Here is a 40,715-nt window from a genome sequence, read left to right on the forward strand (position 1 = left end):
GGCTCCTGACATGACTGCCGTACAACTGATCGTTGGCCTGGGTAACCCCGGCCCTGAATACGACCAGACTCGGCATAATGCAGGGGCCCTTTTCGTTGAGCGCCTGGCTGACAGCCAGCGCATCAATCTGAGCCTCGACAAAAAGTATTTTGGCCTGGTTGGCAAACTCAGCCATCAGGGCCGCGATGTTCGCCTGCTGATCCCCACCACCTTTATGAATCGCAGCGGCCAGGCCGTAGCGGCATTGGCGAATTTCTTCCGCATCCCGCCGGAAGCCATTCTGGTGGCGCACGACGAACTCGACATGCCCCCCGGCGTCGCCAAACTCAAACAGGGTGGCGGGCACGGCGGACATAACGGGCTGCGCGACATCATTGCCCAGCTCGGCAATCAGAATAATTTTTACCGCCTGCGGCTTGGCATTGGCCACCCCGGGCACAGCAGCATGGTTTCCAACTTCGTCCTCGGCCGCGCACCACGCAGCGAACAGGAACTGCTGGACGCCAGCATCGACTTTGCCCTGGGCACCCTGCCGGAAATACTCGCAGGCGACTGGAGCAAAGCCATGCACAAGCTGCACAGCCAGAAAGCCACCTCCTAACTCTTTACCGCCATTCGCGCGAGGGACAACACCATGGGATTCAACTGCGGCATCGTCGGCCTGCCCAACGTCGGCAAGTCCACCCTGTTTAACGCCCTCACCAAATCCGGTATTGCGGCCGAGAACTTTCCGTTCTGCACCATCGAACCCAACAGCGGCATCGTGCCGATGCCTGACCCACGCCTCGCGGAGCTGGCAGCCATCGTCAACCCCAAGCGCATCCTGCCCACCACCATGGAATTCGTCGATATCGCCGGCCTGGTAGAAGGCGCGTCAAAGGGTGAAGGCCTGGGCAACAAATTCCTCGCTAACATCCGCGAGACCGACGCCATCGCCCACGTAGTACGCTGCTTTGAAGACGATAACGTGATTCACGTTGCTAACAGCGTCGACCCCAAGCGCGATATAGAAATCATCGACCTCGAACTGATCTTCGCCGACCTCGACAGCTGCGAAAAGCAACTGCAGAAGACCACGCGCAATGCCAAGGGCGGCGACAAAGAAGCCGTGGCACAGAAAGCCCTGCTGGAAAAGCTCATCCCCCACTTCAGCGAAGGTAAGCCAGCGCGCACCCTGATGAAGACCCTGGGTGACGACGAGAAGCAACTGGTACGTGGCTTCCACCTGCTCACCAGCAAGCCGGTGATGTACATCGCCAACGTCGCTGAAGACGGCTTTGAGAACAACCCACTGCTCGACATCGTCCAGGCCATTGCCGATGCCGAAGGCGCTCCCGTGGTGCCGGTATGCAACAAGATCGAAGCAGAAATCGCCGAGCTGGATGATGGCGAAGAAAAAGACATGTTCCTCGAAGCCCTGGGCCTCGAAGAACCCGGCCTGAACCGAGTAATCCGCGCGGGCTACGAACTGCTCAACCTGCAGACCTACTTCACCGCCGGCGTCGAAGAAGTCCGCGCCTGGACCGTCCGCGTCGGCGCCACCGCCCCACAAGCTGCTGGCGTGATCCACACCGACTTCGAAAAAGGCTTTATCCGCGCCGAAGTCATCGCCTACAACGACTTCATTCAATACAAGGGCGAAGCCGGCACCAAAGAAGCCGGCAAGTGGCGCTTGGAAGGCAAGGACTACATCGTGAAAGACGGCGACGTCATGCATTTCCGCTTTAACGTGTAGCGTGTAGCGTGTATTTGGATCCTATCGGATCTTGATGGACCCCAAGCCCCTTACTCTAGTTGAATCAAGGGGCTTTTCTTTCCCACCAACATCCCCGACATCACATTAATATCCACACCGTTAACGGGTATTGCAATCTCATATTCGGAGAATTAACCGGTTACAGCACGCCGGTGCCGATGTGCCACTTACCTACACTCAGTGCCGCACACGTCCCCAGTTTCGTAGGCGCCCCTCCCCCCCCAAATTGAGCCTGGGTAAATGTCAGCTTCTGGCCCAAAGTGTGTAAAAACACTTTCGTATCCTGGATGCCTCAGCCCAGCGCAGTTGGGCGAGTCAATTTTCCACGCATCATTTGCCACGATCAGCACCGGTAACGCTCCGGAGCGCTTATGAGTCGTTTTAGCGCCACCTGGAGCAGCAAAAGCCGAGTGCTTTTACGCCGCCATTGCCTTCAACAAGCCTTCGGCACCGATGATTCTAATGACCAGCTTCAAGTTGTAGGCGAGCACATTCAGACTCATCTCCGCGCTAACGCCAGCCAACCTAAGTGTGAGGAAATGCGTGGAACCCATCCATTGTTTGAGCGTACCGACGGGATGCTCAACAGTGCGCTTTCGGACTCGCATCATGTCTGGCGCATGGTTCAGCCGGCTCTGCATTTCGTCTAGCACGGCTTCATACTCCCAACGCCGCACTCGTCGCTGCTTGCTCGGCGTGCACTGCGTTTTCAGGGCGCAGCTCTGGAAACTCGAACTCCAGTAGCAGTGTATATTCAGGCCTTTCTCGACGCTGGAGAAGCGCCAAATCAATGCCTCAACAGCTGGGCAAACGTATTCATTATTGGCTGCGTTAAAAACGAAGGCATCGCTGTTGAAACGCCCGTCCGCTTTAGCGCCTGAAGTCATCGGCTTGGGTACATAGGCGGTAATTTTTGCATCATGGCAGGGCAGGATTTCCTCGCTTTTGAAGTAGCCCCGATCAGCCACCAACAACAGTGCTTCTGAACCAATGGCTTCCCGCGCCTGCTTTGCCATCGAGCTGAGTTGGTCGCGGTCAGAGCCAACGTTCGTGACTTCGTGAGCAACGATCAAATGGTGCTGGGTATCGACCGCCGTTTGTACGTTGTAGCCGACGATGCCATTGCCACGCGTCATCATCGAGCGGGCATCGGGGTCGGTCAGTGAAACCTGTTTGTCTGGAGAGTCGTTGAGCTGAGATTCGATCACCTGAAGCTCTTTCATCTGAGCTTTGAGCTTGGCGATTTTCTCTTCCAGGCGCGCAGCGTCTGGCTCAGCGGCGCTTGGCACTTGCCGGTCAGCTGCATCAAGAGAGGTCAGGTAACGGTTGATGCTCGACTCGATTTCTTCCATTCGCCGCTTCAGTTTGGCGCTGGTGAAATTGCGGTCGCGGTTGTTCACTGCCTTGAATTTGCTCTCGTCGATGGCCACTAGGTTTTCGCTAAACAATCCCAACTGCTGGCACAGCACAACGAACTGGCGGCACACGCCGCGAATGGCTTTGCTGTTGTCTTTTCGGAAGCTGGCGATGGTTTTGAAGTCGGGCATCAAACGCCCGGTTAACCACATCAATTCGATGTTGCGCTGGGCTTCTCGCTCAAGACGTCGAATAGATTGGATGCGGTTGAGATAGCCGTAGATATAGATCTTCAACAGGATCGCAGGGTGGTAAGCAGGTCTGCCGGTTTCGGCTGGAATGACGCCATTAAAACCCAGCGTGGCCAAGTCGAGTTCATCGACGAAGACATCAACCTCCCGTACCGGGTTGGTATCGCTGACGTAGTCGTCGAGGCTCTCGGGAAGTAAGGTGCTTTGCCCTCGGTGCTCACCCTGGATAAACCGTTTCATGGGCTTCCCTTGCGATGAAATTCTCAGAAATCATAGCAAGGGTATGTCCGGGCGTTTTTACACACTCTGGGCCGGGAGTCGCCAGTAGCATCGGGCTGGATTCGGCCGATTGTGTTGAAAAAGTCGGTCTTTCCAGATTGCCCACATAAAGGCTGCTGAAAATGCCTTTTTTGCGCGCGCCTATGCGAAATCTGAACTCGGAATCCTCTGCGCAAGGTAAAGATTTCAATCTCAAGCGCATACTTTTCTGCCGTGGAAACCATGGCCGACTTTTTCAACAGAATCGACCAAAAGCAGTCATTCAATGCGCCTACAAAAGCAGGGTCGATTCAGTCCTGTTGTGATTTTTGCCCATAAAAGAGCGTTAGCGACGTTGAAATCTGGTTCGCTCGGAAGACGTAGCTGTGTTGGTTTTTACTTAGCTACGCCGAAATCGAGCGATTTTTGAGCTGCCGAAAAGCAGTCCCATCAGAAACCAACTTTTTCAACAGAGTCGGCCGACAGCAGCCCTACGACCTAATCATCCCGCGTCAGCACTTCCAGCAGCTCAATCTCAAAGATCAGATTGGAGTGCGGCTTGATATGCGCGCCGAACTGGCGCTCGCCGTAGCCCAAGTGCGACGGTACGAAGAGTTTGCGTTTGCCACCAACCTTCATGCCCATCAGGCCCTGGTCCCAGCCTTTGATCACCCGGCCGGTGCCAATCACACACTGGAAGGCTTTGCCGCGATCATAGGAGGAATCGAATTTGCTGCCATCTTCGAGAAATCCGTTGTACTGGGTGGTGATCAGCGCACCTTTGACCACTTCCTTGCCGTCACCCAGCTGAATATCTTCGATCACTAATTCGTTGCTCATTAATCACCTCTTCTAGCAGGCCTGCTCACGGCCTGGTTTGCGGAAAACTCACTCGCCAGTCGGTTCCAGCACCGTCAACAGTTCGGATAGCCGCGCCTCCAGTTGCGCCAGCTCGGTGGCGGCAATCGGCGCCAGCAGTCGCGCTTCATTCGCCACATGCGCGGTTACCGCGCGATCGATCAGTTCCAGCCCAGCCGGGGTCAACTGCACCAGCATGCTACGCGCGTCGCTGGGGTTGGCTATACGACTGACCCAGCCTGCGGCTTCCAGTTGCTGCAGCTGCCGGGTCATGGTGCCGGAGGTGACCATCAGGGTCGAGAACAGGGTAGTCGGGGCCAGGCGGTAGGGCTCGCCGGAGCGGCGCAAGGTGGCCAGCACGTCGAACTCCCAGGCGGTCAGGCCAAAGCTGCTGAACAGCTTGTCCAGCTCGCGCCGCAGCAGCGCCGCGCAGCGCCCCAGTCGACCGATCACGCCCATCGGGCTGACATCCAGGTCCGGCCGCTCGCGGTGCCACTGCTGAAGAATTGCATCGACCGCATCCATCTGTCGCTGGACTGCCATGGGCTTACCCCTAAAATTTATCTTGAACTCAAGACAAGTTGTTATTAGCCTCTCATTTTATCTTGAATGCGAGACAAATGCATGGACCGCTCAGCATCGCGTAGCACCTGGCTGGATGTGTTGATCACCGCTCTGGCGCCCGCCATCTGGGGCTCGACCTATATCGTCACCACCGAAATTCTGCCGCCGGACCGACCATTCACCGCCGCGCTGCTGCGCGCCCTGCCCGCCGGCCTGTTACTGGTGCTGTACAGCCGCTATCTGCCCCGGCGCAGCGAATGGCCACGCCTGCTGGTACTGGCAGCGCTGAATATCGGCTTCTTCCAGGCGCTGCTGTTTGTCGCCGCGTACCGCTTGCCGGGCGGCTTGGCGGCAGTTGTCGGGGCGATTCAACCGCTGCTGGTGATGGGTCTGGTGTGGTCAATGGATCAGCAGAGGCCGGCCTCTGTGGCGGTCGCCGCCAGTGTGGTGGGTATCGCCGGGATGGCTGCATTGCTGCTGGCACCGGGGGCGAGTTGGGACCCGCTCGGGATTGCCGCCGCCTTTGTCGGCACCGCCTGTATGGCCAGCGGCACTTACCTGACGCGACGCTGGCGGCCGACTGTGCCGCTGCTGGCGTTTACCGGCTGGCAGTTGCTGATTGGCGGTCTGTTCCTGCTGCCGGTGGCCTGGCTGATCGACCCACCGCTGCCGCAGCTAAGCCCGTTGCAGTGGCTGGGCTACGCCTATCTGTCGTTGTTCGGCGCGCTGCTGGCCTATGTGCTGTGGTTTCGCGGCATCGCTCGCCTCGCACCGGTAGCGGTGTCGTCCCTGGGCCTGCTTAGCCCGCTGGTGGCGGTGCTGCTGGGCTGGGCCTTGCTCGGGCAGAGCATCACCGGCGTGGCGCTACTGTGGTTGATCGCGGTGCTGGGCAGCATCCTGGCAGTGCAATGGGCCGCAGCGGCCAAGCCGGCAGTTGCCGCGCCCCATGTTAAAGTCGCGCGCTGCACAACCCCGACGGCCCAAGGCGACAACTAGCGATTATGCAAACCCCGGCATTTACTGGCGAACTGGAAGACTGGAACACCCTGAACAGCAGCATCGGCTTCCCCGAGCTGCTGATCGGCAATGGCGCGAGCCTGGCGGTATGGCGCAAGTTCGCCTACTTCTCCCTGTTCGATGAAGCGCAGACCACACGCAATCGCCCGCTTAGCGCGACCGAGCTCAGCGTGTTCCGCGCCCTGGACACCAGCAACTTCGAGCAGGTACTCAGCGCGCTGAAGAACAGCATCCGGGTGAATGCCGCGCTGACCATCAACTCCTCGTCGCCGCGCCATCGCTACTTCGCCATCAAGGAAGCGCTGATCCACGCCATGCGCTCGGTGCATATTCCCTGGAGCCAGATGCAGGTCGCTAGCCTGGCGCGGATCAACACTGCGCTGAGCCAATTCCAGACGGTGTATTCCAGCAATTACGACCTGCTCAACTACTGGGCCGTGATGCAGGCCCCGGAAGCGTTTGAAGATATGTTCAGGGGCGCAGATTCAACCTTCGCCCCCGGCGACTGCCAGCGCCAGGGCAACGCCACGCGCATGCTCTATCTGCACGGCGGCATGCACCTGGTAAAGAACATCGACGGCAGCACGCGCATTCTCAACTCATCGGAAAGCACCTTGCTGGCCAGTTTCGCCATCAACCAGCTGGGCGATATTCCGCTGTTCGTCAATGAAGGCAGCAGCGCGGACAAGTTCAAGGCCATCCGCAGTTCTGACTACTTGTCGTACTGCTACAGCCAGCTGGCGCAGCCCAAGGACAAGCTGTGCATATTCGGCCACAGCCTGGCGGCGCAGGACCAGCACCTGATCCAGGCCTTGCAGCAGGCCGGACTGAAAACCTTGGCGATCTCGATCTACCCGCACAACCCGCTGTTTATCACGCAGCAGAAGCAGCACTACGCCAGCCTGTTCGCCGAGCAGCAGGTGGAGCTGCGCTTCTTCGATGCGCTCAGCCACCCGCTGGGCGACCCTGCGCTGCGCATCCCCACTGGCGTTTAACCCTGGATCGAACGCACCAGACTCAGCTCAGCCGGCGCACGACGCTGGCTAAGGTAACGGGTGCAGCTGACGCGCAGGAACGAGGCGAAATTCACCACCTCGCCGCGATAGTCCATCACCTCGTCATACAGCTTGGTAATCAGCTGATTGGTGGTCATGCCGTCGACTTCGGCGATTTCGCGCAGGATGTCCCAGAACTGGTTTTCCAGGCGCAGGGTGGTGACCACGCCACGGATGCGCAGCGAGCGTGCGCGGGACTCGTAGAGAATCGGATCGGCTTTAACATACAGCTCGCACATGGCGACTCACCTCCCTGAATGCGGGGCCTGACTGACCCCAGCAGTTTACAGCGTGATCTGCGTACCGAGCAGACCGAGGAATGCGGTCAGCCAATTGGGATGCGCCGGCCAGGCTGGAGCAGTGACCAGATTGCCCTGCACATGGGCCTGGTCCACGGCGATATCCATATAGCGCCCGCCTGCCAGGGTGACTTCCGGGCCACAGGCCGGGTAAGCGCTGCACTCGCGGCCTTTAAGCACGCCAGCAGCGGCGAGTAACTGCGCGCCATGGCAGACCGCTGCGATGGGCTTACCAGCCTTGTCGAAGGCCTGTACCAGCGCCAGCACCTGAGCATTCAGGCGCAGGTACTCCGGGGCGCGGCCACCAGGGATCAGCAGGGCGTCGTAGTGTTCGGCTTTGACCTGGTCGAAGTCGAAGTTAAGGGCAAAGTTATGCCCCGGCTTCTCGCTGTAGGTCTGCTCGCCTTCAAAATCGTGGATGGCGGTGCGTACGCTCTGCCCGGCGGTCTTGTCCGGGCACACCGCGTGCACCTGATGACCGACCATCAGCAGTGCCTGAAACGGCACCATCACTTCGTAGTCTTCGACGTAGTCGCCGACCAGCATGAGAATCTTCTTCGCTGCCATGTGCCTGCTCCCTTCAATGAATTGAGAAGCACAGAGTGTTATCCCGATCCGTCAGACGCGGGTAATAACCCGGTACTACAGGGCAAAAAGCGAATCAGCGAGGACATGGAGCAAGGCAGGTTGTGGCTGGGCTTCAGCAAGAAGCCCAGCGCGGTGGCTGGATTATTCCAGCACCTCTTCATCACGCAGCAGCACATAGGTGCAGCCGGTGTCGTCTTCCAGATAATCGTGCACATAGAACATCACGACTTCCCCCAACCCCGGCTGGGCGGCCACGTAGTCACCGATGTCCACGGTGAAATGGCTGTTTGAGCCCGGTTTGGCTTCACACTCGATACGCGCATTGACGAACAGCTCAGGCGCGCTGTCGCCGAAATAATCTTCACGCTCTGCCGCGTCCCAATCGGCCGGAGCCTCAAACGGGCCGCAGAACAGCACCTTGGCATCACCCAGATCCACTTCCTCGGCTTCCGGGTCCTGATCATCGGCGCGGTAGACCGTGCAGTCCTGCGCGTCAGGGTTTTCCAGGATGGCCAGACGGGCCGCCAGTTGTTGCTCAGTATCCATAGGGGGCATAACTATCTCCGAGCGTTTGGCGATTAAGGTCAGGGCTGATCAACTTACCGTCATTCGGCAAGTCAGACTTTGCAGGCTATGAGCTGTGGTGGCTGCAACGCAAGCAATGAAATGCCTGCGACCGTCTCACGGCTGAATATTGTGTGACTTAATTTAGCGTTAAGACTGGCGGCAGACACTCACACCCAAGTTCTCAGATGAGGTTCCGGTTATGGAGCTGCCTTGGGTGTATCACAACACTGCACTTGCACAGATCGGCCGCGAGCAGCCGCTCAGCCTTTTCCTGGCCAACGCCGACAGCCCGCGCCGAGCAGGAATTGAGGCGTTTATTGGCGAGCGCTTTGCCGCTCAACATCAGGCGCGCATCCGTCACTTCATGCCCTGCCTGCTCAGCCTGGAAGACAGCAGCGGTCAGTTGCTCGGTGCGGTGGGCCTGCGCAGTGCCGCCAGTGGGCCGCTGTTTCTGGAACGCTACCTTGAGCAACCGGCGGAGCACGTTATTGCCGCACGCCAGGTGGCCCATGCACCGCAGCGGGCGCAACTGGTCGAGGTCGGCAACCTGGCGGCGGGCAGCCCAGGCGCCGCGCGCTTACTGATCGTGGCCCTGACCGACCTGCTGGTGGCGCTGGGTTATCGCTGGGTGACCTTCACCGGCACCCTGGCCCTGCTCAACAGTTTTCAGCGCCTGGGCCTAACGCCCGTACCGCTGGGCCCGGCCAATCCGGATTGCGTGGGCGATGAGCTGGCGGACTGGGGCAGCTACTACGACAACCAACCGCACGTGATGGCTGGCGACATCTACGCCGGCCATCAGCGTTTGCTGCAGTTGGGCGCTTATCCACGCCTGGCTCATCAAGCCTTTTATGCCCTGGAGGACATGCCTGATGTGGCCTGCCGCTGAATCCCTATTTAACCGCCTGGCCGCCTTTGGCGAGGCGATTGCCTTGCGCGAAGGTGAGCAACAGTTGAGCTACGCCCAGCTGCTGAGCGAGATCGTACAGCGCAGCGTATACCTGCAGCACCTCGGCGCCCGACGTGTCGCCCTGGCGCTGGATAACGGAATCGACTGGGTGCTCTGGGACCTGGCCACTTTGCATGCAGGGCTGGTCTGCGTGCCACTGCCGGGTTTCTTTTCCAGCGGCCAGCAGGTGCATGTCCTCGACAGCGCGGGCATTGACTGCCTGATCGGCCCGGGCAGCCCGCTTTTCAGCGCACTGGGTTTCAGCGCAAGCGCAGCTGCGCGTGCAGTAACCGCTACCACCACTGTGCTGCAACGCCCACGGTCGCAGGTCAGCGCGTTGCCGGTCGGCACCTGCAAAATCACCTACACCTCCGGCACCACCGGGCACCCCAAAGGGGTATGCCTGGATATCGCCACACAACTGGCGGTGGCGCAGAGCCTGGTGCAGGCCAGCGCCAGCTGCGCGGTCGAACGCCACCTGTGCGTCCTGCCGCTGGCCACCCTGCTGGAGAACATTGCCGGGGTCTATGCCCCTCTGCTGGCCGGCGCACGGATTGAATTGATGCCGATGGCGCAGATCGGTCTGCTCGGTGCCAGCCAGTTCGATCTGCCGCGCTTTCTCGGCGCCCTGGCTCAGGCGCAGCCCAATAGCCTGATCCTGCTGCCGCAACTGCTGCTGGCGCTGGTCAGCGCCGGTGAAAATCGCCTACCCCTGCCGAGCAGCCTGCGTTTTATCGCCGTCGGCGGTGGCCGCGTCGCCAGCCAATTGCTGCAACGTGCTGACGCCCTGGGGCTGCCGGTTTTCGAGGGCTACGGCCTGTCCGAGTGCGCCTCAGTGGTGTGCCTGAACACCCCGGAAAACCGCCGTATCGGCACCGTCGGCCTACCGTTGCCACACCTGCAGGTACGCCTGGCTAAAGACGGCGAGGTGATGGTCCAAGGCCCACGCCTGCTTGGTTACCTGGGCGAACCATGCCCTGACGAGGAGTGGCTGGGCACCGGTGATCTGGGCCATTTCGACGGACCATTCCTAGTACTGCACGGGCGCAAGAAACACCAGTTCATCACCGCCTTTGGCCGCAACGTCAACCCGGAATGGGTCGAGGCCGAGTTGGTCCAGCAACTGCCAATCGCCCAGGCCTGGCTGCATGGCGAAGCACTGCCCGGCAACGTTGCCGTGCTGGTGCCGCGCTTCCCGAATACCCCTGACAGCCAATTGGCCGAAGCCGTGGCGACGGCCAACCAAACCCTGCCCGACTACGCCCGCGTGCACCACTGGTTGCGCGCCGAACAACCTTTCAGCAGTGCCAATGCGCTGGCCACCAGCAATGGCCGCCTGCGGCGTACAGCCCTGCTTAACCACTACCAAAGCGCCATCGAGCAGTTGATGGCCACCGAATCCTGCTATGGAGATGCCTGATGAGCTTCTACGAATCCCTGCTTGAACACACCAGCGCTGAACGCAATTACCTGCTCAGTGCGCCGATCATTGCCCAGGCCATGGCTGGCACCGTCAGCCTGAACAGCTACGTGGCCTTCCTCACCGAGGCCTATCACCACGTTAAACACACCGTGCCCTTGCTGATGGCCTGCGGCGCGCGTTTGCCAGAACGGCTGGAGTGGTTGCGCGAAGCTATCGGCGAATACATCGAGGAAGAAACGGGCCACCAGGAATGGGTGCTCAACGACATCGCCGTGTGTGGTGCAGACAAAGAAGCAGTGCGCCACGGCAAGCCCAAGCTGCCGACCGAACTGATGGTCAGCTACGTCTACGACCGCATCGCGCGGCACAACCCGGTGAGTTTCTTCGGAATGGTCAATGTGCTGGAAGGTACCAGCATTGCCTTGGCTACCCAGGTGGCCGGAGTGATTCAGGACAAGCTGCAACTGCCGAACAAGGCCTTCAGCTACCTGAGTTCCCACGGCAGCCTGGACCTGGAACACATCGAATTCTTCAAAAAACTGATGAATCAGCTCGACAACGACGACGACAAAGCTGCCGTGGTGCACACCGCCAAAGTGGTCTATCGCCTCTACGGCGATATGTTCCGCAGCTTGCCGCTGAGCGCCTGAGGACTAGCGATGAATATTCCTGAATGCCGCGCCGTGATCACCGGGGCCAGTGGTGGGATTGGCCAGGCACTGGTCGCCGAACTGCTGCGCGAAGGTGCCCACCTGCTGCTGGTTGGCCGCCAGCCCGAACCCCTGCAAGCGCTGGCCGAGGCCCATGCCGGCAAGGTCACGCTGGTGACTGCGGACATCCGCGAACGCAGCGGCCGTGAAGCCGTGGTCGCCGCCGCGCAACGCTTTGGCGGCATCAACACGCTGATCAATGCTGCGGGGGTCAATCACTTCGGCCTACTGGAGCAGCATGATGAAAGCGCCATCGCCGAGCTGATCGAACTCAACGTAACCGCCACCTTGCAGCTGACTCACCGCCTGCTGCCGCTGCTGCGGCAACAGGGCCGAGCCCTGGTGGTCAACCTGGGGTCGACGTTCGGCTCCATCGGTTACCCCGGCTTCACGGCCTACTGCGCCAGCAAGTTTGCCCTGCGCGGGTTTTCAGAAGCGCTGCGCCGCGAGTTGGCCGACACCCTGGTCAAGGTTCTCTACTTCGCCCCACGCGCCACTCAAACCGGCATGAACGGCGCCCAGGTGGTGGCCATGAATGACGAGCTGAACGTCGCCATGGACGACCCACACAACGTTGCTCTGCAATTGCTGGCAGCCATACGCCGTGAGGAAGAGGAGCGCTACCTGGGCTGGCCGGAGAAACTCTTCGTGCGCCTCAACAGCCTGCTGCCGCGCCTGGTTGATCAGGCCCTGCGTAAACAACTGCCCATCATCCAGCGCTTTGCGCGCAGCAAACCTTAAGGGGACATACTCATGACGCTTTTCCGCACCGCCGCCTGCACCCTGCTCTGCCTCATCAGCCTGCCCAGTTTCGCCTTGAGCGAACAGGGCCAGGCGCAGCTGCAAAGCCTGCAAGACCGCTGGGCCGAGATCAATTATCAGTTGCCCAAGGAACAACGCGAGAAAGCCTTCGCCAGCCTCAGCGAGCAGGCGCAAAAAGCCGTAGCCGCCGAGCCGAACGCCGCCGAACTGCAGATCTGGAATGGCATCATCCTCAGCACCTACGCCGGTGCCAAAGGCGGCCTGGGGGCGCTGGGTCTGGTCAAGGAAGCCAAGGCCAGCCTGGAGCAGAGCCTGGCGCTCGACCCCAAGGCGCTGTCCGGCTCGGCCTACACCAGCCTCGGCAGCCTGTACTACCAGGTGCCTGGCTGGCCGGTAGGCTTTGGCGATGACGAAAAGGCCGAAGCCATGCTCAAGCAGGCCTTGGCGATCAACCCGGACGGCATTGATCCCAACTATTTTTACGCGGACTATCTGACCCGCGCCAAACGCTACGCTGAGGCAAAAGTGGCACTGGAAAAAGCCTTACAAGCGCCTGCCCGACCTAATCGCCTGTCTGCCGACGCTGGGCGCAAAGCGGAAATTCAAGCGCTGCTGGCCAAGGTCAACGCCGAATTGGAGTAATCTCGCCCACGCGAGTTTGGATAGAACACACCGGGAATCACTGCATGCGCATTCTGCTGGTCGAAGACGACAACGCCCTGGGCGAAGGTATTCGCACCGCCCTCAAACCCGAGGGGTACACCGTCGACTGGGTACAGGATGGCAGCAGTGCGCTGCATGCCCTGACCAGCGAGAGTTTTGAACTGGCGATCCTCGACCTGGGTCTGCCACGCATGGACGGTTTGCAGGTGCTCAAGCACCTGCGCGCGGCCGCCAACCCGGTGCCCGTGCTGGTACTGACTGCGCGCGACTCCACCAGTGATCGCATCGCCGGGCTGGATGCCGGCGCCGACGATTACCTGGTCAAACCCTTTGATGTAGCTGAACTCAAAGCCCGCCTGCGCGCCCTGCTGCGACGCAGCTTCAACCGTCCGCAGCCGGCGCTGGAATACCGTGGCATCAGCCTTGACCCGGTCAGCCAGGCCGTTAGCTATCAGGGCCAGGCGGTCAATCTGCCGCGCAAGGAATTCCTCCTGCTGCACGAATTGCTCGCCCAGCCGGGCCGGGTGATGACCCGCGACAAGCTGCAGCAGGCTCTCTACGGCTGGGACGAAGAGTTGGAGAGCAACGCCCTGGAAGTGCACGTGCACCACCTGCGCAAAAAATTCTTTCCTGAGCTGATCCGCACCGTGCGCGGCGTCGGCTACCTGGTGGATAAATAACATGCCGAAGGTGTTGCGCTCGATCCGTGCGCGTTTGCTGGTGCTGCTGTTGTCCTTGCTCAGCGTGGCCCTGGGGCTGATCAGTCACAAGATCTACAGCGATGCCAGCCATGAAGTGGAAGAGCTGTTCGACGCCCAGCTGGCGCAGACCTCCCGGGTACTTATGGGCCTGGTACGCCATGAGCTATCGGCCGACTCGCGCCGCGACTTGCAGACTGCGCTGGATGAAGCCCTGCTGCTGAAAAACAGCCCGCGTAACCTCGACGGCCTGCTCGGGCACAGCTACGAAAGCAAGCTGGCTTTCCAGATGCTTAACGACAACGGCGAGCTGGTGTTCCAATCCGCCAGCGCCCCGAAAGGCCTGCTGATGGAGATGATCGCCCAGCTCGGCCTCAACCTGCCGGCCGACTCACAGCCGATTAGTGAACGCCTCAATCGCCTGGCCAAATACCTCAGCGGCTATCACACCCTGACCTTGGGCGAGCACCGCTGGCGAGTGTTTGTGCTGCACGACAACGTCGATCACCACTGGGTACTGGTGGGTGAGCGTGAAGACGTGCGCGGCGAACTGTCTGGCAAGATTGCCCGGCGCACCCTGCAACCGCTGCTGATCGGTTTGCCGCTGCTGGCTTTGCTGCTCTGGCTAGCCGTGGGCTTTGGCTTGCGCCCACTGCAGCGCATGGCCGAATCGATCAAGGCGCGCGCCCCTGACAACCTCGCGCCGCTGACTTTTGGCCCGTTGCCACACGAGCTGGAGCCCATGGGCGCCTCGCTCAACCGCTTGCTGATGCAGGTCAACCACCTACTGGACCAGGAAAAACGCTTTATCGCTGATGCGGCCCACGAGTTGCGCACCCCCTTGGCGGTGCTGCGTATTCACGCCCAGAACGCCCTCGACGCGCCTGACCCGCAAGACCGTAACGATGCACTGCGCCAGCTCGGCAGCGGTGTCGAACGTGCCACTCGGGTGGTGGCTCAACTGCTGACCCTGGCGCGCCTGGAACCCAATGTGGCGCAACTGGCCATGCGCGAACTGGACCTGCTCGGGTTTGTGCGCAACGAGCTGGCAGAGCTGATTCCACTGGCGCTGGAGCGTCATCAGGAACTTGACCTGGATGCCCTGGAGCCAGCGGAATATCAGTTGCTGGCGGATGGCCCAAGCCTCGGCACCCTGCTGCAAAACCTGATCAGCAATGCCGTGCAATACACCCCTGACGGTGGCCGTATTCGGGTTCAGCTAGAGGCTCAGGCAGATGCCATCGTGCTGCGCGTGCAGGACAGCGGACCCGGCGTCGCGCAGGCGCAGCGGGAAAAACTCTTCGAACGTTTCTATCGCCTTGGCGCTGGCCAGGGCGCTGGCCTTGGGCTGTCCATCGTGTTGCGCGTAGTGGAACTGCACCGCGCCAGCATCAGCCTCGGCGACTCCCCCCTCGGCGGCCTGGAAGTCGCGGTGCGCCTCCCCAGACGACGCTAGCGCGTAATGCCTCGGCGCTGCGCCCGCTCTTCACGGCGGGCCTGTTGCTGCACGTCGGCGAGCACTTCCTGCACGTAGTCGATGTGCCGGTTGGACAGCGCACGGGCGTCCTCGGCACGGCCTTCGATAATGGCCTGGAACAAGGCGCGGTGCTGCTCAATCAGCATGTCGCGGGTTTCATCACGCTGGGCATACATGCCGCCGATGTTGGTCACCACGTTGCGCTTGAGCAGGTCGAACAGCCCACGAATGGTGTGCAGCAGCACGGCGTTATGGCTGGCCTCGGCAATCGCTAGGTGAAAATTGGCATCGGCAGCGCCTTCTTCGGCGCGGGTCACTTTGCCACTGCGGCTGTAGCAATCCTGCAGCGCGGCGAAGGCGTCAGTCAGGCGCTGGCGATCCAGTTCGGTGGCGCGCTGGGCAGCGTAAAACGCGCAGGAGCCTTCCAGGGTGTGGCGAAACTCAAGCAGGTCGCGCTGCGCTTCGGGGTTGCTTTCCAGTAGGTGCAACAGTGGATCACTGAAAGTTGAGCCGAGGGTTTCCGCCACATAGTTGCCGCCGCCATGCCGGCTAACCAACAAGCCCTTGGCCGCCAACTTCTGGATCGCTTCACGCAACGACGGCCGCGACACACCGAACTGCTCGGCCAATACGCGCTCTGCCGGCAAGCGTTCGCCAGCCTTGAGCGTGCCTTCGAGGATCAGGGTTTCCAGTTGGCTAACGATATCGTCCGACAAACGGCGTTGCCGTACCGATCCCACTTCCATAGCCCGCACTCCACTGGTTTGACCACCTGCCAAGGGCCTTTGCGGCCCGCTGCCGGCAAGCCTATCGCCGCCATCACAGCCAAGCAAGACGCCACCTTACGACCAAAGTCGTAAGGCAGCTAATTGACAGGCTGGAGGCCGCACTTTTACCCTGACCGCGCAGTCTTGTAAATTGGTATTACCAATTAACCAAACTAAAACAATTCCAAGAATCCAACGAGGTCTCCCCATGCCGGCTCTATTGCTTATACCCGCCGCAACGCTGCATCACGATGCGCACCCGCATTCACCCATGCGCAACGCGCAGCGTTAAGGGGAGACCACCATGTCGACAGGTCTTCTTGCTCTACTGGCGTTCTCGCCCATCCTGCTCGCCGCTGTGCTGCTGATCGGCCTGCGCTGGCCGGCCAAACACGCCATGCCTCTGGTCTACCTGCTTACCGCTGGCGTGGCGTTGTTTGCCTGGGACATGAGCTTTAACCGCGTACTGGCCTCTACGGTGCAGGGGCTACTGATCACCCTCGGTTTGCTGTGGATCATCTTCGGCGCGATTTTGCTGCTTAACACCCTCAAGCACTCCGGCGGTATCACCGCGATCCGCGCCGGTTTTGCCACCATCAGCCCGGATCGGCGCATCCAGGCGATCATCATTGCCTGGCTGTTCGGCTGCTTTATCGAAGGCGCGTCTGGCTTCGGCACGCCTGCGGCCATCGCCGCACCACTGCTGGTGGCCATCGGCTTCCCGGCCATGGCTGCGGTCATGCTCGGCATGCTGGTGCAAAGCACGCCAGTGTCCTTCGGCGCGGTGGGCACGCCGATCATCGTCGGTATCAACACCGGTCTGGACTCCGCCACCATCGGCGCGCAGCTGGTTGAACAGGGTTCGTCCTGGGCGCAGTTTCTGCAGCTGATCACCAGCGAAGTGGCGATCATCCACGCCATTGTCGGCACCGTGATGCCATTGATCATGGTGCTAATGCTGACCCGTTTCTTCGGCGCCGAAAAAAGCTGGAAGGCCGGTTTTGAAGTGCTGCCGTTTGCGATTTTTGCCGGTCTGGCCTTTACCGTGCCTTACGTGCTGACCGGGGTATTCCTCGGCCCAGAATTTCCGTCGCTGGGCGGCGGTTTGATTGGCCTGGCGATTGTCACCAGCGCTGCGCGCATGGGATTTCTGCTGCCAAAAACCACTTGGGATTTCGCTCCGGCGGACAAATGGCCAGCTGAGTGGCTGGGCACCGTGGAGATGAAACTCGACGATCTGACTGCTAAGCCGATGAGTGCCCTGCGCGCCTGGCTGCCCTATGTGCTGGTCGGCGTTCTGCTGGTGATCAGCCGGGTATTCCCTGAAGTGGGCGCGGCGCTGAAGAGCGTGGCGTTGAAATTCCCCGACCTGCTGGGCGAAACCGGTATCGGTGCCAGCTTCGATCCGCTGTACCTGCCGGGCGGGATTCTGGTGGCCGTGGTCATCGCCACCTTCTTCTTCCACCGCATGAAGCTGCGCGAGCTGGGCAGTGCGGTGAAAGAGTCGTCCAGCGTGCTGCTCAGTGCCGGCTTTGTGCTGCTGTTTACCGTGCCGATGGTGCGCATCCTGATCAACTCCGGGGTTAACGCCGCCGAGCTGTCGAGCATGCCGATCCTCATGGCGCGCTGGGTGGCCGATAGCGTCGGCGGTATCTACCCGCTGCTGGCGCCGAGCGTGGGTGCCCTGGGCGCCTTTATTGCCGGTTCCAACACCGTCAGCAATATGATGTTCAGCCAGTTCCAGTTCGGCGTGGCCAGCAGCCTGGGCATTTCCAGCGCACTGGTGGTCGCGGTGCAAGCGATCGGCGCCGCTGCCGGCAATATGGTGGCGATCCACAACGTCGTCGCGGCTTCGGCCACGGTTGGCTTGCTGGGCCGCGAGGGCAGCATCCTGCGCAAAACCATCTGGCCTACCCTGTACTACGTGCTGTTTACCGGCCTGATCGCGCTGTTCGCCGTGTATGTGCTGGGCGTCAGCGACCCGCTGATGGCGAGCTGATACACGCCACACTGCGCGCCGCCCGAACGGCGCGCATTGGCGTTTTGCTGCAAACCCTTTTTCCTGCTTGGGTGACTCCATGATCATTTCTGCCTCCACCGACTACCGCGCCGCCGCCCAACGCCGGCTGCCGCCGTTTCTGTTCCACTACATCGACGGCGGTGCCTATGCCGAGCACACACTCAAGCGCAACGTCGCCGACCTGGCGGACATTGCCCTGCGCCAGCGCGTGCTGCGCAATATGTCGGAACTGAGCCTGGAAACCCGCCTGTTGGGTGAGACCCTGAGCATGCCGGTGGCCCTGGCCCCAGTCGGCCTAACTGGCATGTACGCCCGCCGTGGTGAAGTGCAGGCTGCCAAGGCCGCCGCCGCCAAGGGCATCCCCTTTACCCTGTCCACCGTTTCGGTGTGCCCAATTGAAGAAGTCGCGCCGGCCATCGACCGGCCGATGTGGTTTCAGCTGTATGTGCTGAAAGACCGCGGCTTTATGAAAAACGCCCTGGAACGCGCCAAGGCTGCTGGCGTCACCACCCTGGTATTTACCGTGGATATGCCGGTACCCGGCGCACGCTACCGCGATGCCCATTCCGGCATGAGCGGGCCGAACGCGCCGCTGCGGCGCATGTTGCAAGCCATGACCCACCCACGCTGGGCCTGGGATGTCGGCCTGCTCGGCAAGCCCCACGACCTGGGCAATATCTCCGCCTACCGTGGCAACCCCACGGGCCTGGCCGATTACATCGGCTGGCTGGGCAACAACTTCGACCCGTCGATTTGCTGGAAGGACCTGGAATGGATTCGTGAATTCTGGGACGGCCCGATGGTGATCAAAGGCATCCTCGACCCGCAGGACGCCAAGGACGCCGTGAGCTTCGGCGCCGACGGCATCGTCGTGTCCAACCACGGCGGCCGCCAACTCGATGGTGTGATGTCCAGCGCCCGCGCGATGCCGGCAATTGCCGATGCCGTGAAGGGCGATCTGGCCATTCTTGCCGACTCCGGCATCCGTACCGGCCTGGACGTGGTGCGCATGATCGCCCTCGGTGCCGACACGGTGATGCTCGGCCGCGCCTTTATCTACGCCCTGGCCGCCGACGGTGGCGCAGGCGTGAGCAACCTGCTGGATCTGATCGAGAAGGAAATGCGCGTGGCCATGGTGCTGACCGGGGCCAAATCGATCAGCGAGATCAATGCCGACTCATTGGTGCGCGAACTGCACCACGCCGCGTCCTGACGCTGCCTCTAACTTCGGAGCCTGCATGAGCCTGCCCAGCGCATTTCTCACCGCCGTCGAACGCCTGATCCCTGCTGAGCGCCGTTTTGACGACCCGCTGTCGACCCTGGCCTTTGGCACCGACGCCAGCTTCTACCGGTTGATCCCCAAGCTGGTGGTGCGTGTCGAGGCGGAGCTGGAAGTGGTTGATCTGCTCAAACTGGCCAGCACCCATCAAGTGCCGGTGACCTTCCGCGCCGCCGGCACCAGCCTTTCTGGGCAGGCCATCAGCGACTCGGTGCTGATCGTGCTGGGCGATAACTGGAACGGCCGCGAAGTCCGCGGCCAAGGCAGCCAGATCCGCCTGCAACCGGGGGTGATCGGTGCTCAAGCGAATGCCGTACTCGCGCCCTTCCAGCGCAAGATCGGTCCAGACCCGGCGTCCATCAATGCCTGCAAAATCGGCGGCATCGTCGCCAACAACGCCAGCGGCATGTGCTGCGGCATCGCGCACAACACCTACCACACGCTGGCGGGCATCCGTTTGGTGCTGGCCGATGGCACGGTGCTGGACACCGAAGACCCGCTTAGCGTGACGCGCTTCTTTTCCACTCATGCGGACCTGCTGGCGCAACTGAACGAGCTGGGCAAACAGACCCGCGCCAACAGCGCGCTGGCCGCAAAAATTCGCCACAAGTACCGCCTGAAAAACACCACCGGCCTGTCGCTTAACGCCCTGGTGGATTTCGACCAGCCGCTGGATATCCTCAGCCACCTGCTGGTCGGCTCCGAGGGCACCCTGGGTTTTATCAGCGCGGTGACCTACAACACCGTGCCGGATCATCCGCACAAGGCCAGCGCCCTACTGGTGTTCCCCGATGTGGAGAGCTGCTGCCGCGCCGTCACCCTGCTCAAACAGCAGCCGGTGTCCGCCGTGGAACTGCTCGACCGGCGCAGCCTGCGCTCGGTGCAGGACAAACCCGGCATGCCGGAATGGGTCAAGGGGTTGTCGGATAGCGCCTGCGCGTTGTTGATTGAATCGCGCGCTGCCAGCCAGAGCCTGTTGCACGAGCAGCTGCAACTGATCATGGCGTCCATCGCCGACTTCCCCCTGGAAAAGCAGGTGGATTTCAGCGAAGACCCGGCCGTTTACAACCTGCTGTGGAAGATCCGCAAAGACACCTTCCCTGCCGTCGGTGCCGTGCGCCAAACCGGCACCACGGTGATCATCGAGGACGTCACCTTCCCCATCGAACAACTCGCCGAAGGCGTCAACCGCCTGCTCGCCCTGTTCGATAAGCACGGCTACGACGAGGCGATCATTTTCGGCCACGCCCTGGAAGGCAACCTGCACTTCGTGTTTACCCAGGCCTTCGAAACGCCTGAGCAGATCGCTCGCTACTCGGCCTTTATGGACGACGTGGCGCAGCTGGTGGCGGTGGAGTTCGGCGGATCGTTGAAAGCCGAGCACGGCACCGGACGCAATATGGCACCCTTCGTCGAGCTGGAGTGGGGCAATGACGCTTACCAGCTTATGTGGCAGATCAAGCGCCTGCTCGACCCCAAGGGCATCCTTAATCCGGATGTGATCCTCTCCGAAGATCGTGACATCCACCTGAAAAACCTCAAGCCGCTGCCGGCCGCCGACGACATCATCGACAAGTGCATCGAGTGCGGTTTCTGCGAGCCGGTCTGTCCGTCGAAAGGGCTGACCCTGAGCCCGCGCCAGCGCATCGTGATCTGGCGTGATATCCAGGCCAAGAAACGCGCCGGCATCGACACCCGCGAGCTGGAGACGGCCTATCAGTACCAGGGCGTCGACACCTGCGCCGCCACCGGCCTGTGTGCCCAGCGTTGCCCGGTGGGCATCAACACCGGCGACCTGGTGCGCCAGCTACGCGCCCGCGACGCCAACAGCCCGCGCAGCGCCGACTGGTTGGCGAATAACTTCCACCGTGTCATGCAGGGCGCGCGGCTGATGCTGCATGTGGCAAACGGCGCACGCATGCTGATGGGCGCACCGCTGCTTAGCCGCACCTCGGCGGCGCTTAGCAAGGCCAGCCAGGGTCGCGTACCGCAGTGGACGCCAGCGATGCCGCAACCGCTGCAGCGGTTGCGACTGCCAACGGCCAATGACGATACGCGGCCACGGGTGGTCTACCTGGCCGCCTGTGTATCCCGTGCCATGGGCCCGGCCGCCAGCGATAGCGAGCAAATGCCATTGCTCGACAAAACCCGCGCGCTGCTGGAAAAAGGCGGTTTTCAGGTGGTGTTCCCGGCGGAGCTGGACAGCCTCTGCTGTGGCCAGCCCTTTGCCTCCAAGGGTTATGCCGAACAAGCCGAGCGCAAGAAGCAGGAGCTGATCGACGCCCTGCTCAAGGCCAGCCGTGGCGGCCTCGACCCGATCTACTGCGACACCAGCCCTTGCACCCTGCGGCTGCTGCAGGATGGCTTGGACACCCGACTGAAGCTGCACGACCCGGTGAAATTTATCCGCGAGTACTTGCTCGACCGTTTGCAGATCACCCCGCAGAACAAACCCGTGGCGGTGCATGTCACCTGCAGCACCCAGCATCTGGGCGAGGCCCAGGGCCTGATCGATATCGTTAGGCGCTGCACCTCAGAGGTGGTGATTCCCGAAGGCATTCACTGCTGCGGCTTTGCCGGCGACAAGGGCTTCACTACGCCCGAGCTGAACGATCACGCCCTGCGCAGCCTGAAGTCCGCCGTGCAATATTGCGAAGAAGGCATCAGCACCAGCCGCACCTGCGAAATCGGCCTGAGCCAGCATGGCGGTATCGATTATCACGGGCTGGTCTATCTGCTGGATCGGGTCAGCCACGCCAGGCCTTGAGTGACCAACGGCCCGGTCGCCGAGCTAGGGCTTTCTATACTGAAAGCCCTACCAATCGCTGGAGCCTTGTCATGCACCGTCTTGCCACGTTCCTTGCAACCGCACTCCTCAGCACGTCGCTCTGGGCCATGCACTGCCCAGCGGATATGGCCAAGATCGATGGCCTGCTGAAAACCGACCCACCGAGCGACGCCACGGTACTCGCGCAAGTGCAGCAGCTACGCGCCGAAGGCGAAGCCCTGCATAAAGCCGGTAACCACAGCGAATCGGTCAGAGTGCTGGGCGAAGCGCTGCAACTGCTCAAAGCCAGCGAATAACCCGAACAGCGGCAGAGCAGGCGCTGGTTAAAGCGCCTGCCCTAACAAGCTGAGCGCCACGCGGCGCACCTGCGCCAGGTCAATCGGTTTGGCCAGGCAGGCCTGGGCGCCGCGCCGACGCGCTTCGGCAAACACTGCCTCATCCGCCGCCGCACTGATCACCAACACCGGCACCGCCTGCAACCGAGGGTTAAGGCGCATGGCATCCAGCACCTGCATACCGTCGCCATCGGGCAGATCCAGATCGAGCAACAGCAGGGTCGGCGTGCATTGCTCCAGATCAGCCAGCGCCCGCTGCACCGAGCCGGCGCCACGCACCTCGGCAAATTCACGCAAGGCTTCCTGAACCACCTTGAGGCAGGCAGGGTGATCTTCCACGCACAGTACCTCGGCCAGCTGCCTGGGCTGCTCTGACACAGACTCCTCATCAGCAGCCGGTTGTGCCGCCGGAGCCGCAGCGCCGGGCAGGTCAATCCAGAAGCGACTGCCCACACCGGCACTGCTACTAAAGCCCATTTCACCGGCCATCAAAGCGGCCAGCTCGCGGCACAGCACCAAGCCAATCCCGGTACCAGGAATGCTGGAGTTCTCACGCCCCAGACGCTGGAACGGCTGAAACAGATTGGCTTGCTGCTCGGCTGTCAGCCCTGTGCCGTTGTCCTCAACCCATAACCGCACGCAACTGGAGCGTACCTCATAACCCATGCGGATAAGGCCCTGCGGGCTGTTGTACTTGATCGCGTTGGACAGCAGGTTAAGCACTACCTGGCGCACCCGGCGCATATCCGCCTGCACATACAGGCCGGCGTCGGCGTCAGCCAGCACCTGCAGCTGCAACTGACGTTGCTGCACTTCAGGCTGCACCAGCTCAGCGCAACTGTGCAGCAGCGCGCCCACCCCCACAGACTCCAGCTTGAGTTGCTGACGGCGGCTTTCGATGCTCGACAGGTCGAGAATGTCATCCACCAGTGAGGTCAGGTGCCGACTGGCATTGACGATCTCACGGGCGTAATCGCTCTCCAGCTTGGCTTCGGGTTTGTCCTGCGCCTCCATCTCGATCAACTGACCAAAGCCATAAATCGCATTAAGCGGCGTACGCAACTCATGGCTCATGCTCGACAGAAAGCGACTCTTGGCCTGGCTGGCGGCCTGAGCGTCCAGGCTCGCGCGGCGCAGGTCCTCCTGCACCTGTTTAAGGCGGGTGATATCCACATGGGTGCCGGCCACGCGCAGGGCTCGGCCCTCGCTGTCACGCTCCAGCACCTTGCCGCGACTCAGCAGCCAGACGTAATGGCCGTGAGCATCGGCGTAGCGGTATTCGGCCTCAAAACGGTCCTCGCCACTGCTGGCGAACAGTTGACGCAGGTGGCGAATACGCTCCAGATCATTGGGGTGCACACGCTGATTGAACTCACTGAAGGTGATGCTCGGCTGCGTGAGACCGAAGCGCTTGAGGAAGCGCTCACTCAGCGTGATGCTCATGCTGTGCGCTTCAACTTCCCAGAGGCTTTCCGTGGTGCTTTCCAGTACCAACTGAAGAATCCGCTGCGCTTCTAATCGCTGCACTTCACTGGCCTGCAGTTGCTCACCCGTCTGCTGCACCGCTGTGGCCATACTCATCAGTTCATCAATCTGGCTGGACGGCGCACTGGGCTGGTAATGGCCCTGCCCCAGCTCGCGCATCATCCCGACCACCCCATCCATCGGCTGCACCAACTGATCACTGAGCCGCCGTGAACGCACCCACATCAACGCGAAGAACAGCAGATAGAACAGCCCTAAACCGACAATCAGCAGGTAACCGATGTGCAGGTAACGCTCCGCCAGGCGATTGGTCTCACTGAAAATATTGGCCTCATCGACCACCAACAGCAGCTGCCAACCCGTTTGCGGAATCTCGCTCCAGGCAATCAACTGTTTGCGACCACCAAGTTCAACTTCCTGCACATTGCCCTGGCCTGCCGCCATGGCCTTCAGCAACGGCTGCATCTCGGTGCGTTTGGCCAAGTTGAAGTCTTCAGGCTTGAGCACTTCACGCCGCACCGCCTCGGCATAGGAGTACTCGGTCAGCTCGCGCAGGCCAAAATCCTCTTCGCCTGCGCGCGGCAAGGCCATGATGTTGTGATCGCGGCTGACCAGCATGGCGTAACCGTTCCAAGGCACATCCAGCTCACCGATTTCCGCGAGCATCTGCCCAACGGTGATATCCAGGCCCACAACCCCTTCGAGAAAATCACCACGGTACACCGGCGCCACGGCCGACATCATCCAGCCCATGCCTGCCGGGTCGAGGTAAACGTCGGTCCAGGCCACCTTGCGCTCAGGGTTGTGCTTGGCGTCAGCCAGGTAATAGAAGTTGTAATCGGGTATCACCATGTCATGGGGATACTGCTCGGGCGTCATAAAGAAGGGGTAAATGCGGTTGTAGCTGTCCCAGGTATTGAAATAGGCCGCTGCCACCCGCGGGTTGGCAGCCTGGATTGAGCGCATCAACGGATCGAGCTGCGACAGGCGTAACGCTTTGGCGTGGTCCTGCTTGGCCAGCGGCGTGCTGTTGGCATAAAACGAGGCCGCGCGGCCATCATCGCTGCGGCTGTAGAACACCCCGCTGTCCGTCAGCGCATGCCGCTGACGCTCCAGCGCATCAGGCTCAAACGTGCGGTTATCCAGAGCATTGAGTGCCGCATCACGGAAAATTTGTACCTGCGCTTCAACGGAGCGCAAACGGCCATCGATCACCTGACCTTCACGCACCACCGCAGCAGTCAGGTCATCCAGTGCGCTCTGCTGCAAATGCTCAATTTGCGCATCGCGAATTGCGGCATTACTCAACAGGTAAACCGTGATCAACACCGACTCGACCAGAATCAGCGGTATCAGGGCACTCTGCACAAAAGCGCGCCAGATCCACTGACGCAAAGGGTAACGCGACGCGCGCGGCATACGAGGGTCTCATCCTGAAGGCAAGGCGAATGTGCAGGATGCAATCATAGCCGGCAAGCACCCTAAACGTCCGCCAGGCAATTGCTGGGTCGACGCTGTGGAACCTTTGGCGTAAACTCGCGTCCAAGTACCAGCGACACAAGTTTCGGGGCCGATTAGGATTCGACGCCGGTAGCGAAGCTCTAGGTGCATGCCGACTTGGTAACAGAAGTCGTAAATCCACTGTTGCAACTTTCTATAGTTGCCAATGACGAAAACTACGAGGGCTACGCTCTCGCTGCGTAAGCGGCGCGACTAGTCCTTCTGGTAGCTTCGGCTCCAGCGATCACTAGGGGATGCCTGTAAACCTGAAGTGATTGTCATGCAGAACAGGATCGCCGCGTAGTACGTTGTGGACAAAGCGGCTAAAACTTACACAACTCGTCCAAAGCACCCTGCCCGTCGGGCGGCTGCGGATTAACTCAATAGACACGGCTAAGCATGTAGTACCGAAAGTGGAGAACTGGCGGACGGGGGTTCAAATCCCCCCGGCTCCACCAATCCATGTCAGGAAGCCCTCTAAAACGGGGCTTTCAGACGGTTAGGACAAAAGTAGATATCGCGCAGTCCCACTGCAACCCTCTGGGTAGATATCTACTATGTCCAAGCCAACCAAGCACGACCGCCCAACTCACCTTGCCTGTTCCGGTAAGGCATTCCAGTATTACCGCACCCTCCCGGAAAGCTTTCCGCGAGCAATCGGTACACCCAAACAGATCCGCTGGGCACTCGGCAGCAATCTCGCCATAGCCAAGCTCTGCACCTACAAGCTCAACCTGGCGTTCGATAATTTAGTCTCAAACGCTCTCATGCATAGCTGGACTGGCCAACGTGCTTTGCAAGCTCTTGAGAGCATCCGCAAAGAGCATGTGCAACACCTTCAGGGTCTCGTTCTGCCGCTAGGTGACCTGCCTTCGCCCCACCGCCTTACCTCCTCCGATCTTTCCGAAGGCTACCAACACCTGAACCTAGCCATGAAGGATGGTTACGGAGTTGCCATGGGGCGAGACGGGAGATACCGCCTGAAAATCAAACCGAGCGCCGAGTTACTCACACGCTGCCTGATCCATTTCAATCGCCTCGATTGGCCACTGGACACCGATGAGCTTGAAGTAGCGTGCTGGAGAGCTGCCTACATCTATCAGGCGCTTGCTGCGCTGGAACGGTGGTCGGGCAATGGAATGCTCTATCCGTTGCATGGCCACCGCGTAGTGGTACTCGCGCTGCATGACTACCTCACCTACATACGTGAAAGCCATGGAGTGGGCTTGCAAACGATACCATCGAGCCTGCCGCAATCTGTTTCAGACCTACTGAAGCACCCGCCACTAGATTCCCCCTACCGCCCGAAGCACCTCAACTGCCTGCACATCTGTCAGGACGCTGAAGGCTTCTTTATTCTCGAAATGGATTTCAGTCCTCTGGGGATAACCGGGGTGACTCACAAGCTGAACCTGAAGTGTACCTCCGTGATCGTGGTTACATTGGCGATCTCATTCCTGATGCACGAGTTTGGGGAGATCCTTACTTGCTTGGGGCAAGCCGAGCATCACACGCACGATTTATCATCCAAAGCTGTGCATCAAATTGAGGAGCTGCTCAGCCGCCATCTCGATCTAGAACATGGCGATAAACCGCTCGATGCGTTACTACTTCAGTCGTCTGAAAGCCCCCCTGAAACAATTGATCCGAAGATCTCAGCAGCCATCACAGCGATGGCCAGCCTGCTGCCCAAAGCACAGCAAAATGCACTGCAACAACTGCTCGATGCCCCACCCCCCGTGTACAGCGGCAATGAGTTGCCCAGCAGGGCGCTTCGCTTTGGTGAAATGGTCAAATCCTTCAGCAGCCAACAAGATCGCGAGCAGACTTGGTCGCACCCCAGAACTCGCCAGCTCAACCACTCTCGTCTCGAGGTGCTGCTCGAGATCGTAGGCGCAGATCGGGTCGTGTCGACACTGACGCGGGCGGAGCTCATCCGGATCAGGGACTCGATACGGCTGTACCCACGCAATCGAAACAAACTTGTCGGATATCGGCAGACACCACTTCATGAAGTGATCACCCAAGGCAACTACACCCCGATCAATCCCAGAACAGGGAAGCAATACTTCGAGTTGCTGCAACGAATACTTCGATATGCCCGCGACCATGAGTTGATCGCTGAAGACCAGAGCAACGGACTCACCTTCAACACCAAGGGAGCCCCTAACGCCCGTCGACGCACCTACAGCCACGGCCAGATCGAGAAATTGCTGCAGGGGCCCGTCTATACCCTCACACAACCAGAACGCTGGCGATTGGATGACTACAAGTTTTGGCTACCACTCCTTGGCCTTTTCCAAGGCGCACGGCTCAACGAGCTGTGCCAGCTTCGCGTAGAAGATGTGCGGCAAGAGCAAGACATCTGGATCATCAGCATCAACGATCAAGGTGGAAAGCGGCTTAAAAACAGTGGAAGCTCTCGCGACATTCCGCTGCACGTTGCCGTGCTCAACGCTGGATTTCTCGAGTTTGTCCAGCAGCGTCGAGCTGAGCCGGGAAGCACACCAAAGACACAACTGTTCACAGGCTTGCCCTCCTATGGCATTGGCTACAACAGCCATATCGCCAGCAAATGGTTTCTGGGCAACAGCTCAAATAGCGCAGGTTATTTGGCTCAGTGCGGACTCGCTGAAGATCAGCTCACATTCCATGGCCTTAGGCATAGCTTCGTGACTCAAGCACGTAACCAAAATCTCAACATTTTGGTTGTGAAAGCGCTCGTAGGTCATATCGACAGCAGTGTCACCGGTGGGTATGGAGATAGCTACCCGCTATCAGTGCTAAACGAAGTTCTGCAGCAAATTGACTATAAAGTCGGGCTTCAGCATATCCATTACCAACACTATGAATGGTTAAAAACGTTGCAGGGAAAAGTCTCTAGAACAAGCACAGCCCCCACCCAACACAATACCACTCGTCGGAAATCGAACAATTGGCGGTACCACTTGCCATATAGCTCTGAAAGCTAAGAGGTGATTATGTTTGCCTTATTTTATTAACCTTTGTGATGGTTGACTCCGGAATTATTGACAATTTGTCAATTTAAAGAGAATCGCGCCTACCAAATAAGTCATTGACGCTCTCGGATTGGATAATTAACTTCTCAATCCGAGAGCTGCTCACTTCGAGCAGATACCAATAAGGAATCTCGGTGCAATTCACAACTAATACTCAAGCGCCATCATTGCGCATTCCATTTATCGATGGCGTAATTGTCGAGATCCAACCAGGATATGAGCACTTAATTACCGACATGTGGGAGCCACTGACATCTGCACGAAGCGCGCTCAATGCAAAACAGAATCCCATTTTGTTAAGTGACTATATCGACAATGTAATTGATCGACGAATCAGAGAGTCCGCCTGCGCCCCAAAACAGAAGATTCAACTAAAGAATCGCTCGAATAAAATAAAAGAATTATTAACAGGAACTTCAGAGTCTAGAAAAGCGAGTTCTCTATCGCTCAACGACACCTACATTCTGACCAACCAACTACACAACAGACTAGAAAGATCGCACACAGATAGCAATCAAGGTGAAACACTAAATACTTACTATCGCCTATTCAATTACATTGCAAAAGAAGCATTTAAAGATAGGCTAATTCCACTGGAACTAAAAATATCATGTAATGATAATAAAAAATCAACCGCAACCCTCCCCTTCAATGAACGCCATCTCACTAACATTTTCAGCGGATGGATGTATCTTGATTACAACATACAAAGCCACAAAATAAACCACAATGCTGACTCTTGGAAATTCTGGCTTATTCCGCTTGGGTTATTCAGCGGCGCACGCCTTAATGAGCTTTGCCAATTGCGAAACGAGGATATAACTAGCGACGAAAATGGTCTCACCACGATACATATAAATAATTTCGGATTTAACAAAGCAGTGAAAACAGATGATTCCATAAGGTACATCCCAGTCCATCAGAAGCTCATCGACATGGGGTTTATTCAATTCCATAAAGAACGAATTAAAGCGTCCGGCCCAAGTGGACTCCTATTTCCCGAACTAAAATATAATCCCATGAGTAGATACTCTCGAACTCCCAGCCGCTTTTTCAGCGGAAAAAGTAAAGGTCAAGGATATATAGGTTTAGTTGATGAAGACTTGAAACAGGCTGGCTGGAGCTATCGTAGCCTTCGACGAACTTTCGCCGATTGCTTGAAGAAAAATGGCGTACCACTTACCTCGATTGCGATGCTACTAGGGCACATGCAAGTCGAGGCCAAAACCACCTCAGACCATTATATTGGTGAGCCGGATAGTTATGTGCTAAAACGAACACTAGGAAATGGGTTGAAGTTCAATATTGACCTTAGCAATGTTCATTGGGAAAATTTCAAGCCCCTTTATGAGCGCCATTTGAACCGCAAAACGAGGGGGCGAGCTCCTAGCTAAAAGAGCTTTTCCTCTAGGATGGACTTGATTCGCACACACCTCACGACGAGGCCCGCATGATGCGCAATCCGAGCACTTAAAAGCCAGCGACAAGCTGGCTTTTATAGCCCCATCAGAATACGAGCCTGCTCCCTTAACTGAATATCCGCGTCTACTGCGGCTTAAATATTAATTCAAATATATATTTCCAGTCATAGTAATCCGAAGTAACATCCACCTGCGTACGACACGCACCTCATTTAATACGGCACGACGCCTCTCACTGAGAAGCCCTTGTCGTGCCTGCACAAAACAACTCACAATACAAAGCCCCCGCCATTGGTGAGCTGATTACTCTTGGGCTCGCAGAGTTAAATAGAGTCGCTTGGCGAATTGCGAACAAACACAAAGAATTGCTCTCGCAACTGAAGCAGTCGGAAGTCGCAAACTATGCCAGCAGAGATCATGAGTACGATGTAAATGTATCCACCATTTCAAGCTGCTCAGCAGAAAACCAAGTTAAAAGACTAGCTGACTCTAAATTTTGGCGTGCCAAAATCAGCCAAATTGCTGACTTTCGTCGTGAGCACAAGGCTATGCTTGAAGGTCGACTAGGGTATGGCAAGGAACTGTTCTGCTCAGACCTAACTTTCAAAATACATAAACAACGTGAAATAGCACTCACTTCATACCTTGCAAAACAAGCGACCAGGGATGCTTTCGACGCCGACTTCCAGCTTGCTGAAATCATCAACGCAGCAAACAGAAAGCGCGTTAGCGAATACTATTTGTTGATCAAGGCAATGGAGCAACTCGCCTTAAAGCGCAGCTTCAAATGGATGATGCTCACCCTTACATGCCCCCCGAAATACCATTCCAACCCAGAGGTCGGACAGAATTCATTCAGTGGCGAATCACCGGACGCTGCATACAAATACCTTAGTGAGTTATGGAGAAAAATTCAAAAGCACTTAGGGAAGAGCTACGAAGCCTACGTCGACTACTTTGGTTTAAGAGTCACCGAGGTTCATCTTGATGGATGCCCTCACTGGCACATTCTAATATTTTTCAAAGCAGGCTTGGAAATAGAACTTGAAAAAAAGCTTCGTAATATTTTTGAAAAAGAAAGCTTGAGACCTAGTGGATACTTTGAAGATAACAAAGATAAGATAATTGTAATGGCTAGAGAAAGCAGCGGAAGTCTGTTATCGAAAGCCACGCCGGCGTCCTACATGTTTAAATATCTTGCCCTTGCACTAGCATCCGATGGCAAGGATACAACGCAGGCACAAGAGCTTGCAAAAAGGCATCGATGTGCCATACGCGCTGTTCGCAAGCGCGCAGTCCAGTCGATAGGCATGGAAGGCATCCTAGCGAAACTACGGCTTGTAAAGTCTTCACTGAAAAACGCCAACACTCCAGAAACCATTAAACAACTAGCGCGTAGTTTAATGGTCAGCAAAAATGATCCAGAAAGGCGCGCCAAGCAGCTGCTGGCGCTGACATCATTCATCGACGTTGATCATACTCGACTAGAGCTGATCCGAGAGACTTATACAAACCGCTACGGTGACGAGCTACAACGAAATTCAACGATTAGTATAATAAAAACAAGAATTGAAAAAACCATACTCTCTAGAAAGGGGGCAGTTGCGCATAATTATACAAGTATAAAGAAGAGATTCTCGGCGTCAGATCTGCAAGACAACTCTCTACCCAAAACGGATCAAAACTGGCTTGCCGGCCCGTCCAAAGTCACTTGCTGGCTCACTCGGAAAAAGACCCGCGCACCGCCCTGGCTAGGTTTAATTCTTCAAGCCTAACCTCAGCTCGATAGACATATAGCCAGGCTCAAGGCCAGCAGTGAAACGTTGAGCGCGCTAACGGCGACTAGCAGATCATCGACGATCCTCGCGACACCATAGCGCGGAGTCACTTTCAGATAGCGCGTTGAAGTGCGCCTTACCAAAGTCGATCTTGGCTTTCTTACCATCTCGCAGTTCATCATCGAACAGGCCGATCTTATCTCCCACGGCGGAGGGCAGCCGTTCGGCTGTTACCCTATTCAACCAGCACAGCCCAGCCTGGGCAGTAGCTGCATAGTAAGTTTACACCCGGAACCAGCCAGGAAATTTGGTGTACACCTGGTACTCCAGAGTAGGCGTGCTTAAGGGGCAGAACCGATCTGATGAGCAGCGCTATGGAGCACCGTCAGGGCTTCATCGAAATCAACATCATGCACGGCAGACGACCGCAGATGTGCGTGTTTGTAGGTGGGCAAAGTTAGGTGGTTCGGCCAACGTCAGTGAGCAGAGACAAACCCCACTAGATCTCGTATCTCCTGGGGTTTCTTTTGGCTGCTCAAAGAGACGCCTATTGATAGACTGGAAAAATTTAGCGCCTGAGATCTGCGCTAGCTGTATTCAAAAGGAATTCGTAATGTCCGCCCTCTCCGCACTGCTCGACACCTACCGCGCCGCCTCAGCATCCGAACGCGAAAAAGGCACTTACTTCGAAGAGCTGATATGCGCCTACCTGCGCAACGAAGCCACCTATCGCGATCTCTACGACAAGGTTTGGATGTACGGCGACTGGGCAAAAGAACAAGGGCTGGATGGCCGCGATACGGGCATCGACCTGGTGGCGCGCACTCAGGGCACGGGCGAGTACCACGCCATCCAGTGCAAGCTGTACGCCGAGGATTACCGCGTCCAGAAAAAGGACATCGACAGCTTCTTCACCGCCTCGGGCAAGGCACCATTTTCGCATCGCATCATTGTCACCACAACCAACAACTGGAGTGAGCACGCCGAGGATGCCCTACAGGGCCAGCAGCCCGCTGTCAGCAAAATCGACCTGCAAGCCCTGGAAGACAGCCAGATTGACTGGGCCACGTACCAGCCCAACCAAGCTGTTGCCCTCAAGGCGCGCAAGCAACTGCGCGATCACCAACAAACCGCACTGAACGCCACCGCCGCCGGCCTCAAAGATGCGGAGCGCGGTAAGCTGATCATGGCCTGCGGCACGGGCAAGACCTTCACCAGCTTGAAGATCGCCGAACGCCTGGCTGGCAAGGGCAAGCGTGTTCTGTTCCTGGTGCCAAGTCTGTCGCTGCTATCGCAGACCCTCACCGAGTGGACGCAAGAAAGCGAAACCCCGCTCCATAGTTTTGCCGTCTGCTCCGACAGTGACGTAGGCAAGAAGCGTAAAGCCGACGAAGACACCGTTCAGGTGTTCACTCACGAACTGCGCTACCCAGCCACCACCAAAGCGGATCGCCTCGCAGCGGAAATGCTCAAGCGTCACGATGCCGAACACATGAGTGTGGTCTTCTCCACCTATCACTCCATCGACGTGATCAGCCGCGCCCAGCACGATTTCGACTTGGCAGCCTTCGATCTGGTGATCTGTGACGAAGCGCACCGTACTACTGGCGCAACCTTTGGCGATGATGACGAAAGCGCCTTTGTGCGCATTCATGACGCGGACTACATACGTGCCGCCAAGCGTCTATACATGACGGCCACACCACGTATCTACAGCGACAGTGCTGAGATTAAAGCTGAGCAAGAGAACGGCAAGCTCTACGGTATGAATAAGGAGGAGTGGTATGGCAAAGAACTGTTCGTCATCAACTTCTCCGAGGCTGTTCAGCGCGGCCTGCTTACCGACTACAAAGTGCTGGTACTCACAGTTGAAGAGAGCGTCATCAGTCGCCGCCTTCAAGAGCTGCTGAAGGACGAAGATAACCAGCTCAAGGTGGACGACGCCGCCAAGATCGTCGGCTGCTGGAAGGCGCTGGCCAAACAAGGGCTAGCTGAAAACCTGGTGGGTGATGATCAGCCCATGAAGCGTGCTGTCGCCTTCTGCCAGGTTATCTCACCCAACTACAAGGGCACCAAACACAAGGTCAGCTCCATCAACATCGCCAGCATGTTCCAGTCGGTGGTGGAGGCTTACCAGGAGTCAGAAAACATCGACGAGGCCTCGCGCATCATCTGCGAAGCCGCACACGTCGATGGCGGTATGAATGCCAGCCAGAAAGAAGCCAAGCTCAACTGGCTGAAGGAAGAGCCCCCAGCCAATACCTGCCGCATTCTCAGCAACGTGCGCTGCTTGTCTGAAGGTGTGGACGTACCAGCGCTGGATGCCGTGCTGTTCCTCACCCCGCGCAACTCACAAGTTGACGTGGTGCAATCCGTTGGCCGGGTGATGCGCAATGCTCCGGGCAAGAAGCGCGGTTATGTGGTGCTGCCCGTGGTAATCCCTGCCGGCATGGAGCCTCACGAAGCCCTCAACGACAACCAGACCTACAAGGTGGTCTGGCAGGTGCTCCAGGCGCTGCGCTCGCACGACGACAGCTTCGACGCCATGGTGAACAAGCTCGATCTGATCGGCTCCGACCCTCGCAAGATGGAAGTCATCGCCATCACCGATAAGGCAGACAAGAAGGCGAAGAAAGCCAGCGGCACGAGCAACGGCCAAGCCGGCAAAGGCAAGTTCGGTATCGGTAGCAAAAACCACGATGCCGAAGGCCAGCTAACCCAGCAGGCCGAGATGACCTACGAAGTGGGCGAAATCGAAAAAGCCATCTACGCCAAGATAGTCGATAAGTGTGGCAACCGCCACCACTGGGAAGACTGGGCCAACGACATCGCCAAGATCGCCCGCACCCACATCGACCGTATCCAGGGCATCCTGGAGAACCCGGCCAATACACAGGAAAAGGCCGCCTTCAATGCTTTCGCCGCCGAGCTGCGCGACGACCTCAACGACAGCATCAGCGATGGCGAGATTGTCGAAATGCTTGCACAGCACCTGGTAACCAAGCCGGTGTTCGATGCGCTGTTTGACGAGTACAGCTTTGCCAGCCACAACCCCATGTCCAAGGCTATGCAGGGCGTGCTCGATGCGCTCCAAGAGCACCGCTTAGGCAAGGAGGTAGACACTCTAGAGAAGTTCTACGCCAGTGTCCGCCAGCGTGCGTCTGGCATCGACAGCGCGGCAGGTAAGCAGAAGATAATCGTTGAGTTGTACGAAAAGTTTTTTGCTAATGCTTTTCCTCGGACGCGAGACAAGCTTGGCATCGTCTACACCCCAGTTCAGGTAGTGGACTTCATCCTTCACAGCGTGAACCATCTGTTGCAACAAGAGTTCGGTCAGACCTTGGGCAGCAAGGGCGTTCACATCATCGACCCATTCACCGGCACCGGTACTTTCATCACCCGCCTGATCCAGTCGGGCCTGATCAAGCCCGAAGAGTTACCGCACAAGTACAAGCACGAGATCCATGCCAACGAATTGGTACTGCTTGCCTACTACATCGCTGCCATAAATATCGAAGCGGCCTATCACGGCGAAGTGATCGACGAGTACACCCCGTTTGAAGGTATCTGCCTGACCGACACCTTCCAGATGTATGAGAAGGACGATCTGGTGGATGCCCTGCTGGAGGATAACAGCGCCCGGCGCAAGCGGCAGAAGGAGCTAGATATCCGGGTGATTGTGGGGAATCCGCCGTATTCGGCAGGCCAAACCAGCGCCAACGACAACAATGCCAATGTGGCCTACCCATCGTTGGATGCGCGTATTCGAGATACTTATGCTGCTGGATCAGTAATGACTTCAGTTAGGCAGATTTATGACAGCTATATCCGCGCCATTCGCTGGGCCAGTGATCGTATTGGCGATGCCGGAATTATCGGCTTCGTCACCAATGCGGGTTTTCTTGAAGCCAATCAAGCGGATGGCCTGCGGAAGTGTCTGGCAGATGAATTCTCCAGCCTGTATGTGTTCCATCTGCGCGGCAACCAGCGCACCAGTGGCGAAGCCTCGCGCAAAGAAGGCGGCAAGATTTTTGGCAGCGGCAGCCGCGCCCCGATTGCTATCTCGCTGCTGGTGAAAAACCCCGACGCGCAGGCGTACGGAAAGATTTATTTCCATGATATTGGTGACTACCTAAGCCGTGAAGAAAAACTGGAAAAAATCGAACAGTTCGCCAGCGTGGCAGGCATCGAAAACTGGCAAAGCATTACCCCGGATGAACATGGGGATTGGTTAAAACAGCGCGACGACGGCTTCAACAATTTCATCGTTTTAGGCGACAAGAAGGGCGATGCGCCCAAGCTGTTTGATAGTTTCTCACTCGGAGTTGTGACCGGGCGCGACTCTTGGGCCTACAACTCCAGCCAGTCCAAGCTAGCGAGCAACATGGCCCGCATGATTGGCTTCTACAACGCCGAGGTAGAGCGCTTCAATGCGGTGCATCCTGGGCTGGATAGCAAGGCACGGCAGATCAAGGTGGATAGTTTCATTGATACCGATCCGACCTGCATTAGTTGGACGCGTGCACTGAAGCAGGACTTGGGCAAAGATCGCAGCTATGCCTACGAGGCCGACTGCCTAGTGCCCGGCCTATATCGCCCATTCACTAAGCAATGGCTGTACTTCAACCGCCGTTTCAACGAGATGGTCTACCAGATGCCGAGGATTTTTCCGTATGTAGAAGTGGAAAACTTGGTAATAAATACAACATCGGTAAACGGTCTTTTCTCTGTACTCATTGCCGATATGCTGCCAAGCAAGTTTGTTGGCGAAGATGTTGTCCAATGGTTCCCACTCTATCTCTACGACGAAGCCGCCCAAACCTCGAAAGATGACCTCTTTGCTGAACCTGCTGAAGGTGGTCTTCGCCGCCGTGAAGCCATCACTGATGCTGGTTTGGCTCACTTCTTGGCAGCCTATCCCCGCGAGCAGATCAGCAAGGAAGACCTATTTTATTACGTCTACGGCATCCTCCATTCGCCGGACTACCGTGAACGCTACGCCGACAACCTGAGCAAGGAACTGCCGCGTATTCCGGTAGTGAAAAAAGCCGTCGACTTCTGGGCCTTCAGCAAAGCTGGCCGCGCTCTGGCAGAGCTTCACCTGGACTACGAAACCGTCGAGCAGTACCCGCTGACCATCGAGGCCAAGGACACGCTCACCGATGCCGACTACCGCGTAGAGAAGATGAAGTTCGCCAAGAAAGGCGACAAGACCACCGTCATCTACAACCACCGCATCACTCTCAAGGGCATCCCCGAGGCGGCCTGGGACTACGTGGTCAACGGCAAGGCCGCACTGGACTGGGTTATGGAACGCCAAGCCGTGCGTACTGACAAAGCCAGCGGCATCGTCAACGACGCCAACGACTGGGCCAACGAAACCATGGGCAACCCCAAGTACCCGCTGGAGCTATTCCAGCGCGTGGTCACCGTGAGCCTAGAAACTCAAAAAATCGTCATGGCGCTGCCTGCTCTCGACATCGGCTAGGACAACTGACGCTACTGATTATTGAAACGCAGATAAGGAATTCAGCATGCAACCCAGCAAAGCTACGGTAACTAGCCTATTCAGCACCCCGCATCAGTATCAGATCCCGATTTTTCAAAGGGGTTATGTCTGGACGCTGGAGAAGCAGGTCGGCCCTCTGTGGATTGACATCCAAGACCGAGCAGATGCTGTGCTGGAGCAACAAGCGCTGGCATCTACCGGCACTACTGCGGCACTGAAGCCATTACAGAAGCACTTTTTGGGCTCCATTGTGATGACACCGGTTCCTAACAGTTTCGGCAGAGTGCCTGCCTTTGAAGTGATCGATGGCCAGCAGCGTTCCACCACGTTGCAACTCTTGCTGCTCGCCTTTCGCCAAGCTGCACGTGAGCTGATAGAAAATCCCATACCGCAAATGCTTGATGCTTTGGTGCGAAACCCTGGCCCTTACCAGCGCGAAGAAGACCATTTCAAGGTCTGGCCAACTCAGGCGGGGCAGGACGAGATGCGTCGCCTGAGTGAGGCGACAACTAGCATCAAAGAGATATGTGCCATGTATCCGGCACGAGATGGCCGCACAAAGCTTGAGCGGCCTTTGATGGTGCAGACGTACCTTTACCTCTACCACGCCTGTCTCGCCTACATGCGGGGTATCGATCTCTCCGATGTTGTAAACCCAACTGCAGACCCTACCTTTGGAGATACGCTGATAGCGGATATCCGCCGCAATAACGAAGTAGCGTCACTGCAACCGCACATGCAACTGGAGCCGGAGCGTGCCCAAGCGCTCTACATGGCTCTGTCCAACCATGTTCAGATCATGACGCTGACGCTTGAGGCCGAGGATGATCCTCAAGTCATCTTCGAAACACTCAACGCACGCGGTGAGCCGCTATTGGCGTCTGATCTGGTACGCAATTTCGTGTTCCTCGAAGCTGCTCGACAGGGAAAACCTGTTCCGCAGTTATACGAGCGCTATTGGAGCCCATTTGACCTTGTCGCGACCACTGGTAAAGGCGTTTCTGCGAATGCCTACTGGCGGGAAAAGGAGCGACAGGGGCGTCTGACCTATCCGCGTATTGATCTGTTTTTCTACAACTACGCGACTTTACGTAGCCAGGAAGTGACCCTCGCCAGCCACGTATTTCAGTCATTCAAAGCATGGTGGCAAAAACAGCCTCGTGATCTTGAAGGCGAACTGAAGCAACTGGTTACCTCCAGCCGCCACTTCCGGGAGCTGGTTTCTCCAGAGGGAACTGGGTACTTGGCTGAGTTTGCTCGGTTAGTTAAATCACTAGATGTGGGTACGGTTACGCCGGTTTATCTCGCACTGCGTGAGCGACTGGCAAGCGATAGCGACGAGTTAAAGCAAGCGCTCGGTGATCTAGCGTCCTATCTGACGCGTCGAGCGGTATGCGGATTGACTACCAAGGGCTATAACCGCTTTTTCATGCGCGTGCTTCAAGCCGTGACGGCGGCACCCGAAGCTCCGCACATGGCTCTTCGCACAGTGCTTTTAGCGGCAACAGCACCCAGCGAGGTTTGGCCAGATGACGCGCTCTTTAGCGACAAATGGCGCCATCGCCGGGTATACGAGGAGCTTCGGCCTTCCAAAACATGTGCTGTCCTTCGGGCACTTGAGTATGCAGCCCGTGGCTCCCAACAAGGGAGCAACCATGTACCAACCCAGTCCGATTTGACTGTCGAGCACGTATTACCACAGAGCTGGAAGGATCTCCCTTTTTACAAGGTTGACGATATGACTGAAGGACAGTGCCAACTCAGAGAGGCAGCTGTTCATAGCTTTGGGAATCTGACACTTCTGACTCAGCCGCTGAACAGCTCAATCAGTAATGGCCCCTTTGCTGACACCATAAGTGTTCAGGGCGAGCAGGTTCTAGGCAAACGTTCTCGGCTGGGTCAAAGCGCTCTGCTGCTTAATACTTACTTCCACCAGGCAGCACTTGCTACATGGGACGATTTGGCTATTGAAAATCGAGCGAAAGCCCTACTCAAAGCCGCGCTACTTGTGTGGCCGAAGCCGGTAGGCAGTACCGCTTCGCCCGTCGCGGTGGCATCGGCGATCTCCAGGTGCCCTGATCGAGACGTTTTGCCAAACTGAGGAATGGGCATTCAGTGTTGGTTAGCAGTGTACGAGCTACAGATTCAGTTCTGCTGACTGGCAAAGAAATTCGTGGGGTAGCAAGCTTTAGCCATGACCATATGTATGAGCTAGGGATGCTACGACACTTTGTGGGTTTAGCTCTTACAGGAAGTTTGATGCGAGTCGACACTGATTTATTGCCCAACATCAAGCGGGGCCTACTGGAAGGGGTTAACCATGAAGCTTTCAAACAGGCCGTCCTCGCTGGTCAGCCTGATGCAACCTACATTGTGGATGGCATTATTTCGTCTGAAAGCTGGTATCAGAGCAGGGTAAAGGTACTGTTTATTCTGAAGGAAACGAACGGCTATCCCGGTTTGAATATTGCCAAACTCATCAGGACGGCCATTGTCGACGATCCCAAAAGTAAGCTCTGGTGCAGACCGACATTCCATAACATCGGTCGCTGGGCCTTTGGCTTGCAACAGGCTGGTGAAAAAAACGCTGACTTCAAGGAAGCACACAGTAATCGAAAGTCCGCGCTACTTGCGTCGGCCTTTATAAACCTCAAAAAGACAACCGGTGGGCGGCGCGCTACCGTTGAGGTACGTCAATTTGCTGAGACTCATCGTGAATTTCTACGCGAGCAGATTCTTTCAGTTACGCCAGATGTGGTGGTAATGGGCGGGACATACGACATTATCAAAGCATGCATATTTCCTGAACTGGAAAAGGTATCTCATCGGGTTCACTTGCTTCACGGCTTACCGTTCATCAATGCTTTTCATCCGGCTTGCACGAAAGTCCGCAAAGCCCTCTACGAGCAAGTCCTGAATAGCTATCAGAACTACCGAAAGCAAGCCTTAGAGTCAGCCAGGCTCTCCGAGGAATGTCAGTCCTGAGCCAAGCCATCAGAGTAGGTATCAATCATAGCCGCTGATCAAAATGGCATCTGAGCGGCGTTACTCCTGGCCACCTCAATGCCTAGTTGATCATGTCGTGAGTTCGCAAGCTTTGAGTGTGGATCCGCATTCCACTTCTGCGAATTCACTCTTGTATGATGCGAATCCGCTCTCAATAAGTGTGAATCCAATGCATATCACTCTCCGGCATTGCGAATTCACTCTCTGACATAGTGAATTCGCATTCACACCCAGCAAACTATTAGTTATACATCGATCTTATTTTATAAAATCTCGCCCCGCACTATTGTTTTGCTTGAAGCTCATCATTAATCATATGCATATAGCGCTAAATAATAGCCAGTTGTGTCTATGGCAGACAATTAGCTACTCACAGCCCTTCGGGTGTTGCGTCAATAATAAAATTAATAGTTGGGTGCTTATGAATAACTGCGGATTCCACGGTCATCTGGCCACCCATTCCATGAGCATCTGACCACCGATTCCACGCTGATCCGGCCACCCATTCCACGCGCATCCGGCCACTGATTCCACGGCCATCCGGCCACTCAACCGG

General features: G+C 57.6%; 30 protein-coding genes and 1 other RNA gene. 22 read left to right on the forward strand and 9 right to left on the reverse strand.

The features are described 5' to 3' along the window. Positions 1–10: 10 nt before the first annotated feature. Positions 11–601: an aminoacyl-tRNA hydrolase gene (gene pth / locus HBN63_RS02230; protein ID WP_170048210.1), complete on the forward strand. Its 591-nt coding sequence runs from the start codon at positions 11–13 to the stop codon at positions 599–601. A gap of 33 nt (positions 602–634) precedes the next feature. After that, a complete protein-coding gene (gene ychF / locus HBN63_RS02235) occupies positions 635–1,735 on the forward strand; it encodes a redox-regulated ATPase YchF (RefSeq protein ID WP_090251429.1) in 1,101 nt (366 codons plus the stop codon). 437 nt (positions 1,736–2,172) lie between these two features. Here the strand turns inward: ychF and HBN63_RS02240 are convergent, their stop codons facing one another. The 3 genes from HBN63_RS02240 to HBN63_RS02250 form a co-directional block, all read right to left on the reverse strand. Then, complete coding sequence (locus HBN63_RS02240; RefSeq protein WP_170048211.1) at positions 2,173–3,603, reverse strand: IS1182 family transposase; 1,431 nt, start codon at positions 3,601–3,603, stop codon at positions 2,173–2,175. Between the two features lie 516 nt (positions 3,604–4,119). Next, the gene (locus tag HBN63_RS02245; protein WP_170048212.1) at positions 4,120–4,461 is read right to left on the reverse strand and encodes an FKBP-type peptidyl-prolyl cis-trans isomerase; all 342 of its coding nucleotides are present in this window, start codon (positions 4,459–4,461) and stop codon (positions 4,120–4,122) included. Positions 4,462–4,509: 48 nt separating this feature from the next. Then, positions 4,510–5,022, reverse strand: coding sequence for a MarR family transcriptional regulator (locus tag HBN63_RS02250; RefSeq protein WP_170048213.1), 513 nt, complete (start codon positions 5,020–5,022; stop codon positions 4,510–4,512). A gap of 81 nt (positions 5,023–5,103) precedes the next feature. Between HBN63_RS02250 and HBN63_RS02255 the strand changes: the two genes are divergently transcribed. Continuing rightward, on the forward strand, positions 5,104–6,039 hold the full coding sequence (locus HBN63_RS02255) for a DMT family transporter (protein ID WP_170048214.1): 936 nt from the start codon (positions 5,104–5,106) through the stop codon (positions 6,037–6,039). 5 nt (positions 6,040–6,044) lie between these two features. Next, positions 6,045–7,055, forward strand: a complete 1,011-nt coding sequence (locus HBN63_RS02260; protein ID WP_170048215.1) for a DUF4917 family protein — start codon at positions 6,045–6,047, stop codon at positions 7,053–7,055. On the opposite strand, the gene HBN63_RS02265 is transcribed toward HBN63_RS02260, so the two are convergent. The 3 genes from HBN63_RS02265 to HBN63_RS02275 form a co-directional block, all read right to left on the reverse strand. Continuing rightward, a complete protein-coding gene (locus HBN63_RS02265) occupies positions 7,052–7,354 on the reverse strand; it encodes a ribbon-helix-helix domain-containing protein (protein WP_170048216.1) in 303 nt (100 codons plus the stop codon). The genes HBN63_RS02260 and HBN63_RS02265 overlap by 4 nt on opposite strands. 45 nt (positions 7,355–7,399) lie before the next feature. Then, positions 7,400–7,981 carry a DJ-1/PfpI family protein gene (locus HBN63_RS02270; protein WP_170048217.1) on the reverse strand — a complete coding sequence of 194 codons (582 nt, stop codon included), beginning with the start codon at positions 7,979–7,981 and terminating at the stop codon, positions 7,400–7,402. Between the two features lie 162 nt (positions 7,982–8,143). Next, the gene (locus HBN63_RS02275) at positions 8,144–8,557 is read right to left on the reverse strand and encodes a hypothetical protein (protein ID WP_170048218.1); all 414 of its coding nucleotides are present in this window, start codon (positions 8,555–8,557) and stop codon (positions 8,144–8,146) included. Positions 8,558–8,768: 211 nt separating this feature from the next. Between HBN63_RS02275 and HBN63_RS02280 the strand changes: the two genes are divergently transcribed. The 7 genes from HBN63_RS02280 to HBN63_RS02310 are packed head-to-tail and all read left to right on the forward strand — an operon-like array spanning position 8,769 to position 15,230. Next, entirely contained in the window at positions 8,769–9,458 is a 690-nt protein-coding gene (locus tag HBN63_RS02280; protein ID WP_170048219.1) for a thermostable hemolysin, read from the forward strand. Beyond that, positions 9,442–10,938: an AMP-binding protein gene (locus tag HBN63_RS02285; protein WP_170048220.1), complete on the forward strand. Its 1,497-nt coding sequence runs from the start codon at positions 9,442–9,444 to the stop codon at positions 10,936–10,938. The genes HBN63_RS02280 and HBN63_RS02285 overlap by 17 nt, the downstream gene beginning before the upstream one ends. After that, positions 10,938–11,591 carry an iron-containing redox enzyme family protein gene (locus HBN63_RS02290; protein WP_170048221.1) on the forward strand — a complete coding sequence of 218 codons (654 nt, stop codon included), beginning with the start codon at positions 10,938–10,940 and terminating at the stop codon, positions 11,589–11,591. The genes HBN63_RS02285 and HBN63_RS02290 overlap by 1 nt, the downstream gene beginning before the upstream one ends. 9 nt (positions 11,592–11,600) lie before the next feature. Next, positions 11,601–12,392, forward strand: a complete 792-nt coding sequence (locus HBN63_RS02295) for an SDR family oxidoreductase (RefSeq protein ID WP_170048222.1) — start codon at positions 11,601–11,603, stop codon at positions 12,390–12,392. 12 nt (positions 12,393–12,404) lie between these two features. Then, a complete protein-coding gene (locus HBN63_RS02300; protein ID WP_170048223.1) occupies positions 12,405–13,055 on the forward strand; it encodes a hypothetical protein in 651 nt (216 codons plus the stop codon). 44 nt (positions 13,056–13,099) lie between these two features. After that, complete coding sequence (locus HBN63_RS02305) at positions 13,100–13,756, forward strand: response regulator transcription factor (RefSeq protein ID WP_090255290.1); 657 nt, start codon at positions 13,100–13,102, stop codon at positions 13,754–13,756. A gap of 1 nt (position 13,757) precedes the next feature. Further along, the gene (locus tag HBN63_RS02310; RefSeq protein ID WP_170048224.1) at positions 13,758–15,230 is read left to right on the forward strand and encodes an ATP-binding protein; all 1,473 of its coding nucleotides are present in this window, start codon (positions 13,758–13,760) and stop codon (positions 15,228–15,230) included. Here the strand turns inward: HBN63_RS02310 and HBN63_RS02315 are convergent. Beyond that, entirely contained in the window at positions 15,227–15,997 is a 771-nt protein-coding gene (locus tag HBN63_RS02315) for an FCD domain-containing protein (RefSeq protein ID WP_160088790.1), read from the reverse strand. The genes HBN63_RS02310 and HBN63_RS02315 overlap by 4 nt on opposite strands. Positions 15,998–16,322: 325 nt before the next feature. On the opposite strand from HBN63_RS02315, the gene HBN63_RS02320 reads away from it, so the two are divergent. The 4 genes from HBN63_RS02320 to HBN63_RS02335 all read left to right on the forward strand — a co-directional run bounded on the left by HBN63_RS02320 (position 16,323) and on the right by HBN63_RS02335 (position 22,401). Next, positions 16,323–18,017, forward strand: a complete 1,695-nt coding sequence (locus HBN63_RS02320; RefSeq protein WP_170048225.1) for an L-lactate permease — start codon at positions 16,323–16,325, stop codon at positions 18,015–18,017. Positions 18,018–18,096: 79 nt separating this feature from the next. After that, the gene (gene lldD, locus HBN63_RS02325) at positions 18,097–19,251 is read left to right on the forward strand and encodes an FMN-dependent L-lactate dehydrogenase LldD (RefSeq protein ID WP_170048226.1); all 1,155 of its coding nucleotides are present in this window, start codon (positions 18,097–18,099) and stop codon (positions 19,249–19,251) included. Positions 19,252–19,276: 25 nt separating this feature from the next. After that, positions 19,277–22,084, forward strand: coding sequence for an FAD-binding and (Fe-S)-binding domain-containing protein (locus HBN63_RS02330; RefSeq protein WP_170048227.1), 2,808 nt, complete (start codon positions 19,277–19,279; stop codon positions 22,082–22,084). A gap of 71 nt (positions 22,085–22,155) precedes the next feature. Further along, positions 22,156–22,401 carry a hypothetical protein gene (locus tag HBN63_RS02335; protein ID WP_170048228.1) on the forward strand — a complete coding sequence of 82 codons (246 nt, stop codon included), beginning with the start codon at positions 22,156–22,158 and terminating at the stop codon, positions 22,399–22,401. Between the two features lie 27 nt (positions 22,402–22,428). On the opposite strand, the gene HBN63_RS02340 is transcribed toward HBN63_RS02335, so the two are convergent. Continuing rightward, positions 22,429–25,344, reverse strand: a complete 2,916-nt coding sequence (locus tag HBN63_RS02340) for an ATP-binding protein (RefSeq protein WP_170048229.1) — start codon at positions 25,342–25,344, stop codon at positions 22,429–22,431. A gap of 147 nt (positions 25,345–25,491) precedes the next feature. On the opposite strand from HBN63_RS02340, the gene ssrA reads away from it, so the two are divergent. From ssrA to HBN63_RS02375, 7 genes are all read left to right on the forward strand, one after another. Continuing rightward, positions 25,492–25,883: a transfer-messenger RNA gene (gene ssrA, locus HBN63_RS02345) on the forward strand. A 99-nt stretch (positions 25,884–25,982) separates the two neighbouring features. Further along, positions 25,983–28,397: a site-specific integrase gene (locus HBN63_RS02350; protein ID WP_170048230.1), complete on the forward strand. Its 2,415-nt coding sequence runs from the start codon at positions 25,983–25,985 to the stop codon at positions 28,395–28,397. A 182-nt stretch (positions 28,398–28,579) separates the two neighbouring features. Continuing rightward, complete coding sequence (locus tag HBN63_RS22130; protein ID WP_170048231.1) at positions 28,580–29,839, forward strand: tyrosine-type recombinase/integrase; 1,260 nt, start codon at positions 28,580–28,582, stop codon at positions 29,837–29,839. Positions 29,840–30,117: 278 nt separating this feature from the next. Next, positions 30,118–31,641: a replication endonuclease gene (locus tag HBN63_RS02360; RefSeq protein ID WP_170048232.1), complete on the forward strand. Its 1,524-nt coding sequence runs from the start codon at positions 30,118–30,120 to the stop codon at positions 31,639–31,641. 616 nt (positions 31,642–32,257) lie between these two features. Next, positions 32,258–37,132: a type ISP restriction/modification enzyme gene (locus tag HBN63_RS02365; RefSeq protein WP_170048233.1), complete on the forward strand. Its 4,875-nt coding sequence runs from the start codon at positions 32,258–32,260 to the stop codon at positions 37,130–37,132. 46 nt (positions 37,133–37,178) lie between these two features. Then, a complete protein-coding gene (locus tag HBN63_RS02370; protein ID WP_170048234.1) occupies positions 37,179–39,254 on the forward strand; it encodes a DUF262 domain-containing protein in 2,076 nt (691 codons plus the stop codon). 158 nt (positions 39,255–39,412) lie between these two features. Then, the gene (locus HBN63_RS02375; protein WP_170048235.1) at positions 39,413–40,138 is read left to right on the forward strand and encodes a hypothetical protein; all 726 of its coding nucleotides are present in this window, start codon (positions 39,413–39,415) and stop codon (positions 40,136–40,138) included. A 391-nt stretch (positions 40,139–40,529) separates the two neighbouring features. On the opposite strand, the gene HBN63_RS21680 is transcribed toward HBN63_RS02375, so the two are convergent. Next, positions 40,530–40,715, reverse strand: a 186-nt coding sequence (locus tag HBN63_RS21680) for a hypothetical protein (protein WP_223181859.1), incomplete at its 5' end; no start/stop codon positions are given.

This window comes from Pseudomonas sp. WS 5011 (genome assembly GCF_012985775.1).
GTDB classification, from domain to species: Bacteria; Pseudomonadota; Gammaproteobacteria; order Pseudomonadales; family Pseudomonadaceae; genus Aquipseudomonas; species Aquipseudomonas peli.

Bases quoted from the DNA above. Each gene is read 5' to 3' on its own strand.
- pth (WP_170048210.1), top strand. From the start codon at position 11: ATGACTGCCGTACAACTGATCGTTGGCCTGGGTAACCCCGGCCCTGAA.
- ychF (WP_090251429.1), top strand. From the start codon at position 635: ATGGGATTCAACTGCGGCATCGTCGGCCTGCCCAACGTCGGCAAGTCC.
- HBN63_RS02240 (WP_170048211.1), bottom strand. From the start codon at position 3,603: ATGAAACGGTTTATCCAGGGTGAGCACCGAGGGCAAAGCACCTTACTT.
- HBN63_RS02245 (WP_170048212.1), bottom strand. From the start codon at position 4,461: ATGAGCAACGAATTAGTGATCGAAGATATTCAGCTGGGTGACGGCAAG.
- HBN63_RS02250 (WP_170048213.1), bottom strand. From the start codon at position 5,022: ATGGCAGTCCAGCGACAGATGGATGCGGTCGATGCAATTCTTCAGCAG.
- HBN63_RS02255 (WP_170048214.1), top strand. From the start codon at position 5,104: ATGGACCGCTCAGCATCGCGTAGCACCTGGCTGGATGTGTTGATCACC.
- HBN63_RS02260 (WP_170048215.1), top strand. From the start codon at position 6,045: ATGCAAACCCCGGCATTTACTGGCGAACTGGAAGACTGGAACACCCTG.
- HBN63_RS02265 (WP_170048216.1), bottom strand. From the start codon at position 7,354: ATGTGCGAGCTGTATGTTAAAGCCGATCCGATTCTCTACGAGTCCCGC.
- HBN63_RS02270 (WP_170048217.1), bottom strand. From the start codon at position 7,981: ATGGCAGCGAAGAAGATTCTCATGCTGGTCGGCGACTACGTCGAAGAC.
- HBN63_RS02275 (WP_170048218.1), bottom strand. From the start codon at position 8,557: ATGCCCCCTATGGATACTGAGCAACAACTGGCGGCCCGTCTGGCCATC.
- HBN63_RS02280 (WP_170048219.1), top strand. From the start codon at position 8,769: ATGGAGCTGCCTTGGGTGTATCACAACACTGCACTTGCACAGATCGGC.
- HBN63_RS02285 (WP_170048220.1), top strand. From the start codon at position 9,442: ATGTGGCCTGCCGCTGAATCCCTATTTAACCGCCTGGCCGCCTTTGGC.
- HBN63_RS02290 (WP_170048221.1), top strand. From the start codon at position 10,938: ATGAGCTTCTACGAATCCCTGCTTGAACACACCAGCGCTGAACGCAAT.
- HBN63_RS02295 (WP_170048222.1), top strand. From the start codon at position 11,601: ATGAATATTCCTGAATGCCGCGCCGTGATCACCGGGGCCAGTGGTGGG.
- HBN63_RS02300 (WP_170048223.1), top strand. From the start codon at position 12,405: ATGACGCTTTTCCGCACCGCCGCCTGCACCCTGCTCTGCCTCATCAGC.
- HBN63_RS02305 (WP_090255290.1), top strand. From the start codon at position 13,100: ATGCGCATTCTGCTGGTCGAAGACGACAACGCCCTGGGCGAAGGTATT.
- HBN63_RS02310 (WP_170048224.1), top strand. From the start codon at position 13,758: ATGCCGAAGGTGTTGCGCTCGATCCGTGCGCGTTTGCTGGTGCTGCTG.
- HBN63_RS02315 (WP_160088790.1), bottom strand. From the start codon at position 15,997: ATGGAAGTGGGATCGGTACGGCAACGCCGTTTGTCGGACGATATCGTT.
- HBN63_RS02320 (WP_170048225.1), top strand. From the start codon at position 16,323: ATGTCGACAGGTCTTCTTGCTCTACTGGCGTTCTCGCCCATCCTGCTC.
- lldD (WP_170048226.1), top strand. From the start codon at position 18,097: ATGATCATTTCTGCCTCCACCGACTACCGCGCCGCCGCCCAACGCCGG.
- HBN63_RS02330 (WP_170048227.1), top strand. From the start codon at position 19,277: ATGAGCCTGCCCAGCGCATTTCTCACCGCCGTCGAACGCCTGATCCCT.
- HBN63_RS02335 (WP_170048228.1), top strand. From the start codon at position 22,156: ATGCACCGTCTTGCCACGTTCCTTGCAACCGCACTCCTCAGCACGTCG.
- HBN63_RS02340 (WP_170048229.1), bottom strand. From the start codon at position 25,344: ATGCCGCGCGCGTCGCGTTACCCTTTGCGTCAGTGGATCTGGCGCGCT.
- HBN63_RS02350 (WP_170048230.1), top strand. From the start codon at position 25,983: ATGTCCAAGCCAACCAAGCACGACCGCCCAACTCACCTTGCCTGTTCC.
- HBN63_RS02365 (WP_170048233.1), top strand. From the start codon at position 32,258: ATGTCCGCCCTCTCCGCACTGCTCGACACCTACCGCGCCGCCTCAGCA.
- HBN63_RS02370 (WP_170048234.1), top strand. From the start codon at position 37,179: ATGCAACCCAGCAAAGCTACGGTAACTAGCCTATTCAGCACCCCGCAT.
- HBN63_RS02375 (WP_170048235.1), top strand. From the start codon at position 39,413: ATGCGAGTCGACACTGATTTATTGCCCAACATCAAGCGGGGCCTACTG.